General features: G+C 64.8%; 47 protein-coding genes and 1 tRNA gene (2 of these 48 running past the window's edge). 17 read left to right on the forward strand and 31 right to left on the reverse strand.

Going from position 1 to position 57671, the window contains the following annotated elements; translation table 11 throughout:
* Positions 1-217, reverse strand: partial view of an acetyl-CoA acetyltransferase gene (locus EN846_RS12290; protein WP_127393554.1) — the start only. 950 nt of this gene lie to the left of the window's left edge; only the first 217 of its 1167 coding nucleotides appear in the window; the start codon lies at positions 215-217; the stop codon falls past the left edge of the window.
* A gap of 240 nt (positions 218-457) precedes the next feature.
* On the opposite strand from EN846_RS12290, the gene betI reads away from it, so the two are divergent.
* Genes betI through betB form a run of 5 tightly spaced genes read left to right on the forward strand, consistent with a single transcriptional unit; the run spans position 458 to position 6750 of the window.
* Entirely contained in the window at positions 458-1048 is a 591-nt protein-coding gene (gene betI, locus EN846_RS12295) for a transcriptional regulator BetI (RefSeq protein ID WP_127311123.1), read from the forward strand.
* Positions 1045-2574 carry a choline-sulfatase gene (gene betC / locus EN846_RS12300; RefSeq protein ID WP_127311122.1) on the forward strand — a complete coding sequence of 510 codons (1530 nt, stop codon included), beginning with the start codon at positions 1045-1047 and terminating at the stop codon, positions 2572-2574. The genes betI and betC overlap by 4 nt, the downstream gene beginning before the upstream one ends.
* A complete protein-coding gene (locus EN846_RS12305) occupies positions 2571-3578 on the forward strand; it encodes a threonine/serine dehydratase (RefSeq protein ID WP_127287131.1) in 1008 nt (335 codons plus the stop codon). Before betC ends, EN846_RS12305 begins: the two co-directional genes overlap by 4 nt.
* Positions 3579-3581: 3 nt before the next feature.
* Positions 3582-5234, forward strand: coding sequence for a choline dehydrogenase (gene betA, locus EN846_RS12310; protein ID WP_127287132.1), 1653 nt, complete (start codon positions 3582-3584; stop codon positions 5232-5234).
* Between the two features lie 52 nt (positions 5235-5286).
* Positions 5287-6750 (forward strand): betaine-aldehyde dehydrogenase, encoded by a 1464-nt coding sequence (gene betB / locus EN846_RS12315; protein ID WP_128275880.1) that lies wholly within the window; start codon positions 5287-5289, stop codon positions 6748-6750.
* A gap of 184 nt (positions 6751-6934) precedes the next feature.
* Here betB and EN846_RS12320 read toward each other — a convergent pair whose 3' ends face one another.
* On the reverse strand, positions 6935-9175 hold the full coding sequence (locus tag EN846_RS12320; RefSeq protein ID WP_128346578.1) for an AGE family epimerase/isomerase: 2241 nt from the start codon (positions 9173-9175) through the stop codon (positions 6935-6937).
* A gap of 44 nt (positions 9176-9219) precedes the next feature.
* Complete coding sequence (locus EN846_RS12325) at positions 9220-10119, reverse strand: LysR family transcriptional regulator (RefSeq protein ID WP_127393022.1); 900 nt, start codon at positions 10117-10119, stop codon at positions 9220-9222.
* A 96-nt stretch (positions 10120-10215) separates the two neighbouring features.
* Here EN846_RS12325 and EN846_RS12330 point away from each other — a divergent pair, with 96 nt between their 5' ends.
* The 3 genes from EN846_RS12330 to EN846_RS12340 all read left to right on the forward strand — a co-directional run bounded on the left by EN846_RS12330 (position 10216) and on the right by EN846_RS12340 (position 11887).
* Positions 10216-11097: an NmrA/HSCARG family protein gene (locus EN846_RS12330; protein ID WP_127286547.1), complete on the forward strand. Its 882-nt coding sequence runs from the start codon at positions 10216-10218 to the stop codon at positions 11095-11097.
* A 191-nt stretch (positions 11098-11288) separates the two neighbouring features.
* Positions 11289-11365 (forward strand) — tRNA-Pro (locus EN846_RS12335).
* Between the two features lie 186 nt (positions 11366-11551).
* Positions 11552-11887 (forward strand): hypothetical protein, encoded by a 336-nt coding sequence (locus EN846_RS12340; protein WP_127286548.1) that lies wholly within the window; start codon positions 11552-11554, stop codon positions 11885-11887.
* A 30-nt stretch (positions 11888-11917) separates the two neighbouring features.
* On the opposite strand, the gene EN846_RS12345 is transcribed toward EN846_RS12340, so the two are convergent.
* The 4 genes from EN846_RS12345 to EN846_RS12360 all read right to left on the reverse strand — a co-directional run bounded on the left by EN846_RS12345 (position 11918) and on the right by EN846_RS12360 (position 17344).
* The gene (locus EN846_RS12345; protein WP_127393021.1) at positions 11918-13537 is read right to left on the reverse strand and encodes an ABC transporter ATP-binding protein; all 1620 of its coding nucleotides are present in this window, start codon (positions 13535-13537) and stop codon (positions 11918-11920) included.
* Between the two features lies 1 nt (position 13538).
* Complete coding sequence (locus EN846_RS12350) at positions 13539-14660, reverse strand: ABC transporter permease subunit (RefSeq protein WP_127393020.1); 1122 nt, start codon at positions 14658-14660, stop codon at positions 13539-13541.
* Positions 14653-15576: an ABC transporter permease subunit gene (locus EN846_RS12355; protein ID WP_127393019.1), complete on the reverse strand. Its 924-nt coding sequence runs from the start codon at positions 15574-15576 to the stop codon at positions 14653-14655. Before EN846_RS12355 ends, EN846_RS12350 begins: the two co-directional genes overlap by 8 nt.
* Before the next feature lie 175 nt (positions 15577-15751).
* The gene (locus tag EN846_RS12360; RefSeq protein ID WP_127311216.1) at positions 15752-17344 is read right to left on the reverse strand and encodes a peptide ABC transporter substrate-binding protein; all 1593 of its coding nucleotides are present in this window, start codon (positions 17342-17344) and stop codon (positions 15752-15754) included.
* Between the two features lie 381 nt (positions 17345-17725).
* On the opposite strand from EN846_RS12360, the gene EN846_RS12365 reads away from it, so the two are divergent.
* Positions 17726-18091, forward strand: coding sequence for a TadE/TadG family type IV pilus assembly protein (locus EN846_RS12365; protein ID WP_245478389.1), 366 nt, complete (start codon positions 17726-17728; stop codon positions 18089-18091).
* Entirely contained in the window at positions 18088-19887 is a 1800-nt protein-coding gene (locus tag EN846_RS12370; RefSeq protein ID WP_127394040.1) for a TadG family pilus assembly protein, read from the forward strand. The genes EN846_RS12365 and EN846_RS12370 overlap by 4 nt, the downstream gene beginning before the upstream one ends.
* Here EN846_RS12370 and EN846_RS12375 read toward each other — a convergent pair whose 3' ends face one another.
* The 11 genes from EN846_RS12375 to EN846_RS12425 form a co-directional block, all read right to left on the reverse strand.
* Entirely contained in the window at positions 19888-20259 is a 372-nt protein-coding gene (locus EN846_RS12375) for a hypothetical protein (RefSeq protein ID WP_127394041.1), read from the reverse strand. It abuts the gene before it with no gap.
* Positions 20256-21929 carry an alpha-glucosidase family protein gene (locus EN846_RS12380; protein ID WP_128346492.1) on the reverse strand — a complete coding sequence of 558 codons (1674 nt, stop codon included), beginning with the start codon at positions 21927-21929 and terminating at the stop codon, positions 20256-20258. Before EN846_RS12380 ends, EN846_RS12375 begins: the two co-directional genes overlap by 4 nt.
* Positions 21926-23959, reverse strand: a complete 2034-nt coding sequence (gene glgX / locus EN846_RS12385; protein WP_128346495.1) for a glycogen debranching protein GlgX — start codon at positions 23957-23959, stop codon at positions 21926-21928. Before glgX ends, EN846_RS12380 begins: the two co-directional genes overlap by 4 nt.
* Positions 23960-24371: 412 nt before the next feature.
* Positions 24372-26000 carry an alpha-D-glucose phosphate-specific phosphoglucomutase gene (locus tag EN846_RS12390; RefSeq protein WP_127393442.1) on the reverse strand — a complete coding sequence of 543 codons (1629 nt, stop codon included), beginning with the start codon at positions 25998-26000 and terminating at the stop codon, positions 24372-24374.
* Between the two features lie 3 nt (positions 26001-26003).
* A complete protein-coding gene (gene glgA / locus EN846_RS12395; protein ID WP_127393441.1) occupies positions 26004-27449 on the reverse strand; it encodes a glycogen synthase GlgA in 1446 nt (481 codons plus the stop codon).
* A 22-nt stretch (positions 27450-27471) separates the two neighbouring features.
* The gene (glgC, locus tag EN846_RS12400) at positions 27472-28737 is read right to left on the reverse strand and encodes a glucose-1-phosphate adenylyltransferase (RefSeq protein ID WP_127285589.1); all 1266 of its coding nucleotides are present in this window, start codon (positions 28735-28737) and stop codon (positions 27472-27474) included.
* 35 nt (positions 28738-28772) lie between these two features.
* Positions 28773-30986: a 1,4-alpha-glucan branching protein GlgB gene (gene glgB / locus EN846_RS12405; RefSeq protein ID WP_127393676.1), complete on the reverse strand. Its 2214-nt coding sequence runs from the start codon at positions 30984-30986 to the stop codon at positions 28773-28775.
* Positions 30987-31134: 148 nt separating this feature from the next.
* Entirely contained in the window at positions 31135-33597 is a 2463-nt protein-coding gene (locus EN846_RS12410) for a glycogen/starch/alpha-glucan phosphorylase (RefSeq protein ID WP_135858089.1), read from the reverse strand.
* Positions 33598-33737: 140 nt separating this feature from the next.
* Positions 33738-34520, reverse strand: coding sequence for an ATP-binding cassette domain-containing protein (locus EN846_RS12415; protein WP_187331199.1), 783 nt, complete (start codon positions 34518-34520; stop codon positions 33738-33740).
* A gap of 2 nt (positions 34521-34522) precedes the next feature.
* The gene (locus EN846_RS12420; protein ID WP_127283842.1) at positions 34523-35587 is read right to left on the reverse strand and encodes an ABC transporter permease; all 1065 of its coding nucleotides are present in this window, start codon (positions 35585-35587) and stop codon (positions 34523-34525) included.
* A 161-nt stretch (positions 35588-35748) separates the two neighbouring features.
* Positions 35749-36765, reverse strand: coding sequence for a sugar ABC transporter substrate-binding protein (locus EN846_RS12425; protein WP_187331253.1), 1017 nt, complete (start codon positions 36763-36765; stop codon positions 35749-35751).
* A gap of 229 nt (positions 36766-36994) precedes the next feature.
* On the opposite strand from EN846_RS12425, the gene EN846_RS12430 reads away from it, so the two are divergent.
* The 4 genes from EN846_RS12430 (at position 36995) to EN846_RS12445 (ending at position 41039) form a co-directional block, all read left to right on the forward strand.
* Complete coding sequence (locus EN846_RS12430; RefSeq protein ID WP_127283840.1) at positions 36995-38221, forward strand: ROK family transcriptional regulator; 1227 nt, start codon at positions 36995-36997, stop codon at positions 38219-38221.
* Between the two features lie 2 nt (positions 38222-38223).
* The gene (locus tag EN846_RS12435) at positions 38224-38670 is read left to right on the forward strand and encodes an RbsD/FucU domain-containing protein (protein ID WP_127283839.1); all 447 of its coding nucleotides are present in this window, start codon (positions 38224-38226) and stop codon (positions 38668-38670) included.
* On the forward strand, positions 38667-39590 hold the full coding sequence (locus EN846_RS12440) for a carbohydrate kinase (protein ID WP_127283838.1): 924 nt from the start codon (positions 38667-38669) through the stop codon (positions 39588-39590). The genes EN846_RS12435 and EN846_RS12440 overlap by 4 nt, the downstream gene beginning before the upstream one ends.
* Positions 39591-39896: 306 nt before the next feature.
* Positions 39897-41039: a DegT/DnrJ/EryC1/StrS aminotransferase family protein gene (locus EN846_RS12445; RefSeq protein WP_127391548.1), complete on the forward strand. Its 1143-nt coding sequence runs from the start codon at positions 39897-39899 to the stop codon at positions 41037-41039.
* Positions 41040-41065: 26 nt separating this feature from the next.
* On the opposite strand, the gene ccoS is transcribed toward EN846_RS12445, so the two are convergent.
* From ccoS to ccoN, 7 genes are all read right to left on the reverse strand, one after another.
* Positions 41066-41206: a cbb3-type cytochrome oxidase assembly protein CcoS gene (gene ccoS, locus EN846_RS12450; protein ID WP_127283836.1), complete on the reverse strand. Its 141-nt coding sequence runs from the start codon at positions 41204-41206 to the stop codon at positions 41066-41068.
* A complete protein-coding gene (locus EN846_RS12455; RefSeq protein ID WP_127391549.1) occupies positions 41203-43452 on the reverse strand; it encodes a heavy metal translocating P-type ATPase in 2250 nt (749 codons plus the stop codon). Before EN846_RS12455 ends, ccoS begins: the two co-directional genes overlap by 4 nt.
* Positions 43449-44225 carry a DUF2189 domain-containing protein gene (locus tag EN846_RS12460; RefSeq protein WP_127391550.1) on the reverse strand — a complete coding sequence of 259 codons (777 nt, stop codon included), beginning with the start codon at positions 44223-44225 and terminating at the stop codon, positions 43449-43451. The genes EN846_RS12455 and EN846_RS12460 overlap by 4 nt, the downstream gene beginning before the upstream one ends.
* Positions 44226-44445: 220 nt before the next feature.
* Complete coding sequence (gene ccoP, locus EN846_RS12470; RefSeq protein ID WP_127310519.1) at positions 44446-45315, reverse strand: cytochrome-c oxidase, cbb3-type subunit III; 870 nt, start codon at positions 45313-45315, stop codon at positions 44446-44448.
* Positions 45306-45473, reverse strand: a complete 168-nt coding sequence (locus tag EN846_RS12475; RefSeq protein ID WP_127310520.1) for a cbb3-type cytochrome c oxidase subunit 3 — start codon at positions 45471-45473, stop codon at positions 45306-45308. The genes ccoP and EN846_RS12475 overlap by 10 nt, the downstream gene beginning before the upstream one ends.
* Positions 45470-46204, reverse strand: coding sequence for a cytochrome-c oxidase, cbb3-type subunit II (gene ccoO / locus EN846_RS12480; RefSeq protein ID WP_127391551.1), 735 nt, complete (start codon positions 46202-46204; stop codon positions 45470-45472). The genes EN846_RS12475 and ccoO overlap by 4 nt, the downstream gene beginning before the upstream one ends.
* A gap of 3 nt (positions 46205-46207) precedes the next feature.
* On the reverse strand, positions 46208-47860 hold the full coding sequence (gene ccoN / locus EN846_RS12485; RefSeq protein ID WP_189379723.1) for a cytochrome-c oxidase, cbb3-type subunit I: 1653 nt from the start codon (positions 47858-47860) through the stop codon (positions 46208-46210).
* Between the two features lie 170 nt (positions 47861-48030).
* Between ccoN and EN846_RS12490 the strand changes: the two genes are divergently transcribed.
* Positions 48031-48759 carry a Crp/Fnr family transcriptional regulator gene (locus tag EN846_RS12490; protein ID WP_127391553.1) on the forward strand — a complete coding sequence of 243 codons (729 nt, stop codon included), beginning with the start codon at positions 48031-48033 and terminating at the stop codon, positions 48757-48759.
* Between the two features lie 15 nt (positions 48760-48774).
* Here EN846_RS12490 and cysQ read toward each other — a convergent pair whose 3' ends face one another.
* From cysQ to cysD, 3 genes are read right to left on the reverse strand one after another with little or no spacing between them, the layout of a single operon-like run.
* A complete protein-coding gene (cysQ, locus tag EN846_RS12495; protein WP_187331254.1) occupies positions 48775-49563 on the reverse strand; it encodes a 3'(2'),5'-bisphosphate nucleotidase CysQ in 789 nt (262 codons plus the stop codon).
* Between the two features lie 10 nt (positions 49564-49573).
* A complete protein-coding gene (gene cysN / locus EN846_RS12500; RefSeq protein ID WP_187331201.1) occupies positions 49574-51511 on the reverse strand; it encodes a sulfate adenylyltransferase subunit CysN in 1938 nt (645 codons plus the stop codon).
* 2 nt (positions 51512-51513) lie between these two features.
* On the reverse strand, positions 51514-52419 hold the full coding sequence (cysD, locus tag EN846_RS12505) for a sulfate adenylyltransferase subunit CysD (RefSeq protein WP_127283826.1): 906 nt from the start codon (positions 52417-52419) through the stop codon (positions 51514-51516).
* A gap of 494 nt (positions 52420-52913) precedes the next feature.
* Here cysD and EN846_RS12510 point away from each other — a divergent pair, with 494 nt between their 5' ends.
* Positions 52914-54188 carry an O-antigen ligase gene (locus tag EN846_RS12510; protein WP_127283825.1) on the forward strand — a complete coding sequence of 425 codons (1275 nt, stop codon included), beginning with the start codon at positions 52914-52916 and terminating at the stop codon, positions 54186-54188.
* A 31-nt stretch (positions 54189-54219) separates the two neighbouring features.
* Positions 54220-55170, forward strand: coding sequence for an NAD-dependent epimerase/dehydratase family protein (locus tag EN846_RS12515; RefSeq protein WP_135858096.1), 951 nt, complete (start codon positions 54220-54222; stop codon positions 55168-55170).
* On the opposite strand, the gene EN846_RS12520 is transcribed toward EN846_RS12515, so the two are convergent.
* The 3 genes from EN846_RS12520 to EN846_RS12530 all read right to left on the reverse strand — a co-directional run.
* A complete protein-coding gene (locus EN846_RS12520; protein WP_127310934.1) occupies positions 55158-55697 on the reverse strand; it encodes a sugar transferase in 540 nt (179 codons plus the stop codon). The two genes, EN846_RS12515 and EN846_RS12520, sit on opposite strands and share 13 nt — an antisense overlap.
* A 101-nt stretch (positions 55698-55798) precedes the next feature.
* Positions 55799-56710: a glycosyltransferase family 2 protein gene (locus EN846_RS12525; protein ID WP_245478364.1), complete on the reverse strand. Its 912-nt coding sequence runs from the start codon at positions 56708-56710 to the stop codon at positions 55799-55801.
* Positions 56711-56808: 98 nt separating this feature from the next.
* Positions 56809-57671, reverse strand: the end of a protein-coding gene (locus EN846_RS12530; RefSeq protein WP_187331202.1) for a nucleoside-diphosphate sugar epimerase/dehydratase. 1126 nt of this gene lie beyond the right edge of the window; only the last 863 of its 1989 coding nucleotides appear in the window; its start codon lies off the right edge, out of view; it ends in the stop codon at positions 56809-56811.

Genomic DNA, 57671 nt, shown 5'->3' on the forward strand with positions numbered 1-57671 from the left:
GCAGCCGGTCGTCGGCCTGCAAAACCAGACTGGCGGTAAAATCCTGCGCGGAGAAGCCAGCGTTGAAATGGCCGAGCACGATCTCGTCGACATCGTCGGGACCAATCCCGGCATGGTCGAGCGCCTCGACGGCGACCTTGGTGATCAGGCCCTCGAGCGTCTCGCCCTCGAGCTTGCCGAAGCGCGAATGCGCCCAGCCGACGATGCATGCGGTCATTACAGCCTCCATTTGCCGCGCAGCCTGGCGTGTGGATCCTCAGGTGATGCCGGCCTGACCTGAACCTCCACACACGCTAGCACGTCCTGTCGCGGCATGAGATTCAATATTGTTCAACAGTGAACTTTTTTCCAGCCCAGGGGATGGGCCAGACCAACAGGATCGTTTGATGCCAGCATCGATTTTTTGTTGATTGATCCGTCAATAAAAAATAATCTTATATCGAGCCCGGATCCCAAAATGCCGAAAATCGGAATGGAACCCTTGCGCCGCAAGGCGCTCATCGATGCGACGATCTCGGCGATCGGCGAGCGCGGCTCGCTGGACGTGACGATGTCGGAGATCGCCGGCCGCGCCGGCGTGTCGTCGGCGCTGGCGCACCATTATTTCGGCGCCAAGGACGAGCTTCTGTTCGCGACGATGCGGCACATACTGTCGGAGCTCAACACCGACACCAGGCGTGCGCTGCGGGCCACCGGCACGGCGCGCCAGCGCGTCTCGGCCGTGGTCGCCGTCAGTTTCTCCGACGACCAGTTCCAGCCCGAGACCATCGCCGCATGGCTTGCCTTCTATGTCGAGGCGCAGAAGTCGTCGGCCTTGCGGCGCCTGCTCAAGATCTATGCGAGGCGACTGCATTCGAACCTGATGAGCGGGCTGACCGGCATCCTGTCCCGACGCGAAGCGGATCGCGTCGCCGAAGCGACGGCGGCGCTGATCGACGGGCTCTACATCCGTCGCGCGCTGAAAGACGGCGTGCCGGACGCGGCGACGGCCATCGCGCTCGTCGAAGACTATCTCGAAACCAAGCTCAGCGGACGGAGCCTGCCTTGACGAGCGGACGGCCCAATTTCCTGATCGTCATGGTCGATCAGCTCAACGGCACGCTGTTCCCCGACGGACCGGCGGAATTCCTGCATGTGCCGCATCTGAAGGCACTTGCCGCCCGCTCGGCGCGCTTTGCCAACAACTACACCGCCTCGCCGCTCTGCGCGCCCGGCCGCGCTTCGTTCATGAGCGGGCAGTTGCCGTCGCGCACCGGGGTCTACGACAACGCGGCGGAGTTCACGTCCTCGATCCCGACTTTTGCCCATCACCTGCGATCTGCCGGCTACTACACCTGCCTGTCTGGCAAGATGCATTTCGTCGGGCCGGACCAACTGCATGGCTTCGAGGAGCGGCTGACCACCGACATCTATCCGGCCGATTTCGGCTGGACGCCAGACTATCGCAAACCCGGCGAGCGCATCGACTGGTGGTATCACAATCTGGGCTCGGTGACCGGCGCGGGCGTCGCCGAGACCACCAACCAGATGGAGTATGACGACGAAGTCGTGTTCCTGGCCACGCAGAAGCTCTACCAGCTTTCGCGGGAGCAGGACGATGCGGACCGGCGGCCCTGGTGCCTGACCGTTTCGCTGTCGCACCCGCACGACCCGTACGTCGCGCGCAAGCAGTATTGGGACTTCTACGAGAATTGCCAGGCGCTGGACCCCGAAACCGGGTTCATCGCGCATGACGAGCAGGACGCGCATTCGCAGCGGCTCTACCACGCCAGCGACTATTCCGCTTTCGCGATCACAAGCGACCAGGTGCGCCGTTCGCGGCGCGGGTATTTCGCCAACATCTCCTATGTCGACGACAAGCTCGGCGAGCTGCTGGACGTCCTCGGCCGCACGCGCATGCTCGACGACACCGTCATCCTGTTCTGCTCGGACCATGGCGACATGCTCGGCGAGCGCGGGCTGTGGTTCAAGATGAGCTTCTTCGAGGGTTCGGCGCGCGTACCGCTGATGATCGCCGGCAAAGGCGTGCCGGCCGGGCTGATCGAGGCGCCGGTCTCCAATCTCGACGTGACGCCGACGCTGTGCGACCTCGCCGGCATCGACATGGGCGCCATCGCTCCGTGGACCGACGGCCAGTCGTTGCTGCCGCTCGCCAATGGCGGGCAGCGCACCGCGCCCGTGTTGATCGAGTATGCCGCCGAAGGCTCCTACGCGCCGCTGGTGGCGATCCGCGACGGCAAATACAAATTCGTCCATTGCGAACTCGACCCGCCGCAATTGTTCGACCTCGAAACCGATCCGCTCGAGCGTGACAACCTCGCCGACGACCTGGCCAACGCGGCGCTGGTCGCGGCGTTCATGGACAAGGTCCGGGCGCGCTGGGACATGGCCGCTTTCGACGCCGCCGTGCGCGAGAGCCAGGCGCGCCGCTGGGTGGTGTATCCGGCGCTGCGCAACGGCGCCTATTACCCCTGGGATTTCCAGCCGCTGCAGAAGGCGTCCGAGCGCTACATGCGCAACCACATGAACCTCGACAATCTCGAGGAGAGCAAACGGTATCCGCGAGGCGAATGATGACAACGCTCGTCCCCTCACTCGACCATCTCAAAATGGCCTATGCCCTCACCTCGGCCGCAACGCAGGTGACGCCATTGCTGGAGTCGACGGCGCTCGCCAGGGAGACGGGCGCGGCGCGTGTCTTCGTCAAGCCGGAATCGCTGCAATGGGCCGGCTCCTTCAAGGTGCGCGGTGCCTATTGGCGGCTGAAGCAGCTGTCGCCGGATGAGGCCAAGAAAGGCGTCGTCGCCTACTCGTCCGGCAATTTCGCGCAAGGGCTGGCCGCCGCCGGCCAGGCGCTCGGCATTCCCGTCACCATCGTGATGCCGATCGATGCGCCGGCCGCCAAGCGTGAGGCCACCGCCGGCTATGGCGCGCGCGTCGTGCTCACCGACCATGGCGATCGCGCACGCGAGGAAGTGGCGGCCGCCAGGGCGCGCGCGATCGCCGAGACCGAAGGACTCACGCTGCTGCATCCCTTCGACGATCCGGAGATCGTTGCCGGCCAGGCCGGCGCCGGGCTGGAGGCGCTCGACCAGTTGGCGGCGAAGAACGCGCATGCCGACCTGGTGTTCTGCTCCGTCGGCGGCGGCGGGCTGATCGGCGGCGTGTCGCTCGCTTTCCACTATCTGTCGCCCCAGACCGAAATCATCGCGGTCGAGCCGGAAGGCTTCAACGGCATGGGTTCCTCACTGGCGCACGGCGCCATCGAGACGATGCCGATCGGGCCGAAATCGATCTGCGACGGGCTTATGGCGAGGCAGCCCGGCGAAGCGCCATTCGCGGCGGTGCGCGCGGCCGGCGTGCGCGGCGTCACCGTCGACGATATCTCGGTGCGGCGCGCCATGAAGATCGCCTTCGAGCGGATGAAGCTGGTGCTGGAGCCGTCGGGCGCGGCGTCGCTGGCGGCGCTGCTTGGGGGAAAGGTGAACGTGGCGGGAAAAACCGTCCTTGTTGTGGCTACCGGCGGCAATGTCTCGCTCGCCGATTTCATCTCGCATATGAACGATGGGCGCATATGAACAATGCTTGAAGCGGACTTCGTGATCATCGGCTCCGGCTCCGCCGGCTCGGCCATGGCCTACAGGCTGTCGGAGGACGGCAAGCACTCGGTGATCGTCATCGAGTTCGGCGGCACCGATATCGGGCCGCTGATCCAGATGCCGTCGGCGCTGTCGATCCCGCTCAACATGAGCCTCTACGACTGGGGCTTTGCCAGCGAGCCGGAGCCGCATCTCGGCGGCCGCGTGCTCGCCACCCCGCGCGGCAAGGTGATCGGCGGCTCGTCCTCGATCAACGGCATGGTCTATGTGCGCGGCCATGCGCGCGACTTCGACCACTGGGCCGAACAGGGCGCAACCGGCTGGGGCTTCGCCGACGTGCTTCCCTACTTCAAGCGCATGGAGGATTCCGACGGCGGCGAGGATGGCTGGCGGGGCAAACGCGGCCCGCTGCATGTCCAACGCGGCACGCGCAGGAACCCGCTCTACGGCGCCTTCGTCGAGGCCGGCCGCCAGGCCGGTTTCGAGCTGACCGACGACTACAACGGTTCGAAGCAGGAAGGGTTCGGCCCGATGGAGCAGACCATTCTCGGCGGCCGCCGCTGGTCGGCGGCGAACGCCTATCTGAAGCCGGCTCTGAAACGCAAAAACGTCACCTTGGTCAAGGGCTTCGCTCGCCGCGTGGTGATCGAGAATCAACGCGCCATCGGGGTCGAGATCGAAGCTAACAAACAGATTCAAATCGTTAAGGCGCGACGTGAAGTGATCGTCGCGGCATCGTCAATCAATTCGCCGAAGATCCTGATGCTGTCGGGCATCGGCCCGGGCGCGCATCTGCAGGAAAACGGCATCCAGGTCGTTGCCGACCGGCCAGGCGTCGGCCGCAATCTGCAGGACCATATGGAACTCTACATCCAGCAGGAATCGACCAAGCCGATCACGCTGAATTCGGTGCTCAACCCCTTCTCCAAAGCGTTGATCGGCGCACAGTGGCTGTTCTTCAGGACCGGCCTCGGCGCCACCAACCATTTCGAGGCCGCGGCTTTCGTGCGCTCGCGGGCCGGCGTCGACTATCCGGACATCCAGTACCACTTCATTCCGGCGGCGGTGCGCTATGACGGCAAGGCGGCAGCGAAGTCGCACGGCTTCCAGGCGCATGTCGGGCCGATGCGCTCGAAGTCGCGCGGCTCGGTGACGCTGCGCTCGCCCGATGCGAAAGCGAAGCCGGTGATCCGCTTCAACTACATGTCGCATCCGGACGACTGGACGGAGTTCCGCCACTGCATCCGGCTGACGCGCGAGATCTTTGGGCAGAAGGCTTTCGACAGTTTCCGCGGCAAGGAGATCTCGCCCGGCAGTCATGTGCAGTCGGACGAGGATCTGGACGCCTTCATCAGGGATCACGCCGAGAGCGCCTATCATCCTTGCGGCACGTGCAAGATGGGCCGCGCCGACGATCTGACGAGCGTGGTCGATCCGGAATGCCGGGTGATCGGCGTCGAGGGCCTGCGCGTCGCCGACTCCTCGATCTTCCCGCGGGTGACCAACGGCAATCTCAACGCGCCCTCGATCATGACCGGCGAGAAGGCTTCAGATCACATCCTTGGGCGGATGCCGCTGGCGCCGTCCAACCAGGAACCATGGATCAATCCGCGCTGGCAGGCGGCGGATCGATAGGGCATTGTGAGGCTGGCGCCCTCCCGCCCAGCGACCATCAATGGAGAAGACCATGCGCGCCCAGCCCACGGCATCGCACTATGTCAACGGCCGCTACATCGAGGACGAGGGCGGCGCGCCGCTGCCTGTGATCTATCCGGCCACGGGCGAGACAATCGCCACGCTGCATTCCGCGACGCCGAACGTGCTGGAACTGGCGATCGAGGCCGCGCGCGCCGCACAACCGGCCTGGGCTCGGCTGAAGCCGGTCGAGCGCGGCCGCATCCTGCGCCGCGCCGCCGACATTCTTCGCGCCCGCAATGCCGATCTCGCGCGCATCGAGACGCTGGACACCGGCAAGGCTATCCAGGAGACGCTGGTGGCGGACGCGCCCTCGGCGGCGGATTGCCTGGAATATTTCGGCGGCGCGGTCGCCGCCTTCAACGGCGAGGCGGTCGATCTCGGCGGGCCTTTCGCCTACACGCGGCGCGAGGCGCTTGGCGTCTGCGTCGGCATCGGCGCCTGGAACTATCCGATCCAGATCGCCGGGTGGAAATCCGCCCCGGCGCTCGCCATGGGCAACGCCATGGTGTTCAAGCCCTCGGAGAACACGCCGCTGTCGGCGCTGGCGCTGGCCGAGATCTACTCGGAGGCCGGCCTGCCCGACGGTCTGTTCAACGTCGTGCAGGGCTATGGCGATGTCGGCGCCGGCCTCGTCGGCCACGATGTCGTCGCCAAGGTTTCTGTGACCGGCTCGGTGCCAACCGGACGCAAGGTGCTGTCGCTCGCCGGCTCGAAGATGAAGCACGCGACGATGGAGCTCGGCGGCAAGTCGCCGCTGATCGTCTTCGACGACGCCGATCTCGAAAACGCCATCGGCGGCGCCATGCTCGGCAACTTTTACTCGACCGGTCAAATCTGCTCCAACGGTACGCGTGTCTTCGTGCAGAAGGGCATCCACGACCGTTTCGTCGACCGTCTGGTAGAGCGTACCAAGAAGATCCGCATCGGTGACCCGCTCGATCCAGAAACGCAGATGGGGCCGCTGGTCAACAAGGCGCAGCAGGAGAAGGTCGTCTCCTACATCGCGACCGGCAGGCAAGACGGCGCTGCCCTCGCCTGCGGTGGTAGCGTGCCCTCGCTGCAGGGTTTTCAGGGCGGCTTCTTCGTCGAGCCGACGGTATTCACCGGCGTCACCGATACGATGCGCATCGCCCGCGAAGAGATCTTCGGGCCGGTGATGAGCGTGCTGAAGTTCGACAGCGAGGACGAGGTGATCGAGCGCGCCAACGACACCGAATTCGGGCTCGCCGCCGGGGTCTTCACCCGCGACCTGCCGCGCGCCCACCGCGTCATCGCCGAACTGCAGGCCGGCACCTGCTGGATCAACGCCTACAATCTGACGCCGGTGGAAATCCCCTTCGGTGGGGTGAAGCAGTCGGGCATCGGGCGGGAGAACTCGCTTGCGGCGCTGGCACTCTACTCGCAGCTGAAGGCGGTCTATGTCGAGACGGGGGACGTGGCGAGCCCGTATTGAGGGGCTGGCGCGAGGCACGCCTAATCTCCCCCCTTGAGGGGGAGATGTCGCCGAAGGCGACAGAGGGGGGTCGCCGCGCGTGGGGCGCTAGCCTTATCCTGTCGCAAAAGAAGGTCGCGTCCAGTCGAACCGACCCCCTCTGGCCTGCCGGCCATCTCCCCCTCGTGGGGGGAGATCGGCGGCTTCAGCCTCCCTCCCCGGCCGTTCCATCCAGATACTGCGTCAGCGCGCAGACGAGGTGGTAGAAAATGCTGGCCGGCACGTCGGTCGCCAGCGAGCGGCCGCGTTCGTCGATGCGGTCGATCCAGAGGCCGAGCGGCGCCGGGTCGATGTGCCAGCGGAACAGGCGGCCGACGCGCGCCTCGATCTCCGGCTTGAGGTCCGGCCCGCCCGTGCCGTCCAGCGCAATCGCCGCCTTGACCGCTTCGGCCTGCGGCCAGCTGCGCGACACCCGGTCGAGCGGCAGGCCTTGCCTGGAGACGGCGCCGTAGGACAGGCCGGTGGCGCGGTTGAGGCCGTTGGCGACGGCGGAGGCATAGAGCTTGCGGGCAAAGGCGGTGAGCTCGGTCTGGCCGCTGCGGCCGGCGAAATCGACGAGCAGCGAGGCCCATTCGAAATGATGGCCGGGCTCGGTCCAGCTGCCCTTCTCGCCGGCCACCGGCTTCCAGCCGTCGTCGAAATGTTCGCCGAGCGTCCAGCTTTCCGGATCGAAAAAGTGGCTGCGGAAGAGGTCGATGATCTGCGCCGCGCGGCGCAGATAGGCGCGCTCGCCGGTCGCCTGATGCCAGGCGAGGAAGGCTTCGAGCAGATGCATATGCGGGTTGGAGCGCCGCTCGCCTTCGCCGTCGGACGTTTCGAGGAAGCCGGTCATGCGGCTGTCCTCGAGATGGGCGTCGAGAAAAGCAAAGGTCTCCTCGCCGAGCCGGAGCGCGTCGGGATGACCCGATATATGGGCGTGCGCCAGCGCCAGAAGCACGCAGGAATGGTCGTAGGCGTCCTCGGCCGGGTCGGCGACCGAGCCGTCGATGTTGAGCGTGCGCACCCAGCCGCCCCTTGCGGTGCGGCCCTTGCCGGTCATGAAATCGATGCCATGGGCGATCAGCCGGTCGGCCGGGCCGGTCCAGCCGCGTTCCTTGGCCACCGCGAAAGCATAGACCTGGCGCGCCTGCGTGCGCATGCGCTTGGGCTTCATCAGCGGCGAGCCGTCGAAGCCGAGCGCCTCATGGAAGCCGCCATGACGCTCGTCGACGCCCGACGTCGACCACAGCGGCAGCGTCTCGTCGAACAGCCAGTGATGTACGCGCTGCCGCCAGGCGCCGCTTTCGATGACGCGGTCATGCGCCGGCGTGAAGCGGGTTTCCAGGCGACCCGACTTCTCCAGCTGCTCGACGATCTTCTTGACGTGCTGGCTGTGGCTGACCGGCGCCACGAAAGTGGCGTCGGCGGTCGAGACGATGGCGACGTCCTTCATGCCGATGGCCGAGAGCAGCCGGCCCTCGCCGCGAATGTAGGAATTCTCGCAATCGATGGCGACGACATCGCCGACGATGACGTTGCCTTGATTGTCGGAGGGCCCGACATCGAGCAGCGACTGCCAGGAGCCGAGATCGTTCCAGCGGAAGCCGGCCGGCACCATGGCGATGCCCTTGGCACGCTCCATGATGGCGTAGTCGATCGAGGTCGATGGGATGGCGGAATAGAGTTCCAGCGGCATATAGAGACCGGAAAGATCCGATGTCGCCGCCTTATAGGCGGCTTCGGTGGCCTGCCAGATATCAGGCGCGAAAGCCGCGAAGGCGTCGCGCATGGCGCCGGCGCGAAACAGGAAGATGCCGGTGTTCCAGTAGAAGGTTCCGGCTTCGAGATAGGTTTGCGCGGTGGCGAGGTCGGGCTTCTCGACGAAACGCGAGACATCGAACACACCGTCCCTGTCGGCGGCGACCTCTATATAGCCGTAGCCGGTCTCGGGCTGGGTCGGCTTGATGCCGAACACCACCAGGCGGCCGGCATGAGCCGCCACGGCCCCGGCTTCAACACTGCGCCAGAACTGCTCCGCGGTCGAAATCTCGTGATCGGACGGCACCACCAGCACCAGGCTGTCGCCGAATTCGGACAGCGTGCGCAATGTGGCGAGCGCGACGGCGGCCGCGGTGTTGCGTCCGGTCGGCTCGAACAGCGGGCCGCCGCCGGCAAGATCGAGGCCTGCGAGGTCGGCATGGACGCGCTCGGCGTGGCGCTCGGCGGCGATCAGGAAGATCGGCGTTTCGCCGGCCGGCCTTGCCGCCAGCCGGCGCAGGGTCTTGGCCAGCATCGAACCGTCGCCGGAAAAATCGTGGAACTGCTTGGGATTGTCCTCGCGCGACAGCGGCCAGAGCCGCGAGCCGACGCCGCCACTCATGACGAAACTGACAATGCGCTCGCTCATCCGGGTCTCGCAATCAGAAGTTGGTCGCATGGGTACGCACAGCTTTATGCACTGTTTACCCGATTCGAAATCCGCTCGGTCGCCAGATCGATGAACGCCTTGACCAGGGGCGACAGGTGGCGGCTGCTCGGATAGAGGACGTAAAGACCGCCGGCCGGCGTGGTGTGATCCCCAAGGACGCGGCGCAGCCGCCCCTCGCCGATCAGCGCGTCCGCCATTCCGTAGGGCAATTGAGCGATGCCGTAGCCGGCAATGGCGGCGGCGACGACAGCCTGCATCTCGTTGGCGGCGAAGCGCCCGGATACCGTGACCGTCTCCTGGCCTTGCGGCCCGTCCAGGACCCAGTGAGCGCCGGCTGCCGAGGGGCCGGCAATGACGCAGTGGTGATGAGCGAGATCCGCCGGCGCTTCCGGTGCTCCATGGCGCGCCAGATAGTCCGGGCTGGCGCAGAGATGCCTGTGCGTCGAGCCGAGCTTGCGGGCGATCAGCGTCGAATCCTGCAAGACGCCAGTGCGGAAGGCGAGATCGATCCCGTCCTCAACCAGGTTGAGCTTGTCGTCGGTCAGGCGAAGCTCGACCTTGGTCTTCGGATAGATCTCGAGAAACTCGACCACGGCGCGGTTGAGGAAATAGGCGCCGAAACCGACGGGCGCCGAGATACGGATCGTGCCCGATGGTTCCGCGCTCGCCTCGGCAAGGCGCAGATTGGCCTCTTCGATCGCCCGCAGTGCCTGGCTGCTCTGCTCGTAATAAAGGCGCCCAGCATCCGTCATGTTGAGGCTGCGGGTCGTGCGCTGCAGCAGGCGGACGCCGAACTCGCGCTCGAGCGCGGCAATGCGGCGGCTGACCGTCGTCTTTGGCATGGCAAGCAGGCGCGCGGCGGCGGTGAAGCTGCCGGTTTCCACAACGCGGGCAAAAACCGCGATGTCGTTGAGGTCGATCATTGTATCCAAGAGTGGGACAAAGTTTTCCAATTATAGGTGATTATGCATCAATGCCGCAAACCCTAACTTTGCTCCACGCAAACACGGAGCAAACAGATGACCATCAAAAGAGACATTCTGGTGACCGGCGCCACCGGCCAGCAAGGCGGCGCGGTCGCGCGCGCTCTTCTTGCCAAGGGCCACGGCGTCAAGGCGTTGACGCGCTCGCCGGACGGCAAGGCGGCGCGGCAACTGGCGACCGCCGGCGCCGAAATCGTGGCCGGCGATCTATCCGACGCCGCCTCCATCATCAAGGCTGCGAGCGGCGTCGACACCATGTTCCTGATGGGCACCATGACCGAGGCCGGCATGGAGGAAGAGACCCGCCAGGGTATCCTTGCCGCCGACGCGGCGAAGGCTGCCGGCGTCGGGCATCTCGTCTATTCGTCCGTCGCCGACGCCAACAAGAAAACCGGCATCCCGCATTTCGAAAGCAAATATCTGGTCGAGCGGCATATCGAGCGGCTCGGCATCCCCTATACGATCAGCGCCCCGGTCGCCTTCATGGAGAATTTCGTCGCCCCCTGGTCGATCGGCGCGCTGGCCCAGGGCACGCATGCTTTCGCGGTGCCCGCCAAGCGCAGGCTGCAGCTGGTCGCGCTGGCGGACATCGGCGCCTTCGTCGCGGCGCTGATCGAGCGTCGCGAACGGGTATTCGGCAAGCGCTTCGATTTCGCCGGAGATGAATTGTCCGGCGAAGAGCAGGCGAAAATCCTGTCGCAGGCCATCGGCCGCCCGATCGGCTACCAGGAGGTCCCGATCGCCATGGCCCGCCAGCAGAACGAGGATGCGGCGTTGATGTTCGAATGGTTCGACAGCGTCGGCTACGACGTCGACATCCCCGGCTTGCACAAGGAATTCCAGGAGGTGCGCTGGCACAGCTTTGCCGACTGGGCGCGCGCGTTCGACTGGAGCATGCTCGATCGGTCAGCCGCCTGATTGCGCTGGGTTTCGGCAAGCGGATCAGCCAGCCCATCGTGCTGGTCCGCTTGCCCTTTTCGCGCAGCGGATCGCTGAGCCAGCCCGAAGATTTCAACAGTCCGCGGCGAATGTGACGAAATGCGACAGACGTACTGCCATTGGCGCTTGCAGGATCGAAAAGCGGCGGCTATAAGCCCGCGGTCTGGTCACGGAGTGTAGCGCAGTCTGGTAGCGCACATCGTTCGGGACGATGGGGTCGCAGGTTCAAATCCTGCCACTCCGACCAGAAAAACAAGCACTTGGCTGCTTGTTGCCTCCCGCTCCCGAAATCACCCGTCTGCGCCGCAAATCGAGCGGAACGGCCTCTGGCCTTCCATTGTGCTCGACAACAGGCTCTCGCTTTGACCTAATGGCGCCCTACCCTGGTTCGACGGGCGTGCGGGACTGAGGAACGGCGAGAGCAGGTGAAAGTATGAAGTCCGCGCCGACGGCAGCACTCCTGTTTACTTTGATCACCGTGCTGCTCGTTGCGGTTGGCTGCTCCTCGAGGCTTGCCTCGATCGATTCGGACAAATACGACCGCATGAGCTGCCCGGAACTCAACGTCGCGCTCGGCGACACCGCCACCGGGATCTCGCAAACCGCCATCGCACGCGGCAAGGTCGCCAATACCAGCGTGCCGAACTGGCTGCTCGGCGGCGAGCGCGTGAAGACGGTCGTGGCCAACCGCGAAACGGCCAGGATCGAACGGATGCAGCAACAGCAGCAGGCGATCGTCGCGGCAAGAAAGCGGCAGTGCACGTCGTAGCGTTGTGCGGCTGGGCACAGGGCCGCTGCCTTACGCGCTCATCCGAAATCGCGCCGTATCGATCGCGGCGTTCATCAGCGTCTGGGTGTAGCCGGCCTGCGGATTGCTGAAGATGTCTTCCGTCGGCCCTTCCTCGACGATCTTGCCCTGCTTCATGACGATGATGTAGTCGGCCATGGCGCGGACCACGGCGAGGTCGTGGCTGATGAACAGGTAGGACAGTTCGTGGTCGGCCTGCAGCTTGCGCAGCAGCTCCACGATCTGCTTCTGCACCGAGCGGTCGAGCGCCGAGGTCGGCTCGTCAAGCACCACCAGCCTCGGCTTCAGGATCATGGCGCGGGCGATGGCGATGCGCTGGCGCTGGCCGCCCGAGAATTCGTGCGGATAGCGGTTGCGCGAATTGGGATCCAGCCCGACTTCGCGCAGCGCCTCGACCGCGCGCTGGTCGCGCTGCTTGCCGGTGAGCGACGGCTCGTGCACCAACAGCCCTTCGGTGATCACCTGGCCGACGGTCATGCGCGGCGACAGCGAGCCGAACGGATCCTGGAAGACGAGCTGCAATTGCCGCCTGAGTGGCCGCATCGCCTGGCGGTCGGCGTCGGAGATGTCGCGGTCGCCGAAGCGGATCAGGCCCTCGCTGGGCAACAGCCTGAGCAGCGCGCGGCCGAGCGTCGACTTGCCGGAACCGGATTCGCCGACGATACCGATCGTCTGGTTGCGTTTCAGGCGGATCGAGATGTTGTCGACGGCGCGCAGCATCAGCGGCTCGCCGGCGAGGAAGCCGCCGCCGATCCTGAACACCACCTCGACATTGCGGCCCTCGAGCAGCACCGGGGCACCGGCCGGCGGCGGCGCCTTGGAGCCGGTCGGCTCGGCCGCCAGCAGCATCTTGGTGTAGGCGTGCTGCGGGTTGGCGAAGAGCGCTTCGGCCTCGCCCTCCTCCACCACCTCGCCCTGGCGCATGACATAGACGCGGTCGGCGAAGCGCCTGACGATGCCGAGATCGTGGGTGATGAAGACGATGGCCATGCCGAGCTTGCGCTGCAATTCGGCGAGCAGCATCAGGATCTGCGCCTGGATGGTGACGTCGAGCGCCGTCGTCGGCTCGTCGGCGATCAGGATGTCGGGATCGTTGGCCAGCGCCATCGCGATCATGACGCGCTGGCGCTGGCCGCCCGACATTTCGTGCGGATAGGATTTCATCCTCCGTTCGGGATCGGGAATGTGCACGAGCCGCAAGAGCTTCAGCGCCTCCTCGCGCGCTTCCGCCGCGCCCAGCCCGCGATGCCTGCGGATCGGTTCGATCAGCTGGTTGCCGATCGAATAGAGCGGATCGAGCGAGGTCATCGGCTCCTGGAAGATCATGCTGATCTTGCGGCCGCGCACCTTGTTGAGCTCGCTCTTGCTCATCGTCAAAAGGTTGCGGCCGCGATAGTCGACGGCGCCTGTTGCCTCGCCGTTGGAGGCCAGCAGGCTCATCGCGGCCATCATGGTCTGGCTCTTGCCGGAGCCGGATTCGCCGACCACGGCGACGGTCTCGCCGGCCCTGACGTTGATGTTGATGCCCTTGACCGCCTCGACCGCACCGTCGAGGGTGCGGAAGCGGACGCGAAGGTCCCTGACGTCGAGGATCGTTTCGGCAGCGGCCATGTCAGCGGTCCTTCGGGTCGAGCGCGTCGCGCAGGCCGTCGCCGACGAAGTTCAGCGCGAACAGCGTCGAAACGAGGAAGAAGGCGGGGAACAGAAGCAGCCAGTTGGCGCTGCCGATGTTCTTGGCGCCGACCGAGATCAGCACGCCCCAGCTGGTCATCGGCTCCTGCACGCCGAGGCCGAGGAAGGACAGGAAGCTTTCCAGGATGATGACCTGCGGCACCAGCAGGGTCATGTAGATCACCACCGGGCCTAGCAAATTGGGGATGACGTGACGCATCAGGATGCCGCGCTGGCCGACACCCATGGCTTCGGCGGCCTGGACATATTCCTGCCTTCGGATCGACAGCGCCTGGCCGCGCACGATGCGTGCCATGTCGAGCCACAGCACGGCGCCCACCGCCAGGAACATCAGGACGAAGTTGCGGCCGAAGAACACCACCAGCATGATGACGAAGAAGATGAAGGGCAGCGAATAGAGCACGTCGACGATGCGCATCATCACCTCGTCGACCCGGCCGCCGGCAAAGCCGGCCGCGGCGCCGTAGAGCACGCCGATCACCACCGCCACGACGCCCGCCAGAAGGCCGATGGCCAGCGATATGCGCCCGGCCATCAGCGTGCGCGACAGCAGATCGCGGCCGGTGTTGTCGGTGCCGAAGTAGAAATATTGCTGCTTGATGGCGGCACTCATCGTCACTTCGAGCCCGTCGGGCGATTTGCTATCGATCTTTGTGTCGTCGAAGGCGTCGGACCGATCGAGATAGCGGATGTAGCGGTCGTCTATCGGCTTCTTCGACGTGACGGTCACGATGACGCGGCTACCGTCCTGGTGCCATTCATTGATGTCGACGCGCATGCGCTTGATGGCGTCGGTCAATGCGGTCTGGATCATGTCGGGCTTGGGGTATGCCGAGAAGCTCGGCGGCGTGCGCACATAGTCGCCGTAGATCGTGGTGTATTCGTGCGGCACCAGGGATGGACCAAACACGCTGATCAGCGCGATGAAGGCAAGATAATAGAGGCTGAACATGGCGGCGCGGTTGGCCTTGAGGCGCGCCCAGGCGTCGCCCCAGAGCGAGCGGCCAACGACTGCGGGGGCTGCGGCTGCGATATCAGTCATAGCGCACCCTCGGGTCGACGACAGCGTACATGACATCGACGATCAGGTTGAAGACGATGGTGAAGATGGCGATGACCACCACAGTTCCCATGACCAGCGTGTAGTCGCGGTTCAGGGCGGCATCGACGAAATAGCGGCCGACGCCCGGAATGGAAAAGATGGTCTCGACGATGACCGAGCCGGTGAGCAGCGCCGCCGCCGCCGGGCCGGTGAAGGAGACGATCGGCAGGATGGCGCCGCGCAGCGCGTGCTTGACCACCACCGACCAGTCGGACAGTCCGAGCGCGCGGGCGGTGCGGATGTGATGGGAGCGCAAGCTCTCGATCATCGAGCCGCGCATCAGCCGGGCGACGATCGCGATCTGCGGCAGCGCAAGCGTCAGCACCGGGCCGACCTTGTTGATCAGGGCGCCGTCGCCCCAGCCGCCGATCGGCAGGAGCTTCCAGGTCAGGCCGAACAGGAGCTGGATCACCGGCGCGATGACGAAAGTGGGAATTGTGCTGCCGGCCGTCGCCAGCGCGATCACGGCATAGTCGCCAAGCTTGTTCTGGTTGAGCGCGGCGACGGTGCCGAGCACGCCGCCGAGCAGCAAGGCCAGCAGCAGCGCCGAGGACCCGAGCTGGACCGAGATGGGCAGCCCCTTGGCGAACAGCTCGGTGACGGTGAAATCCGGCATGTTGTAGCTCGGGCCGAAATTGCCGCGCAAAAGGTTACCGAGATAGTGGGCATATTGCAGCCAGAGCGGATCGCCCAGGCCGAACTGAGCTTCGAGATTGGCCCTGATCTCAGGGCTCAGTCCCCGCTCCTGGTTGAACGGGCCGCCCGGCGCGACACGGATCAGGAAGAACGCCAGCGTCACGATGACGAATAGCGTCGGGATGGCGGTCAACAACCGCCGGAAGACATAACGCAGCATCGGCGCCCCGCTTCAGCCAGGGTGACGGCTCTCCAAACGAAGACCCGCAACGCCGGCATCTCTGATCTTCGCACCGGCATTGCCGAAAATCCAACCCGACTTTCGGCCCGGTACGACGACAGACCGCGGCCGCCGCTGCCCAAAATGGCAGCGGCGGCACGGCCAAGGTTTCTTGTCAGTCCTTGGAGATGAAGCGGGACGGATGGATGTCCATCACATTGTCGTCGAAGCCATGCAGCTTCGAGGAAACGATGTCGTGGAAGCTGTAATAGAGAAGCGGGATCTGGCCGACGTCGTCAACGAGGACGCGCTCCGCCGCGGCCAGCTCCTTCATGCGCTCCTCGGGCTTGCCGCCGGCGGCGGCTGCCTTGTCCATTGCGGCCTCATAGGCCGGGCTGTTGTAGTCGGAGTAGTTGTTGCCGCTCGCTTTGCGCGAGATGCCGAGGAAGGTTTCCGGATCCTTGTAGTCGGCGATCCAGGCGGCGCGGGCGACGTCATAGTTACCCTTCTGCTCGAGGAAGCCATAGTGGGTCTTGGTGTCGGTGTTGAGCAGCGTCACCTCCACGCCGAGCGGCTTCAGCTGCTCCTGGATGGCGACCGCCGTGTTCTTGTGGTTCTCCGAGGTGTTGTAGCGGATCTCCATCTTCAACGGATGCTCGGGCGTATAGCCGAGTTTCTCGAGGATCTTCTTGGCAGCGTCCTCGCGGTCGATCTGCGGCATGTCGGCGTATTTGGCCACTGCCGGCGTATAGCCCTCGATGCCCGGAGGCACCATCGAATAGCCGGGCAGCATCGAGTTCTGCCAGACTTTCTCGGCGAGGAAGTCGCGATCGATCGCCATCGAGATGGCGTTGCGCAGCTCGACATTGTCCCACGGCGCCTTGTCGGTCTTGATCGCGTAATAGTAGGTGCCGAGATATGGACCGACGCGGACCTGGTCGCCGAACTTGGTCTTGAGATCGGCAAGCTGTTCGGTCGGCAAGTCACCATAACTGTCGAGTTCGCCGGCCTCGAAGCGTTTCATCGCAGACGAGCGATCCTCGGTCGGGATGTAGTTGACGACGTCCATTTTGACGGTCCCGGCGTCCCAGAATTTCGGATTCTTGACCAGCTTGAGATGGTCGTTGGGCACCCATTCGGCCAGCGTATAGGCGCCGTTGGAAACCAGCTTGCCCGGCTTGATCCAGTCGGCGCCGAGCTTGTCTATGGACGCCTTGTTGACCGGATAGGTCGCCTGGTGGGTCAGCATCTCCAGGAAATAGGGCGTCGGCGCCTTCAGCGTCACTTCCAGCGTGTTGGCGTCCACCGCCTTCACGCCCATGTCCTCTGCCTTGCCCTTCTTGGTGTTGAAGTCCTCAGCGCCCTTCACCGGATAGAGCATCGAGGCGTATTCGGCAGCGGTGGCCGGGTCTTCCAGCCGACGGAACGAATAGACGAAGTCTTCCGCCGTCACCGGGCTGCCATCCGACCAGAGGCCGTCCTTGCGCAGCTTGAAGGTGTAGACAGTGCCGTCGTCGGACACGGTCCAGCTTTCCGCGGCGCCCGGGATGAGGTTCGTCTTCTGGTCATGCATGACCAGGCCCTGGAACATGTCGCGTATGATATCGGCTTCGTAGACCGTCGAGGTCTTGTGCGGATCGACGGTCTCCGCCTCGGCGGCGGATCCGCGGTTGTAAACGGTCTCGGCGAAAGCCGGCGTGTAGAAGGTGCCCGCGGCCAAGGCCATGGTCGTGGCGAACACCGTCGCCTTCAGCACATTTTTCAGCATGAAGTTCTCCCTGTCGGCGCGGCCCCTCAGCCACACCTATTACGTGTTGACGCCCCTGAACCAATTTTGGTCGTTTTTGGGCGTGCCACCGATCGCTTCCGGCGGCTGGTGGCAGGACACTAGACAGACAGATATCCGATTTCAACCGAGTCGTGCTGTGTGCACGCTTGACGCTAAGTTAGCGCGCAATCGCTAAAACAGCGGCGACTTAAGCAAAAACAGGACGTTCAACTTGCTGCACCTAGCGGTTGCTCCATCCGTTTTCTGTTTTTGCAGTGCGGATTTGGCATGCTCCGCACTATGCTGCAGGACCCAAAAAGCCGTGTTTCGTGGTCTCGTTTCCGGGCTGACGCCGTCGGGACAACGGCGGTCGAATTCGCCATGCTGGCGCCGCTTTTTATCCTGCTTCTGCTCGGCATGGTTGCATATGGCATCTATTTCGGAGCCAGCCATTCGGTCCAGCAGATCGCCGCCGACGCGGCGCGAACGGCGATAGCCGGGCTGAACCAGACCGAGCGGCAGGCCCTGGTCACCAATTTCATCAATCACGACGTCGCCGGCTATCCGTTCGTCGACCCGCACAAGCTGACGGTCGATGCCAAGGACAGCGCCATCGACGGCAGCCAGTTCGTCGTTTCGGTCAGCTACGACGCGCGCGAGCTGCCGATCTGGAACCTGCTGGACAGCCTGCCGATGCCATCGATGACGATCAAGCGCCAATCGACGATCCGCGTCGGGGGCATATGATGCGCGCCGCTGCCGCCGCGATGCTGCGATCGGGCAGCCGGCTGATCGCCGACAGGCGCGCCAACTTCGCCGTCATGGCGGCGCTGAGCGCGCCGGTCGCGCTGGCGCTGACAGCCTTCGCGGTTGACGAAGGCGCGCTGTTCAACGAGCGCCGCGCGGCACAGTCGATCGTCGATCTCGCGGCGATCACCGCCGCGGCCAACATCAACAATGCCGAGAAGGCGGTGCTGACCACGCTGAAGGACAACGGCTTCAACTCGGTCGCCGTCCAGAAGCAGGGGACGATCATCGAGCCGACGGCCAGCAAGGCGGTCGTCCAGGTGGTGCCCGGCCGCTATTCCGGCGTCAGCGCGATCGCCGCCGGAAGCCGTTTCGAGGCCGGCAAGCTGCCCTATAACGCCGTGCAGGTGTCGCTGAAGAAGAAGGGCACGCTCTATTTCGGCGCGATGATGATGAAGCCGCCGGTGATCGGAACGACGGCCACCGCCAGCGCCCAGGCGGAAGCCGCGTTCTCGGTCGGGTCGCGGCTCGCCAGCCTCAATGGCGGCGTGCTCAACGCGCTGCTCGGCGGCCTGCTCGGCACCAACATCTCGCTCAGCGTGATGGACTACAACGCGCTGATATCGGCCGATGTCGACGTGCTCTCCTTCACCGACGCGCTGGCAATGCAACTGCATCTGACGGGCGTGAGCTATTCGGACGTGCTGGCTTCGAAGGCCACCGTCGGCCAGATCGCCACAGCCATGGCCAATGTTCCGGGGCTTGACCGCACCTCCAAGCTGGCACTGCAGACGATGGCCGCCGGCGCCACCAACACGGTCAAGATCCCGCTCAGCCACCTCATCGATCTCGGCTCCGTCGGCAGCCTCGGCGTCGGCCAGAAGCCGGCGGGGCTTACCGTCGCGACGAGCGCCATGAGCATGGTGACGGCGGCGGCGGCACTTGCCAACGGCACCAACCAGGTACAGGTCAATCTCGGCGCCACCATACCGGGGCTGACCTCCACCACGCTCAGCATCGCCATCGGCGAGCCGCCGCAATCCTCGCCTTGGCTGAGAGTCGGCGAGGCCGGCACCGTGGTGCGCACCGCGCAGACCCGCATCAAGCTGAATGCCAGCGTCGGCATCGGCAGCGGCAACAATGGGAACGGCAACTCCGGCGTGAATTTGGGCGGCGGCATCAAGCTGCTCGCCGTCAACCTGCCGCTCAATGTCGAAGTGGCCTACGCCGAAGCGAAGCTCACCGAAGTTAGCTGCCCGACCGGGCGTCCCGACAGCCTGAAGGTCGCGATCGCGGCACAGCCCGGCGTCGTCGCCGCGCATCTCGCCGACACCAACGCCAGCGGCTTTGCCGATTTCACCAAGCCGCAATCGTTCAGCGACGCCGAAATCGCCGACGTCAGCGTCAAGCTTTTGCTGGTCAACCTCAGCCTGCTGCAGATCAACGGATCTTCGGCGTTCTCGGTTACCAACATGGCGCCGACGAACCTGACCTTCAACGCCACCGAAATCGCCGCCAAGACGATGAAGACCGTGTCGACGAAGAACCTGACGCAGTCGCTCTCCACCTCGCTGGACAACAACCTGTCGCTGTCGGTCAAGGCGCTCGGTGCCGGCCTCGACGTCACCGCCCTGCTCGGCACCGTGAAGCCGGCGGTGGTGACGGCGCTCAACGGCGTGACCGCGCCGGTCGACAGCCTGGTCTACAACGTGCTTGGTGCGCTCGGCGTTCATGTCGGCGAAGCCGATGTCCGGGTCACCGGCGGGACCTGCGGACGCTCGGTGCTGGTGCAGTAGTTAGGTCGTAGAGATAATCAAATTTGCCTCTTCAAAGAGATTCAGGCCATCGAAGTCGACGTATATGGTCTGGCCTTGCACATCTATTTGATCAAGCATCGCTGAAATCGCGCCAGCGTGTTCCTTAGACAAGGATATCAATACCTTTCCGTCTTGAATCCTCACTAAGTGCTCATTCTCAGTGACAATCTTGACCTGAAAGCCAGATATCCCACCCGAAAAATTTGCGTTGAATCCAGACGACATGTCGACAACATCGCGGAGCAACAATTTCGAAGACAGCTCTCGTACCTCACGAAGCGTGCACAACACAATTACGGATGGCGGTGGCTCCCCGAACGCGACTTCGTTCGTATATTCGATGAGCATCACCGAGCCTCGCTGGACATTGACGGGCTGGCCGTCAAGTTGGTTCGCCCCAGAAAGCAACCCAGCGGCGGCAGTGACAATGCGTCTTCGGCAATGACCGCGCCGGGGCCGAGATCGACCGCTTCAACAGGCCCCAGAGCCGGCGGCAAGGGCCAGACCGCCTGCTCGTCGGCGAAGTTGAAGACGCAGACCAGCCTCTCGCCCTCACCCTCGCGGACGAAGGCAAGAACATCGCCTTCGGCATCCAGGAAGCGGATGGAGCCGCTGACCAGCGCTGGGTGCCGCTTGCGCAAGGCAAGCATCGCCCGGTAGGCGGCAAGCACCGATCCCTCCTCGCCGTTCTGGACATTCACGGCGCGGGCGCGGTGGCTGGCCGGCAGCGGCAGCCAGGGCTTGCCCGTCGTGAAGCCGCCATTGTCGGCGCCGGCAGCCCAGGCCATCGGTGTGCGGCAGCCGTCCCTGCCCTTCACGCCCGGCCAGAAGCGGATGCCGAGAGGGTCGCGCAGATCCTCGAAGGTGAGTTCCGCTTCCTCCAGGCCGAGTTCCTCGCCCTGGTAGAGGCAGATCGAGCCGCGCAGGCAGGCGAGCAGCGCGATCGAGAATTTCGCCACCCTGTCCGGATCGCCGCCCGGCCGCGTCCAGCGGCTGACATGGCGCACGACATCGTGGTTGGAGAAGGCCCAGCAGACCCAGCCGTCGGCGACGGTGCCTTCGAAAGCCTCGACGCAGCCGCGTATGTGCGCCGCCGAGAATTGCGGCCCGAGCAGGTCGAATGTGTAGCACATCTGCAGCCTGTCGCCGCCGGAGGTGTAGGCGGCGAGCGTCTGCAGCGAGCGGTCCTCGTCACCGACCTCGCCGACCGCGGCGCGGTCCTGATACTCGTCGAGCAGCGCGCGGAAGCGGCGGAGGAAGTCGAGGTTCTCCGGCCGCGTCTTGTCGAACAGATGCTCCTGGAAGGCATAGGTGGTCGTGGCGCCGTTGGTGCCGGCGACACTTTCCGCCAGGGGCGGGTTGTCGCGCAGCCAGCGGTCATGGAAATAGTAGTTGACCGTATCGAGGCGAAAGCCGTCGACGCCGCGCTCCAGCCAGAAGCGCACCGTGTCCAGCACCGCGTCCTGAACCTCCGGATTGTGGAAGTTGAGGTCGGGCTGGGCGGCGAGGAAATTGTGCATGTAGTACTGCCGGCGGGTGGCATCCCACTCCCAGGCCGGCCCGCCGAACAGCGACAGCCAGTTGTTGGGCGCATTGCCGTCGGACCTGGCATCGGCCCAGACGTACCAGTCGGCCTTCGGGTTGTCGCGGCTGGCGCGGCTCTCGACGAACCATTCATGCTTGTCGGACGAGTGCGAGATCACCTGGTCGATGACGACCTTCAGGCCGAGCCGGTGCGCCTCGGCGACCAGCGCGTCGAAATCCTCGAGCGTGCCGAACATCGGATCGACATCGCGATAGTCCGATACGTCGTAGCCCATGTCGGCCATCGGCGACTTGAAAAATGGCGACAGCCAGATGGCGTCGACGCCGAGCGAGGCGACATGGGCGAGCCTGGCGGTGATGCCCTTGAGATCGCCGCTGCCGTCGCCCGTCGTGTCCTGGAAGGAGCGCGGGTAGATCTGGTAGATGACGCAGCCGCGCCACCAGTCGGCCCCCCGCTCCCCATTGCCCTCAGTCATCCCTTGTCCTTCCCGCTGCGTGCCCGGCCGCCGGCCTTGCGCTCGATCATGAATACCACCGTCCGTCCCGGCACCGGCCGCGACAGGTCGCCGCCGCCATCCGCCGCCTCGATGGCGGCATGCCAGCGGAACCCGGTCCGTTCCGGCAGCGTGAAGACGCATTGGCGGCGGTCGCCGTTGACGACGACGGCAAGGCGGCCATCGCCGGCGCCGCCGAGCACCATGGCGAGGCGGTGCCGCCGCGCGTCGTTCCAGTCGGCCTCGCCGAGCGGCGCGCCGGATTCGGTCAGCCATGCAACATCGGGCACGTCGGAGCCGGCCGGCGGCCGACCGCTCAGGAAGCGCGTATCCGAAAGCGCCGGCACGGCGCGGCGCAGCGCGCTGAGCGCTGCCGCGTACCGCTCCAGCGCCTGATCGCGGCCTGCCCAGTCGAGCCAGGTGATGGCATTATCCTGCGCATAGGCGTTGTTGTTGCCGTCTTGCGTGCGGCCGAACTCGTCGCCCGCCGTCAGCATGATCGTGCCGCGCGAGGCAAACAGCGTAGCAAGCAGCGCGCGCCGATCGCCGAGCCGCGCCTCGACGATCGAGGCATCGTCGGTCCCGCCCTCGACGCTATTGTTCCAGGACAGGTTGTCGCCGTGGCCGTCGCGATTCTGCTCGCCATTGGCCTCGTTGTGCTTTTCCTCATAGGCGACGAGGTCGGCCAGCGTCATGCCGTCATGCGCGGCGATGAAATTGACCGTGCGGCTCTTGTCCTGCGCTGCCCTGGCAAAGACGTCGGACGAGCCGGCGAGCCGCGTGGCCAGCGTGCCGAGCGTGCCGGCATCGCCGCGCCAGAAGCGCCTGACGTCGTCGCGGTAGCGGTCGTTCCATTCGAGGAAGGGTCGAGAAAAATTGCCGAGCTGATAGCCGCCCGGGCCGATGTCCCAGGGTTCGGCGATCAGCACCCGGTCGGCCAGCAGCGGATCGCCGGCGATGGCTTGAAGCAGCGGCGCTTGCGGGTCGAACGTGCCGTCGACGCGGCCGAGCACTGGCGCCAGGTCGAAGCGGAAACCGTCGACGCCGGCATGGCGGACGAAATGGCGCAGCGTGTCGAGCACCATTTCGCAGACGACCGGATGGTCGCAGGCGATGGTGTTGCCGGTGCCGGTGTCGTTGACCAGCCTGCCGTCCGGCTCGTGCCGGTAGTAGGCCTGCGCATCGAGGCCGCGCAGCGACAGCGTCGGACCGAAGCGGTCGCTCTCGCCTGTGTGGTTGAAAACGAGGTCGAGGATGGTGCCGATGCCGGCCTTTCGCAAGGCGGCAACCGTGTCGCGCAATTCGGCTAGGCCGCCCGGCGCCAGGCGCGGATCGAGCGCCATGAAGGTGACGGGATTGTAGCCCCAGGCGTTGTGGAGCCCGAGCGGCGGCAGATGCCGCTCGTCGATCGAGGCGGTGATCGGCATCAGTTCGACAGCGGAGACGCCGAGACGCCTCAGGTGCTCGATGATTGCCGGATGAGCGAGCGCCGCGACTGTGCCGCGCTGCGCTTCCGGCACGTCCGGGTGCAGTTTGGTGAAGGAACGGACGTTGAGCTCGTAGATGAGGCCGCCGGGCTGGAACAATGGCGGCTGGGGCGACAGCGGTTCCGGCATCGCGACCACGATCGCTTTGGGCATCAAGGCGGCGGTATCGGCACCTTCGTTGCGTTTGGCCGCGAGCCGCCAGTGGTATTGATAGGGACGATCGATCTCGATGGCGTAAGGATCGGTGAGCAGCTTGTCCGGGTCGAACCACAGGCCCTTGTCGGGGGCATATGGGCCATCCGCGCGAAAGCCATAGCGGGCGCCGGCTTTGATGTCTTGTACGAAGCCCTGAAACAGCACCCTGTCCTCTGTGAACTGGAGCGGCGTTCGCTCCAGTTCTACTCGCTGGATCTCGGTTGCTCCGGCCGGATCAAACACGGAAACCCAGCCGCGCGTTGCACTCTGCGAGGCAAAAACGAAGTGAACGCCCTTACGTAGAACGTTAAACGATAGCTTGGCGCCCAGATTGCTCACGCTTGCCAGCCTCGCGGCACGTTGCAAACGTCGGAGACTAGCCGAAGCCTCGGCGACGTCGTCATCCCAGGGCGAAGCAGGAGCGAAGCTCCGTCGCGGAGACCCTGGGATCCATGCCGTGGCCTCGACCGAAGGGCGCAGCGGAGCAGAATTCTAGACCGTGGCGTCGCCGCGACGTCACGGCATGGATCCTCGGGTCTGCGCCGCGTCGCTGCGCTCCTTGCTCCGCCCGTGGATGACGATGGAACGAGCGTATCTGCCAATCGCCAAGGTGGTCGATCCGGCCAGCACCCCTCGTCCGTCTCGGCGCTGCGCGCCGATCCACCGCCTGGGGGCGAGCCACGGGTCTCGCCCCGTCCTTCGGACCCCACAAGGGGAGAAGGAAAGGCGCGCCGCGCCAGCCTCAAGTAATCACGCTCGGTTTGTCGCGGCCGGTGTGGCTCTTGATGCCAGCGATGTCGTCCGCCGCGGCGATGAGGTCGGCGAGCGCTTCCTGGGTGTCGAGATCGTGCCTTGCCTGATCCGGCTCGTAGCGCTCGATATAGACGCGCAGCGTGGCGCCGGAGGTGCCGGTGCCGGAGAGGCGGAAGACGACGCGCGAGCCGCCCTCGAACAGGATCCTGATGCCCTGGTTCTTGCTCACCGAGCCGTCGACCGGATCGTGATAGGCGAAGTCGTCGGCGGTGGCGATCTTCAGGCCGCGCACGCTCGTGCCAGGCAGCGAGGCGAGCTTGGCGCGCAGTTCATCGACCAGCCTGTTGGCGCGGTCGGTGTCGACCTCCTCATAGTCGTGGCGCGAATAGTAGTTGCGGCCGTAAGTCGCCCAATGCTCGGTGACGATCTGCTTGGCGCTCTCGCCGCGCACGGCGAGGATGTTGAGCCAAAGAAGCACCGCCCACAGTCCGTCTTTCTCGCGCACGTGGTTGGAGCCGGTGCCGGCGCTTTCCTCGCCGCAGATCGTCGCCATGCCGGCGTCGAGCAGATTGCCGAAGAACTTCCAGCCGGTCGGCGTCTCGTAGATGCCGATGCCGAGCTTCTCGGCGACGCGGTCGGCGGCACCGCTGGTCGGCATCGAGCGGGCGATGCCCTTGAGGCCGTCCTTGTAGCCCGGCGCCAGATGCGCATTGGCGGCGAGCATCGCCACCGAATCCGACGGCGTGACGAAGATGCCCTTGCCGATGATCAGGTTGCGGTCGCCGTCGCCATCGGAGGCGGCGCCGAAATCCGGCGCGTCCGGGCCCATCATCTCGTCATAGAGATGCTTGGCGTGCACCAGGTTCGGATCCGGATGATGGCCGCCGAAGTCCGGCAGCGGCTTGAAGTTGCGGCAGGTGCCGCTCGGCGCGCCGAGCCGGCGCTCGAGGATCTCCTTGGCATAGGGGCCGGTCACCGCATGCATGGCATCGAAGCGCATGCGGAAGCCGTATTTGAAATTGGCGCGGATGGCATCGAAGTCGAAAAGGTTTTCCATCAGCTCGGCATAGTCGCTGACCGGATCGATCACCTCCACCGTCATGCCGCCAGCCTTGACCGTGCCGATTTTGTCGATGTCGATCGCGCCGATGTCGGCGATCTTGAAGCTCGAGATCGTCTTGGTCTTCTCGAAGATGGCGTCGGTGATCTTCTCCGGCGCCGGGCCGCCATTGCCGGCATTGTACTTGATGCCGAAATCCTCGTGCGGGCCGCCCGGATTGTGGCTGGCCGACAGGATGATGCCGCCGAAGGTCTTGTATTTGCGAATGATGTTGGAGGCGGCCGGCGTCGAGAGGATGCCGCCCTGCCCGACCATCACCTTGCCGAAGCCGTTGGCGGCAGCCATGGCGATGGCCTTCTGGATCACCTCGCGGTTGTAGAAGCGGCCGTCGCCGCCGATCACCAGCGTCTCGCCCTCGAACCCTTCCAGAGCGTCGAAGATCGACTGGATGAAGTTCTCCGCATAGTGCTCCTGCTGGAACACAGGCACCTTCTTGCGCAGGCCGGAGGTGCCGGGCTTCTGGTCAAGATAGGGTTTGGTGGCGACGGTCCGTATCATGATTCAGGCAACCCTTTTCGAAAGCAGCAGGCGATAGAGTTCGACATATTTCTCGGCGCTCCTGTCCCAGGAGACATCGGCCTTCATGCCCTGGCGCTGGATCGAGCTCCAAACGGCGGGATTGGCATGCGCGCTGACCAGCCGGTGGATGGCATGGACGAGCGCGCCGCCATTGTTCGGCGCGAACTGGAAGCCGGTCGCGACACCCGCCGATATCGCCGCTTCGTTGGCGTCGATGATGGTGTCGGCGAGCCCGCCGGTGCGGGCGACGACCGGCACGCACCCATAGCGCAGGCCGTAGAGCTGGGTCAGCCCGCAAGGCTCGAAACGCGACGGGATGACGATGGCGTCGCAGCCGCCCTGCATGATGTGCGAGAGCGCCTCGTCATAGCCGACGACGACGCCGATGCGGCCGCGATGGCGGGCGGCGGCGGCAAGCAGCGCGCCTTCGAGGCCGGCGTCGCCGGAGCCGAGGATGGCGAGGCGCGCCCCGGCCGCGACGATGCCGTCGACGACCGCAGCCAAAATGTCCATGCCCTTCTGCCAGGTCAGCCGGCTGACGACGCAGACGATCGGACTGTCGTCACTCTCGAGATTGAAACGGTCCTCCACCGCCTTGCGGTTCTTGGCCCGCGCAGCAAGCGTCTCGGCCGAATAATTGGCCACAAGATGCTTGTCGGTCTCGGGATTCCAGATGTCGACATCGATGCCGTTGACGATGCCGTGGAGATCGATGGCGCGCATGTTGATCAGCCCGTCGAGGCCCATCCCGAATTCCGGCGAGCGGATCTCCTGCGCGTAAGTAGGGCTCACCGTGGTGATCGCCCAGGCGGCCTGCAGGCCGGCCTTGAGATAGCCGACGCCGCCATAGTATTCGACGCCGTCGAGCGCCATCGCCACGCCCGGCAGGCCGAGTTCGCCGAAGATGCCGGCGCCGAACTGGCCCTGGAAGGCGAGGTTGTGCACGGTGATCAGCGACGGCACGCCGACCGCCTTGCCGTAGCGCATATAGGCAAGCGCCATCGCCGACTGCCAGTCATGGGCGTGCACGATGTCGGGCTGGTAGCCGGAGATGGCGCCGCCGGCGATGTCGCCGCCAACCTGGCTGAGTGCGGCGAAGCGTCGCCAATTGTCTGGCCAGTCGGCGCCGGTGGCATTGCCATAGGGGCCGCCCGGCCGGTCGAACAGATGCGGCGCGTCGAGCACGAAGAGGTCGAGTCCGGCGATCTGAACGGCATGGATGGAGGCTTTGCCACCCTGCAGCAGCGGATACTGGTAGACGGCCTTCTTTTTCTTGAAGGCGGCCATCACCTGAGGGTAGCCGGGGATGAGGGTGCGCATGGCGACGCCCTTGCCGGCCAGCGCGATCGGCAAAGCGCCGGTCACGTCGGCAAGCCCGCCGGTCTTGATCAGCGGGAAGATTTCGGGCGTGACCGACAGAACCTGCATGCGCTTAATGATCCCATCCTGTCTACAGTTTAAGCTTGTCGAGCATGTCCTGGGTGACGAGGCAAATGCCCTTCTCCGAGACGCGGAAGCGCTTGGCGTCGAGGGCGGCATCCTCGCCCACCACCAGCCCTTCCGGGATGCGCACGCCATGGTCGATGACGACGCGCTTCAGCCTGGCGTTACGGCCGACATGCACGTCCGGCAGCATGACGACTTCTTCGAGCGTCGAATAGGAATTGATGCGCGCGCCGGTGAAGATCAGGCTTTTCTTCAGCGAAGCACCGGAGACGATGCAGTCGCCCGAGACCAGCGAGGAAACCGCGGAGCCGCGCCTGCCATCCTCGTCATGCACGAATTTTGCCGGCGGCTTCAATTCGGCATAGGTCCAGATCGGCCAGTCGCGGTCGTAGAGGTCGAGTTCGGGCGTGACGTCGGTCAGGTCGATATTGGCCTCCCAATAGGCGTCGACCGTGCCGACGTCGCGCCAGTAGGCCTCGTTCTCGGCCGTCGAGCGCACGCAGGATTTGGCGAAGCGGTGCGCGATCGCCTTACCGTGCTGGACGACATAGGGGATGATGTCCTTGCCGAAGTCGCGGCTGGAGCCGGGCTCGGCGGCGTCGCGGCGCAGCTGCTCCATCAGGAATTTGGTCTTGAACACATAGATGCCCATCGAGGCCAGGGCGAAGTCCGGCTTGTCGGGGATGCCGGGCGGGTCGGCCGGCTTCTCGATGAAGGAGATGATGGTGTCCTTGGCATCGACATGCATGACGCCGAAGCCGGTCGCTTCCATGCGCGGCACTTCGAGGCAGCCGACGGTGACGTCGGCATTGGCGTCGACATGCTGGCGCAGCATCAGCTCGTAGTCCATCTTGTAGATGTGGTCGCCGGCCAGGATCACCATGTATTCGGGGCCGTAGGCCTCGATGATGTCGATGTTCTGGTAGACCGCATCGGCCGTGCCTTCATACCACTGCGTCTCGGAGACGCGCTGGCTGGCCGGCAGGATGTCGAAGCTCTCGTTTCGCTCGGGGCGCAGGAAGTTCCAGCCGCGCTGCAGGTGGCGGATCAGCGAATGCGCTTTGTACTGGGTGGCAACGCCGAGGCGGCGAATGCCGGAGTTCAGCGCATTGGACAGCGCGAAATCGATGATGCGCGTCTTGCCGCCGAAATAGACCGCGGGCTTGGCGCGGCGGTCGGTCAGTTCCTTGAGACGGCTGCCGCGCCCGCCGGCCAGCACGTAGGCCATGGCATCACGTGCCAGCGGCTGGGTTCTTTTCAAGTCTGCCATTTTTACCCTCCCAAATTACCAGTGTGCGGCATCGTTCAGTCCGGGACAAATTCAAGCATGATCGTCGACAGTGGCGGCAAAAGCATCGTCGCCGATACGCCTCCACCTTCCGCCCTGGCCTCGACCACGCCGCCATTGCCCTTGCCCGAACCGCCATAGGCCGAAGCGTCTGTGTTGATGATCTCGCGCCATTTGCCGGCCTTCGGCAGCGGCACGCGGTAATTTTCCCGCGGCACCGGCGTGAAGTTGGAGATGACGGCGATCGGATTGCCGTCTGGCGCGCTGCGCAGCCAGGCGAACACCGAATTCTCGCTGTCGTCGACGATCAGCCAGGAAAAGCCCTCCGGTTCACAGTCGCGCGCATGCAGCGCCGGACGCGAGCGGTAGAGATAATTGAGGTCGCGCACTGTCTGCCAGATACCGCGATGCGGAGCGTGGTCAAGCAAGTCCCAGTCTAGGGCCCGCGCCTCGCTCCATTCGCGGCGCTGGGCGAATTCCTGGCCCATGAACAGGAGCTTCTTGCCGGGGTAACCCCACATGAAGGCGTAATAGGCGCGCAAGGTCGCGAATTTCTGCCAGTCGTCGCCGGCCATCTTGCCCAGCAGCGTGCCCTTGCCGTGCACGACCTCGTCATGGGAGAGCGGCAGGACGAAGTTCTCGGAGAAGGCGTAGACAAGGCCGAAGGTGATGTCGTTGTGGTGATGCTTGCGGTAGATCGGCTCCTTGGAGAAATACTCCAGCGTGTCGTGCATGAAGCCCATGTTCCACTTGAAGCCGAAGCCCAGCCCGCCCTCATGCACCGGCCGCGACACTTTCGGCCATGAGGTCGATTCCTCGGCGATCGTCACCACGCCGGGATGGTGGCCGTAGACCTCCTTGTTCATCTTCTGCAGGAAGGCGACTGCCTCGAGGTTTTCGCGTCCGCCCTTCTCGTTGGGGATCCATTCGCCGGCCTTGCGCGAGTAGTCGAGGTAGAGCATCGAGGCCACCGCGTCGACGCGCAAACCGTCGACATGGTATTTCTCGGCCCAGAACAGCGCGTTGTTAACCAGGAACGACACCACCTCGCGGCGGCCGAAATTGTAGATCGCGGTGTTCCAGTCGGGGTGGAAGCCCTGGCGCGGATCCTCGTGCTCGTAGAGCGCGGTGCCGTCGAAGCGGGCGAGACCATGCGCGTCGACGGGAAAATGCGCCGGCACCCAGTCGAGGATGACGCCGATGCCGGCGCGATGCGCGCCGTCGACGAAACGGGCAAAGCCGTCGGGGTCGCCGAAACGGGCGGTCGGCGCGTAGAGGCCGGTGGTCTGGTAGCCCCAGGAGGGGTCGTAGGGGTGCTCGGAGATCGGCAGGAATTCGATATGGGTGAAGCCGCTGTCGGCGACGTAGGGGATCAGCCGCGCGGCGAGTTCGTCCCAGCTCAGGAACGTGCCGTCGTCGCGAAGCTGCCAGGAGCCGGCGTGGACCTCGTAGATCGAGATCGCCTCGCGCCTGGGGTCGGCACTGCGCCAGAACGTGCGGTGCGCCTCGTCGCCCCACTCATGCGCCATCGGCGGCGCCGTCACCGAGGCGGTGGCCGGGCGCAGTTCCGACTCGAAGGCGAACGGATCGGCCTTCAGCGGCAGCCGCACGCCGTCGGGGGCGATGATCTCGAACTTGTAGGGCTGGCCCGCGCCGATATCGGGGATGAACAGTTCCCAGATGCCGGTGTCGCGGCGGTCGCGCATCGTGTGTCGGCGCCCGTCCCATTCGTTGAATGCGCCGACCACCGAGACGCGCCGCGCATTGGGCGCCCAGACGGCGAAATGCACGCCGGTGGCGCCCTCATGGTCGATGACATGGGCGCCGAGCTTGTCGAAGAGCCTCAGATGCGAGCCCTCGGCGATATAGTAGTCGTCCAACGGGCCGAGCACCGGGCCGAAGGAATAGGGATCGGTCAGCCACCAGTCGCCGCCGGCATTCCTGGCATGATAGCGCAGCGGCTGACGCTTCCTGAGCGTGAGCTTGCCCTCGAAGAAACCCGCATCGTCGCGTCGCGACAGCTCGCCTGCCGCCTTGCCGCTCAGCGTGTAGGCGGTGACGAACTCGGCGTTCGGGACGAAGCAGCGGGCAACAAAACCCTTGCCGGCCTCATGCACGCCGAGAACCGCGAAGGGATCGCCATGCGTGCCGGCGACAATCGCCGCGACATCGCCGGCTGGCGCCAGTCCGTCCGGCCCGCTCGTCGCAGCGGTCGCGCGCGGCTTCCTCATCAGGCGGTCGCCCTCCCTGGGCACTCGTATTCAAATACTAGCGGAGGTTTGACTTCGACATCTGCATCGCCGACTGGTCCTGGATCGGTCGCAAGTGTCAAACTCACTCCACTAGGGGCCACGTTGTTCGTGACCTCATGCAATCATATCAGACGGGCACGTTCCAGATTTCTTTCGCATATTGGCGGATCGTGCGATCGGAAGAGAACCAGCCGACGCGAGCGACGTTGCGGATGGCGCGCGCGTACCAGTCGGGGCTGTTGCGCCAGACGGTATCGACGTCGCGCTGGGTGGCCGCGTAAGTGTCGAAGTCGGCCGCCACCATGAACCAGTCGCTGTTGTAGAGGCCGTCGATCAATGCGCGGTAGCGCTGCGGATCGTCAGGAGAGAAGACGCCCGAGGAGATGGCAGCGAGCGCCTGCGAAAGTTCCGGCGAGCCTTCGATCACCGCGCGCGGATTGTAGCCGTTGTTGCGCCGCTCGGCGACCTCGGCGGTGGTCAGGCCGAAGATGAAGATGTTGTCGTCGCCGACGCATTCCTTGATCTCGACATTGGCGCCGTCCAGCGTGCCGATGGTCAGCGCGCCGTTCAGCGCGAACTTCATGTTGCCGGTGCCGGAGGCTTCCATGCCGGCGGTCGAGATCTGCTCGGAAAGGTCCGCGGCCGGCATCAGCACTTCGGCCAGGCTGACATTGTAGTTCGGCACGAACACGACCTTGAGCAGGCCGCGCACCGCCGGATCGCGGTTGATGACCCTGGCGACGTCGTTGGCGAGTTTGATGATCAGCTTGGCGTTGTGGTAGCTCGGCGCCGCCTTGCCGCCGAAGAATTTTACGCGCGGCATCCAGTCGCGCTCGGGGTGCGAGCGGATCTGGTCGTAGAGCGCGACGGCTTCCAGGATGTTGAGCAGCTGGCGCTTGTATTCGTGGATGCGCTTGACCTGGATGTCGAACAGCGCCGAGGGGTCGAGCTTGATGCCGAGCCGGTCGGCGACCAGGTTGGCGAGTCTCGACTTGTTCGCCCGCTTCACCGCCGCGAACTTCTCGCGGAAGGTGGCGTCGCCGGCAAAGGCGTCGAGCCCCTTGATGGCGTCGATATCGTCCAGGAAGCGGTCGCCGATCGCCTCGCGGGCAAGCGCGGTGAGGCCGGGATTGCACTGGATCAGCCAGCGCCGCGGCGTGATGCCGTTGGTCTTGTTGTTGATGCGGTCGGGATAGAGCTTGTGGAGGTCGGCGAACACCGTCTCCTTCATCAGCTCGGTGTGCAGCGCCGAGACGCCGTTGATCGAATGCGAGCCGACGAAGGCCAGATTGCCCATGCGCACGCGGCGGTCGCCATTCTCCTGGATCAGCGAGATGCGGCTGATCTGCTCGCCCGAGAACTTGTTGGTGGCGCGCGCCTCCAGAAGCACCTCGGCATTGATGGCGTAGACGATCTGCATGTGGCGCGGCAGCAGCCGCTCGAACAGCGGCACCGGCCAGCTTTCCAGCGCCTCCGGCAGCAGCGTGTGGTTGGTGTAGCCGAAGGTGCGCTTGGTGATGTCCCAGGCCTGGTCGAAATCCATGCCGTGGACGTCCATCAGGAGCCGCATCAGTTCGGGCACGGCGATCGCCGGATGGGTGTCGTTGAGATGGATCGCCGCCTTGTCGGGCAGCGACTGCAGGTCGCCATATTGGCTGAGATGGCGCTGGACGATGTCCTGCAGCGAGGCGGTGGAGAAGAAATACTCCTGGCGCAGCCTGAGCTCCTGCCCGGCCATGTGGGAATCGGCGGGATAGAGCACGCGCGACAGGGCGTCGGCCTTGTTGCTTTCGGCCAGCGCGCCGATGTGGTCGCCAGCGTTGAACTTGTCGAGCAGGATCGGATCGATCGGCATGCCGGACCACAGCCGCAGCGTGTTGACGCGGTTGGCCCGCCAGCCGGCGACCGGCGTGTCGTAGGCGACCGCCAGCACATGCTCGGTCGGCTTCCAGACGTGGCGCTCGAGCCTGCCGTCCTTGGAGGTGATCGATTCCACCGAGCCGCCGAAGCCGACCTCGAAGGAGCGCTCGCGGCGCTCGAACTCCCAGGGATTGCCGTGGTCGAGCCAGGTTTCCGGCAGCTCCACCTGCCAGCCGTCATGGATCTCCTGGCGGAACATGCCGTTGGCGTAGCGGATGCCGTAGCCATGCGCCGGAATGCCGACGGTGGCCATGCTCTCCATGAAGCAGGCGGCGAGCCGGCCAAGACCGCCATTACCGAGCGCGGCATCGGGTTCGAGCCCGGCGATGAGATCGAGGTCGACGCCGAGCGAGCGCAGCGCCTCGCGCATGTTGTCCATCAGGCCGAGATTGGAGAATGCGTCGCGCATCAGGCGGCCGATGAGGAATTCCAGCGACAGGTAGTAGACGCGCTTTTCCTGCTGGGCGTAGGCCTCCTGCGTGGCCTGCATCCACTGATCGACGACGCGGTCGCGCACGACCTTGATCGATGCGGTGAGCCAGTCGTACTGGGTGGCGACGTTGGTGCCCTTGCCGACCCTGTATTTGAGGGCCAGCAAGACCTCGTCGGCGAGCGTCTTGGGGTCGGGGATTTCCAGGATGGGAGCTTCGGTCGTCATCGCGCTTGTCATGTCGCCTCTCGTGCGGTTGCCATGATCATACCGGCTTTCACGGTTCCTCCCACCCTACCCCAGTGCATTGCAGCATATATTCAATCGATTAGGTCGACAGGCAACCGATTCATCTGCGGCAAATTACCCGTCGCGGCGAATCAGGCGGCCAGCGCGTCCTCCGGCGGCTTCTTGGCGCCGGTCATCAGGGCGACGGCATCCGACATGGAAATCTGCTTCGGATCGACGACGCACAGGCGCCGTCCGAGCCGGTGGATGTGGATGCGGTCGGCGACCTCGAACACATGCGGCATGTTGTGCGAGATGAGCACGATCGGCAGGCCGCGCTTCTTGACGTCGAGGATCAGTTCCAGCACGCGGCGGCTTTCCTTGACGCCGAGGGCGGCGGTCGGCTCGTCCATGATCACCACTTTCGAGCCGAAGGCGGCGGCGCGCGCCACCGCGACGCCCTGGCGCTGGCCGCCCGAGAGCGTTTCGACCGCCTGGCTGATGTTCTGGATGGTCATCAGGCCGAGTTCGGTGAGCTTGTCGCGGGCGCGCTTTTCCATCGCCGGACGGTCGAGCATGCGCAGCCAGCTGCCGAGCGGGCCAGGTTTGCGGATCTCGCGGCCGAGGAACATGTTGTCGGCGATCGACAGCGCCGGCGACAAAGCGAGGTTCTGGTAGACAGTCTCGATGCCGGCTTCTCGAGCCTCCATCGGCGACTTGAAGGCAACGGCTTTGCCTTCAAGCTTGATTTCCCCTTCGTCGGGCACCGCCGCGCCGGAAATCGCCTTGATGAGCGATGATTTGCCGGCGCCGTTGTCGCCGATCACCGCCAGGATTTCGCCCGGATAGAGGTCGAAATCGGCATTGTCGAGGGCGGTGACACGACCATAGCGCTTGGTGAGACCGCGCGCGGTGAGGATGGGTTCCTGGGTCATGATTATGCCGAAACCTTTCTGATCCATTGATCGACCGCCACGGCGCCGATGATCAGCACGCCGGTGAGCAGCACTTTCCATTGCGGATCGGCGCCCATCATGTTGAGACCCATCGAGACGACGCCGACGATCATGGCGCCGAACAACGTGCCGAGGATCGAGCCGCGGCCGCCGAAGAGCGAGATGCCGCCGATCACCGTCGCGGTGATGGCTTGCAGATTGTAGTCGGTGACGGCAGCCGACGGTGAGATCGAGCCGTTGCGGCCGATCGAGACCCAGGCCGCGAAAGCGGCGATCAGCCCGGCAAGGGCATAGACCGTGATCAGTACCTTCTTGGTCTGGATGCCCGACAGTTTCGCAGCCTCCTGATCGTCGCCGACGGCATAGACATGGCGGCCCCAGGCGGTGTGGTTGAGCACGTACCAAAGCACTCCCACCAGCACGACCGTGGCAATGACGCCGGCTGTCAGCACGGCGGAGCCGACCCTGAAGCTCATCGCGAACAGGTGCAGCAGCGGCGCCTGCGCATCGACATCGGCATCGCGGATCGTCTCATTGGCCGAATAGATGAAATTCGTGGCCATGACGATGTTCCAGGTGCCGAGCGTGACGATGAACGGCGGCAGCTTCATGTAGGCGACCAAAAGGCCGTTGAGCAGCCCGCAGGCGGCGCCGGCGGCAAGGCCGACGATAACGGCGAGGATGGTCGGCATACCGTAGGTGATGGCGCAGTTGCCCATGATGACGGCCGAAATCACCATGATCACGCCGATCGACAGGTCGATGCCGGCGGTCAGGATGACCAGCGTCTGGGCGGCGCCCAGAATACCGACGATGGCGATCTGCTGCAGGATCAGCGTCAGCGTGTAGGACGAAAAGAACCGTCCGCCGATGGCGATGCCGAAGATGATGATCGACAAGACCAGCACGATCAGCGGCACAGCGGCCGGCGTGGAGTGCAGGAAATGCTGGGCGCGCTTGACGAACGACTTGCCGTGCTCATCGAAGGCGGCGACGCTGGTGTCGCTGCTCGAGAGAACCTTCTCGAATTCCTGAATCTGAGACATATCTCCTCCCGTCTGCGCGGAGCTTCTCACGGCTCCCCGTCCCGTTCACGCATTCCGGTCTGTCGCCTGGATTGTCAGCGCCAACGAAAGCGCATCGTCCACCCGATGCGGCCGGGGATCAAGCCCCCAGCCGCAAGGTTTATGTGCCGGTCAGCCCAGCATCAGCCCCAGCACTTGGCGAGGCCTTCCTTGGTGTCGATCGACTTGACGCCGTTGGCCGGCTTGTCGGTGACGAGGTTGACGCCCGTATCGAAGAAGTTCTTGCCTTCGGTCGGCTTCGGCTTGGTGCCGTCCTTGGCGAAGGCGGCGATCGCCTCGATGCCGAGCGCGGCCATCTGCAGCGGATATTGCTGCGAGGTGGCGCCGATGACGCCTTCGGTTACCGACTTGACGCCGGGGCAGCCGCCGTCGACCGAGACGATCAGCACCTGCTTCTCGAGGCCAACTGCCTTGAGCGCCTGGTAGGCGCCGACGGCGGCCGGCTCGTTGATGGTGTGGATGACGTTGATGGTGTTGTCCTTCTGCAGGAGGTTCTCCATCGCCTTGCGGCCACCCTCTTCGTTGCCGTTGGTCACGTCATGGCCAACGATGCGCGGATCGTCCTCATCGCCGATCTTGTTGGGGTCCTTCACGTCGATGCCGTAGCCCATCATGAAGCCCTGGTCGCGCAGGACGTCCACGGTCGGCTGCGACGGGGTCAGGTCGAGGAAGCCGATCTTGGCGTCCTTGGCCTTGTCGCCAAGCGTCGCAGCGGCCCAGGCGCCGATCAGCTTGCCGGCTTCGAGGTTGTCCGTGGCGAAGGTCGCGTCGGCCGCATCGATCGGATCGAGCGGGGTGTCGAGCGCGATCACCAGCAGGCCGGCGTCACGCGCCTTCTTCACCGTCGGCACGATGCCCTTGGTGTCGGACGCGGTGATCAGAATACCCTTGGCACCGTCGGCGATGCAGCTTTCGATCGCCGCAACCTGGCTCTCGCTGTCGCCGTCGATCTTGCCGGCATAGGTCTTGAGGTCGACGCCAAGTTCCTTGGCCTTGGCGGTCGCGCCTTCCTTCATCTTGACGAAGAAGGGATTGGTGTCAGTCTTGGTGATCAGGCAGGCGCCGACGCCGGCGGCCGATGCCGTCGAGGCGAACGCCATCAGGCCCAACGCGGCGGCCGCGAACACGGTGGACTTCAGCAGTGCTTTCTTGGTCACGATTTTCCTCCCAGTGGAACCATTGCGGACGCCGGGCCACCCGACGTCTCAAGCGCATCCAACCATTTCTCCCAGCGTGGACACCCCCTCAAAAGACACCACTCCGAGACGGCTGTCAATAATTAAATCACTCTTATTTATTATTGACAGCCTTGCGTCGTTCACTCATTCTGCACGAAAAGCATTGAGGGGAAACGACGGAGGAAACAGGGTGGAGACCGGCATTGCGAGGCACGGTTCGCCCGAGGCGGCAGAGAGCCGCCTGCACCGCGGCACCAACCAGAGCGGCATGCGCGACCACAATGAGCGGCTTGTGCTGTCCCTGGTGCGCCAGCATGGCAGCCTCGCCAAATCCGACATAGCGCGCATGACCGGACTCTCGGCGCAGACCGTTTCGGTGATCATGCGCGAGCTGGAGGACGACAGGCTGCTGGTGCGCCAGGCGCCGCTGCGCGGAAGGATCGGCCAGCCCTCCATTCCCATGGCGCTCAACCCCGAAGGCGCTTTCTTCATCGGCCTCAAGATCGGCCGCCGCAGCGCCGAGCTGGTGCTGATCGACTTCCTCGGCAATGTGCGCTCGATGCTGCAGCACTCCTACCGCTATCCGGCGCCGCGCGAGACGGTGGAATTCGCGCTTTCCGGCATGACCAGGATGCGTGGCGAACTTACCCAGGCGCAGGACAAGCGCATTGCCGGGCTCGGCATCGCCATGCCGTTCGAATTGTGGAACTGGGCCGACACCGCCGGCGCGCCGCGCGAGATCATGGACGAGTGGCGCCATCGCGACATCCGCTCCGACATCCAGGCGCAGTGCGACTTCCCTGTCTACCTGCAGAACGACGCCACCTCGGCCTGCGGCGCCGAGCTCGTCTTCGGCCAGGCGGGCGGGGCGCGCGACTTCGTCTATTTCTACATCGGCGCCTTCGCCGGCGGCGGCATCGTGCTCAACGGCCGGCTGTTCGGCGGACCGACCGGCAATGCCGGCGCGCTCGGCTCGATGCCGGTGCCGGGGCCGGACGGCAAGCCGACGCAGCTCATCGACGTGGCGTCGATCGCCATGCTGGAGAAGGCGCTCAACGCGCGCGGCGTCGAGGCCTCGCATCTGTGGACGTCGCCCGAGGACTGGGGCGAGATCGGCCCCGAGCTCGACCTATGGATCGCCGGCGCCGCGCAGGCCCTCGCCTACGCCATCGTCGCGGCCTCCTCGGTCATCGATTTCGAGGCGGCGGTGATCGACGGCTGGATGCCGCTCTCGGTGCGCGGCCGTCTCGTCGACGCGGTGAGAGTGGCCATCGGCACGATCGACGGCGAAGGCCTGAAGTTGCCGGCGGTGCGCGAAGGAACCGTCGGCATCCACGCGCGGGCACTTGGCGGCGCCAGCTTGCCGCTGTCGGAGCGCTTCCTGATCGGCTCGACCACGATTTCCAGGAGCGCCTAAGCATGCTGATCGGCATCCCCTCGCTGCTCGGCCCGGAGCTTCTGGCAACGCTGCGCGCCATGGGCCATGGCGACGAGATCGCGCTTGTCGACGGCAACTACCCGGCCGAGCAGCAGGCGCATCGGCTGATCCGCGCCGACGGCCATCACATGGTTCCCGTGCTCGACGCGATATTGAGCGTGCTGCCGGTGGACGACGCCGTGCCGGAGGCGCTGTTTCGCGCCTCGGTCAAGGGCGATCCGGCGCTCGCCGATCCGGTCCACCATGAGATGGAAGCGGTATGCGCCAGGCGCGCGCCCGGCCACAAGGTGGTTGCGCTGGCCGGCGCCGATTTCTATGCACGGGTCAAGGCCGCGCATGCGATCGTCGCCACCAGCGAACCCCGGCTCTATGCCAACATCATCATCCGCAAGGGCGTGATCTATCCGCCGGAAAGCCAGACATCATGATCCTCTGCTGCGGCGAAGCCCTGATCGACATGCTGCCGCGCACGACGACCGAGGGCGAACCGGCCTTCGCGCCCTATGTCGGCGGCGCGGTTTTCAACACGGCGATCGCGCTCGGGCGGCTCGGCGCGCCGGCCGGCTTCTTTTCCGGCCTGTCGTCGGACCTGTTCGGCGGCCAGTTCCGCGAAGCGCTCGGCGCAAGCAAGGTCAGTTCCACCTATGCCCACACCTCGCCAAGGCCGACGACGCTCGCCTTCGTGCGGCTCACCAACGGCCAGGCGACCTACACTTTCTACGACGAGAACACCGCCGGGCGCATGCTCACCATCGAGGATCTGCCGAGCCTCGGCGCCGAGATCGAGGCGATGCTGTTCGGCGCCATCAGCCTGATCTCCGAGCCTGCCGGATCGGCCTATGAGGAGTTCATGCGGCGCGAGCACAACAGCCGCGTCATGATGCTCGACCCCAACATCCGGCCGAACTTCATCCCCGACAAGGCAAAGCACCTGCGGCGCATCCGCGAGATGATGGCGATGGCCGACATCGTGAAACTGTCGGACGAGGACCTCAACTGGTTTGACGAAGCCGGCTCGCATGAGGACGTCATCCGCAACTGGCTGGATCGCGGACCGAAGCTGATCGTCGTCACCCATGGCAGCGAGGGCGCGGTCGGCTACAGCAAGAGCCACAAGGTCACGGTGATGCCGCAGAAGGTGACGGTGGTCGACACGGTCGGCGCCGGCGACACCTTCAATGCCGGCATCCTCGCCTCGTTGCACGAACAGGGCCTGCTCACCAAGGCAGCGATCGGCGACCTGTCGGAAGACGCGATCCGCCAGGCGCTGGCGCTCGGCGCCAAGGCGGCGGCGGTGACGGTGTCGCGCGCCGGCGCCAATCCGCCCTGGCGCCACGAAATCGCCTGATCGGCCGTCCATCCGGCGGCAAAGCCGTTCAGCCGGCTGATCACTTTATGTTTCCATCGGCTGAAAAAGCGCGAGAAAAGGCACTGATTGCGCCTTGCAAAGGCCGGAATTCCGGCACCTTGCGGAAAAGCAGGAGTGATCGTCGGTAACAGGCTGCGACATCCGGACCGGTCGCCATGCCCGTGGCCCGGCTTTCTCGGATTGTCCAAGTCTGGTACCAGCGGCCCGTTAAGTTGTTGTTTCTGTGCGTGTCATGCCCCCGCCGCTTGCCATGGCGACACGCACCAACCCCTTGTTGAGGCAGACATGCAGTTCATCGATCTCGGCGCGCAGCGCGAACGTATCCGCGACCGGCTCAAAGCCGCGATCGACCGCGTTGTCGACGAAGGCCGCTATATCCTCGGGCCTCAGGTCACCGAATTCGAAAACAAGCTCGCGGCCTATGTCGGCACCAAGCATGTCGTGGCCTGCGCCAACGGCACCGACGCGCTGCTGCTGCCGCTGTTCGCCGCCGGCATCGGTCCGGGCGATGCGGTCTTCGTGCCGAGCTTCACCTTCGCAGCGACGGCCGAAGTGGTGGCGCTGGCCAAGGCCGAACCGGTGTTCGTCGATGTCGATCCCGACACCTACAACATCGACATCGCCAGCCTCGAGGCGGCGATCCAGTTGATCAAGAAGGAAGGCAGGCTGAAGCCGAAGGCGATCATCCCGGTCGACCTGTTCGGGCTCGCCGCCGACTACGAGGCGATCATGGCGATCGCCAAGCGCGAGGACCTGCTGGTGATCGAGGACGCCGCCCAGTCGATCGGCGGCTCGGCCGACGGCAAGTTCTGCGGTTCCTTCGGCCATGTCGGCTCGACCAGCTTCTATCCGGCAAAGCCGCTCGGCTGCTACGGCGACGGTGGCGCGATGTTCACCAATGACGACGCGATGGCCGACAAGCTGCGCTCCTTCGCCTTCCACGGCAAGGGCGAGACCCAGTACGACAACATCCGCGTCGGCATCAATTCGCGTCTCGACACGCTGCAGGCGGCGATCCTGATCGAGAAGCTCGCCATCCTCGAGGACGAGATGGTTGCCCGGCAAGCGGTCGCCGACCGCTACGCCTCGGGTCTCGGCGATATCCTCACGGCCTCGCGCAATCTGGGCCACGGCCGCTCGGCCTGGGCGCAATACGCCATCGAAACGCCGAAGCGCGACGGGCTGAAGGCGCATCTGACGGAGAAGGGCATCCCTTCCGTCATCTACTACGTGAAGCCGCTGCACGTGCAGCTTGCCTATCGCGACTATCCGCGCACGCCGACCGGCCTCGCCGTTTCGGAGGAACTGCCGAAGCGGATCCTCTGCCTGCCGATGCACCCCTATCTCAGCGAAACCGACCAGGATCGCATCATCGAGACGATCCGCAACTATATCGGCTCGAACTCGGCGCACGTCGCGGCGGCGTAGGCCCCTCTACTGCCTGTCCAGCTCGACTATTCGTCGTCGAGCAGGATGCGTTCGGCCGCACCTTGCATGTCGTCGTACTGACCGCTTTTCAGCGACCACAAGAACGCGCCCAACGCCGCCCCGCCAAGCAGGAGGGCCAGCGGAATAAGATAGACGAGACTGCTCATGCGCGCCCCACCACGGGCGGCAGTGGCTTTGGCATCTGGTCGGCAACCCAACCGCTGGCCACGTCGCGGCCGGCGATGCCGCGAAGCCGCAAGGCGTTCGCGACGACCAGGATCGACGACGCCGACATGGCCAGTGCGGCAAGCAGCGGCGTGACCTGCCCGGCGATCGCAAACGGAATGGCGATGGCGTTGTAGCCGATCGCGAGGACGAAATTCTGATGCACCAGCCGCGCCGCCTGCCGGGCGATATCGATCGCATCGGGAATGGCCAGCAGGCTCGGCCGGAGAAAGACAAGGTCGGCGGCATTGCGGCCGATATCGCCTGCGCTGGACGGCGCCATCGACACATGCGCGGCACTCAACGCCGGCGCATCGTTGAGACCATCGCCGACCATCATCACCTTGCGGCCCGTGGCGGCAAGCGCGGCGATGCGGGCAACCTTCTCCGCGGGCAGCAGTCGTGCCGACACCTCGCCTATGCCGAGTTGCCCACCGACGCGCAAGACCGTCCGCTCCTGGTCGCCCGACATGATGGCCACGGCAAATCCATCGCGCTTCAGAGCCTCGATCGAGCGCGCCGCATCCTGCCGCAGGCTGTCCTCAAAAATGAATGAAGCGAGCGGATGGCCGTCGCGTGAGAGCATGGTTGCGGCCGTGGCGCCGGATACCGCCCATTCGGCCCGGCCGAGCCGGTAGAGGTGCCGCCCGATCCGGCACTCGACCCCCAGTCCCGGATGCTCGGCAATTGCGACCGGCATCATTTGCAAACCGTCGTCGAAGGCCGCCAGAGCCCGCGACACGGGATGATTGGAGCGAGCCGCGATCGCACCGGCGATCGCCAGTGCGGATGGCTCGATCTGCGAGGCATTGGCCAAGCTCAGCCGCCCCGTCGTCAGCGTTCCCGTCTTGTCGAAGAGAACCGTGTCGATCTCCGCCAGCCGCTCCAGGGCCGAGCCGTCCTTGACCATGATACCGGCCTCGAACAGCCGCCTGGCCGCCACCGTGTGCACGATCGGCACCGCAAGCCCAAGCGCGCAGGGGCAAGTGATGATCAACACCGCGATGGCGACACTTATGGCGCCATGCCAGTCGCCGGTCGCGAGCATCCAGCCGAGAAAGGTGAAAAGCGCGGTCAGGTGAACTACCGGCGAATAGAGACGCGCGGCGCGATCGGCGATGCGCCTGTAACGCGAGCGGCCGCCATCGGCCGCTTCCATCAGCGCCACCATTTCGGCGAGTGAGGAATTGCCGGCATCGGAGGTGGCCGTCAGCGTCAGCGCGCCGTTGAGGTTGAGCGTCCCGGCGCGCAAGGACGATCCGGGCCCGACCGATTGAGCGGCGCTCTCGCCGCTGACCAGCGAGCAATCGACATCGGACCGGCCGCCGTGGACGATGCCGTCGACCAGGAGGCGCTCGCCGGGCGCTACCGCCAGCAGCATGCCCTCCTTGATCTGTCCGGCAGGCAGATACTCGCGCGTACCGTCCTCGCGTTCCACCGTCGCGCCGCGCGGCGTGAGCCGGATCAGGCTGCGCACGGCGCTGCGCGCCTTCTCGCGCATGACATGGTCGAGGCTGCGGCCGATGAGCAGGAAGAACAAAAGCGACACCGCCGCATCGAAATAGGCATAGGCGCCGCCGGCGGCGGTGTCGTAAAGGCTGAGCGCGAACGCCAGGATGACGCCAACGGAGATCGGCACCTCCATACTGGTCCTTCCCTGCCGCAGGGCCGACCACGCCGCCGCGAAAAACACGCGTCCGGAATAGATCAGCGCCGGAAAGGCCAGCACCGCTGAAATCCAGTGAAAGGCCTGGCGGGTCTGTGGCTCCGCGCCCGACCAGATCGATACCGACAACAGCATGATGTTCATCGAGGCAAAGCCGGCGACGGCGGTTGCCCGCAGCAGCCGCGAAAGCTCGGGGTCGACGGCCGCGTCCTCGTTGTCGAACAGATGCGCCGCGTAGCCTGTCGTCATCACCGTCTCGAAAATGGGGGGCGGCATCTCGCCCCGCCATTTCACCGACAGCCGCCTGGCGGACAGGTTGACGCGCGCCTGCTCTACACCCGGGACGCGGCGGAACGCCCCCTCGATCGCGGCGATGCAGCCAGCGCAGTGGACGCCGGGCACCGACAGATCGGTCTGGCGCAGGCCATCCGCAAGGTCGTGGCTGGCGAGCAGGATTTCATCGCGCGACGGAGGGCCGCCGAGTTCGGCCGCGGCTTCCGCTCCGGGCGCGCAGCAACTCATCTCATTGCCTTGTAGGCGTGCCACGTACCGTGACCGAGCACGGGAAAAACGACAACCAGGCCAAGCAGGCCGGTGGCGACGCTCAACAGGAAAAGCGCAAGCACGATCGAGCCCCAGGCGATCATCACGGGTATGTTGTTCCAGACCAGCGAAATGCTGGTGCCCATGGCCGTGAAGGCATCCGTCTCCTCGTCGAAAAGCATCGGCACGGAGAAGGTGCTGATGGCAAAGGCGAAAGCGGCGAAGACGCCGCCGGCCACGGATCCAACCAGGAGCATCGCCCATCCAGTAGGTGTCGTGAACAACATCGACGTGATGTGATCGAGACCCGGGAACGGCAGCAGGCCGAAGAACAGCGCGTAGATCAAGACCGCAGCCCGCATCCACACCAGCATAAGCAGGCATAGGATCGCCCCGGTGAACCAGACCTGCGCGCCGGATTTCGGCCGCACGAAGGTCATGCGCGAAAGCGAGACTGGCTGCCCTGCCGCGATCGCCCAGCTCTTTTCATAGAGGCCGATGGCGATCAGCGGCCCGACGACCATGAAGCCGGCGAGCGCGGGAAACAGGATATAGTCCAGGCCAAGCGCGAACAGTGTCCAGACGATCGCCAGCGAAACCATGAAAACCGCCGCGCCATAGACGAGGCTCGGGCCGGGGCTGACCATGAAATCCCGCCAGCCGGCTTTGAGCCAACCGACAGCGGTGCCGGCCGGCAGGTTGCGTCGGTTGCGCTCGATGTAGGGCCGCGAGGCGTCTGGGGCTTCGGTCATGGTCTTCTCTCTCAACACGCCGGCCTGGCCGGACGAAGGAGGGACGCCGTGTCTAAGGCGGGATCGAGCACGCATTCCGGCTGCGATTGGACGGCGACGTAGACAAGATGAACATTGGCGCCGATGAAGACGGCCAACAGCACCGCCACGACTGCAAACCACTTGAGCCGGGTGTTTGCCCGCCTTCGCGCCGATAGACCGGCAATCATGGCCGCCGTTCTCATTTGGCCTGCCCAAGCTGGCCGACATAGAGCGCGAGCAGCTTGATCTCCGCCGGCGTCAGCCGCGCGTTCCAGTTCGGCATGTGCCCCTGGCGGCCGGAATAGACCGTCGAATACACATCCTGGAGCGTGCCGCCGTAGATCCAATGGCTGTCGGTGAGGTCGGGCGCACCCTGCTCATGCATGCCCTTGGCGTCCTTGCCATGACACGCCACGCAGTTGCCGGCGAAAACCTCTCGGCCGGCCTCGATGCTTTCGGCCGACCCTGCGTCCGGCATCGACAGGGAGCGGACATAGGCGACGACGTCGGTGATCTTCTGACGATCGAGTATGCCGTCGCGGCCGAATGCCAGCATCTGCGAAACGCGGGTATCGTCATTGGTCGAATTGATGCCGATGCCGATCGTCTCGGCGATCTTCTCGGGTTCCCCGCCCCAAAGCCAAGACTTCGCCGTCAGATCCGGGAAGCCGGGCCCCCCAGTTGCCTTGATGCCGTGGCAAGCCGCGCAATTGTCCGAAAACAGCACGTGGCCGGCCTTCGTCACGTCCTGCATCAGCACCGGATCGGATTTGATCGCGGCGAAATCCAAGGCCTGGATCTTGTCCAGCCAAGCGGCGCGCTGAGCCTTCGCGGTTGCCACCTCCTGATCGACGATGCGACGCTGGTCGTTGCCGAGCAGGCCCTTCGTATAGGTCGAACCAAGCGGCCAGGCAGGCATCAGCAGCCAGTAGCCAAGGCAGAACAGCGCTCCGATGGCGAGAAAGAACAGCACCACCTTGGGAACCGGCGTGTTCAGTTCCTCAATGCCGTTCCATTCATGACCGGTCGTGGTGCGGCCGGTGACAGGGTCGCGTCGTCCTACATCCACGGCTTGTCGTCCTTGTCCAGAATGCTGCTTTTGGCGCGATCGAACCCGGCTCGATTGGACGGCCAGTAGGCATAAATCACCACCCCGGCGGACAGAGCGAGGAGATAGAAAAGGCCCCAGCTTTTGGAGATTGCGACCACCGCGTCATGCATGCTCATTCCCCCAGCGCCGTCTGGTCGGTCTTCCTGGCTGCATCGGTCAATCCGCCGAGGATCTGCAGATACGCGACTAGCGCGTCCATCTCCGTCAACTCGCCGGGATTGCCGTCGAAAGCCCTTACATGGGTCGCCTTGCCGTAACGCTCGGTGACGCCACGCGCCTTGTCACCATCCGGCGCGGACTGGCCATAGGCATCGATCGGCGCGTTGGCGACCATCTCGTCCGTGTAGGGCACGCCGACGGTCCGCAAGGCGGCCAGGTGCCTGCCGAGATCGTCAGTCCTCAAAGGCGTGCGCAGCAACCAGCGATAGGCCGGCATTATCGATTGCGGAACGACATCGCGTGGATTGTTGAGATGCGCCACCTGCCATGCATCCGAGTATTTCTCGCCGATGCGGGCTAGATCGGGCCCGGTGCGCTTCGACCCCCAGAGCATCGGGTGATCATATTTGGATTCGACCGCCAGCGAGTAAGGTCCGTAACGCTCGACCTCGTCGCGCAGCGACCGAATCATCTGGGAATGACAGGCGTAGCAGCCTTCACGCATGTAGATGTTGCGCCCGGCGACCTCGAGTGGCGTGTAGACGCGCATGTCGGGCGCCGCCTCGACCGTGGAGCCGATGGTGAAAAGCGGCGCGATTTCGACCAGGCCGCCGATCGAGGCGACGGCGATGATGGCCAGCATGAAGCGGATGGCGCTGCGTTCGAGTTTGCGATGGAGGTCAGCCACAGGTCATTCTCCAGGCAGTGCGGCAGGCCTGCCGAGCGGCAGGTCGACCTCGCCACCGGCCTCGACGCCACGCTCGAGGCGCGCCTGCCGGATGGTCATCAGCACATTGTAGGTTCCGACGATCGCGCCGAGCAGAAACAGCAGCCCGCCGAAGGTGCGCGCGATATAATAGGGATGCATCGCCTCGACCGTGTCGAGGAAGGAATAGGCGAGCGTTCCGTTCTCATTGTAGGTGCGCCACATCAGGCCCTGGATAATGCCCGAGTTCCACATCGAGAAGACGTAGACAATGGTGCCCGAGAGCGCGAGCCAGAAGTGCACCTCGACGAGTTTCGGCGAATAGATCGCCGGGCGCTTCCACATCCACGGGACCAAAGCGTAGATCGAGCCGAACGTGATCATCGCCACCCAACCCAGCGCGCCGCCGTGGACATGGCCGATTGTCCAGTCGGTGTAGTGGGAGACCGAGTTGACGGCGCGAATCGCCATGAACGACCCTTCGAAGGTCGACAGGCCGTAGAAGACCGCCGCGACCATCATGAAGCGCAGCGTCGCGTCGTCGCGCACCTTGTGCCAGGCGCCGTTGAGCGTCGCCAGGGCGTTGCCGGCCGAGGCCCAGGACGGCACCAGCAAAACCAGCGAAAATGTCATGCCGAGTGTCTGCACCCATTGCGGCAGCGCCGTGTAGTGCAGGTGGTGCGACCCTGCCCACATATACATGAAGGTAATGCCCCAGAAGCTGATCAGCGAAAGCGGATAGGAGAAGATTGGCCGCCCGGCGCGCTTCGGCAGGTAGTAGTACATCATGCCGAGGAAGCCCGAGGTGAGGAAGAAGGCGACGGCGTTGTGGCCGTACCACCATTGCGTCATCGCATCCTGCACGCCGGAGAAGGCCGAGTAGCTCTTGGCGCTGCCGAAGGAGATCGGCACAGCCAGGTTGTTGACGATATGCAGGATCGCCACGACCAGGATGAAGGCCATGTAGTACCAGTTCGCCACATAGATGTGCGGTTCCTTGCGGCGGGCCAGGGTGCGGACAAAGATCAGGAAATAGACAATCCAGACAATCACCAGCCAGAGGTCGGCATACCATTCCGGTTCCGCATATTCCTTGGATTGGGTGATGCCCAGGAGATAGCCGCTGGCTGCAACGATGCAGAAGAGATTGTAGCCGATCAGCACGAACCAGGGGCTCAACTGGTCGGGCAGCCGGGCGCGCGACGTTCTCTGCAGGACGTGGAAGGAGGTGGCGATCAGGGCATTTCCACCGAAGCCGAAGATGACGCCGCTGGTGTGGACCGGCCGCAACCTGCCGAAGCTCGCCCAGGCGGCGTCGAAGGTCAGCTCCGGCCAGGCCAAAAGCGCCGCAACCCAAACGCCAACGAACATGGCGATGACAGCCCAGAACATGGTGAGGACAATGCCCACCTTGGTCGGATCGTCATAGTAGTGCTCGAGCAGGGACCGGTCCGGCGGCGGCGCATCCCATCTGGCGATGATGAAGCCGCTCAACGCCAGCGCGAGAAGGAGCACGGTGAAGCCCTGGACGCCAAAAGGCTCGCCACGACCCGCGGCGGCCATGGCAAGCCCGATCGCCGCCACGACGAGGCAGATGATAAGCCCAATCTGCCGTTCGGTGACAGTAAGCTTGGTCATGCGAGGTCTGCCTTTCGCGTGCATGAACGGCGGTGGTTGGCCCGCCTTATACGCGCTGGCAGAAGCTGTCTTTGCGCTAGCGCAAATTGGCCTGCCCTATTGCCCGGTTTGCACTTTGAAAGTCTGTGCTTTCGCGGCATTGTACAAAGTATGACCACTGCCGAAATGAGATGAGCGCCGGCCGCCAGGACGTCCACAATTCCAACGTTCCCGCACTGTGCCAAAGCTGCGAGGCGCGACACAACGGCATGTGCGGCGTGCTCAACGCGGATGAGCTGCTCGCCTTCGCCAAGCACACGAGAGTCGTCAGGCACGGCGCCGGCGAAGAACTGCTTTCCGAAGGCGCGTCGATCACGGCGTACAGCAATGTCATGCGCGGCGTGGTCAAGCTGATCAAGACGCTTGCCGATGGACGCCGGCAGATCGTCGGGTTGCAGTTCGCGCCGGACTTCGTCGGCAGGCTCTATGCCGACGAAAGCGCGGTCACCGCCGAAGCCGCCTCGGACGTCGAGCTTTGCCGCATATCGAAGCGTGCCCTGGAGCGCATGGTCGCCAGCAATCCGATGCTGGAGGGGCGGCTGCTCAAGCAAGCGCTGCGCGATGTCGACGAGGCGCGGGAATGGATGGTCGCGCTCGGCCGCAAGACTGCCTCGGAGAAGCTGGCAAGCTTCCTCGGCCAGATCGGCAGACATCTCGACCCCATGGTCGCGCAAGACGATCGGACGCTGGCCTTCGAACTGCCGCTTACACGGGCCGAGATCGCCGATTTCCTGGGATTGACCATCGGGACGGTCTCGCGCGAGCTGTCGAGGCTGAAACGCGACGGGATTATCGAGATCAGATCCCGCCGTCAGATCGAAATCATCGACAGGCAGCGCCTCCAGCAGCGGTCAGGCTGACCCGATCGCGGCCGCTCACACTGCCTTGGCTGCCTTCCCGCTCGCAATAAAGTGCGGATTCGCGAAATCGGCGTCGCTGGCCTGGTTGCGCTTGCCATAGGCGAGCGGCTGGCCGTCCAGCGTGCGCGTCATGCCGCCGGCTGCGCGCAATACCGCATCGCCCGCCGCGGTATCCCATTCCATGGTGCGGCCGAAGCGTGGATAGACGTCTGCCTCGGCGGCGGCGACGAGGCAGAATTTCAGCGACGAGCCGACCGAGACGATCTCGGCGGCACCGAGGTCGCGAATGAAGGCATCGGTTTCGGGCGTATTGTGCGAGCGGCTGGCGACGACGGCGAGCGGCGTCCCCCCTGCCCGCACGGCAATCGGCCGGCGGCCGGTGATGCGAAACTCGCCATCGACCTCGATCGCTTCCGCCCTGCCCGGTCGGCCCGAGAAGAAGCGCCCGGTGCAGGGCGCGAAGACGACACCGACTTCCGGCACGCCGTGACGAATGAGCGCGATGTTGACGGTGAAATCGGTGCGGCGGTTGACGAATTCCTTGGTGCCGTCGAGCGGATCGATGAGAAAGAAGACGCCGTCGAGATCGGGTGTCGCAATGCCGGCCGCCACCTCTTCCTCGGCCACGCAAGGGATGGCCGGATAAGCGGCGCGCAGGCCGGCGAGGATGATCTTCTCGCTCTCGCGGTCGGCTTCCGTCACCGGCGAGGAGTCGGACTTGCGGTCGACGGCGCAGCCTTCGTGAAAGACGCGCATGACCTCGCGCCCGGCTTCCAGCGCCAGGCGCTCGAACACGCCGAGTATTACCTCGTCGTCAGATGCCGCCGCCGCTGTCGTATTGGTCTTCGGCAATGTCGCGCTCGTTCAGCCAGAGTTCCAGGGCCTCTACCATCTCCTCGGCCGATCTGCCGAGCGTCTTGAGATGGATTTCGGGATTCTCCGGAGCTTCATAGGGTGAATCGACGCCGGTGAAATTCTTGATCTCGCCACTCAGCGCGCGCGCATAGAGGCCCTTCGGGTCGCGCCTGGCGCATTCCTCGAAGGGCGTGTCGACGAACACCTCGACGAACTCGCCATCGGCCATCAGTTCGCGCGCCACGCGCCGTTCGGCGGCGAAGGGCGAGATGAAGGAGACGATGACGATCAGGCCGGCATCGGCCATCAGGCGGGCGACCTCGGCGACGCGGCGGATGTTCTCGACGCGGTCGGCGTCGGTGAAGCCCAGATCGCGGTTGAGACCGTGGCGGACATTGTCGCCGTCGAGGATGTAGGTGTGGCGCCCGGAGGCGAACAGCTTCTTCTCGAACAGGTTGGCGATGGTCGACTTGCCAGAGCCGGAAAGGCCGGTGAACCAGAACACGGCCGGGCGCTGGTTCTTCAGGTCGGAACGGCCGCGCTTGCCGACATCGAGCGACTGCCAATGGATGTTTTCGGCGCGGCGCAGCGAATGCAGGATCATGCCGGCGCCGACCGTGGCATTGCTGATGCGGTCGATCAGGATGAAGGCGCCGGTGGTGCGGTTCTCGGCGAAATTGTCGAAGGCGATCGGCGAGCGCGTCGAGAGATTGCAGATGCCGACCTCGTTCATCTCCAGCGACTTCGCCGCCTCGTGGGCGAAGTCGTTGACGTTGACGCGGTACTTCAGCTCGGTGACGGTGGCGCTCACCTGGTCGGTTTCGGTGCGCAGGATGTAGGAGCGGCCGGGCAGCAGCGCATGCTCGTCGAACCAGACGATGTTGGCGGCGAACTGGTCGGCGACCTGCGGCCGCGACGCTGGCGCGACCAGAATGTTGCCGCGCGACACCTCGACCTCGTCGTCGAGGACGAGCGTGATCGCCTGGCCGGCGACCGCTTGGGCAAGGTCGCCGCCATGGGCGACGATGCGCTTGACGCGGGACGACTTGCCGGACTTGGCGACGACGACCTCGTCGCCCTGCGCAACCGAGCCGGAAGCGATGGTGCCGGCAAAACCGCGGAAATCGAGATTGGGCCGATTGACGTACTGCACCGGGAAACGGAACGGCTGCTCGACCGCGGCCTCGTCGACCGAAACGGTTTCCAAGTGCTCGATCAGTGTCGGCCCGGAATACCATTGCATGTTGGCGGAGCGGCTGGAGACATTGTCGCCATAGCGGGCCGACATCGGGATCGGCGCGATCGTCTGGAAGCCGAGATTGTGCGAGAACCGGCTGTAGTCCTCGACGATCTTGTCGAACACCGCCTGGTCGAAATCGACGAGGTCGATCTTGTTGACGGCCAGCACAATGTGGCGAATGCCGAGCAGCGAGGCGATGATCGAATGGCGCCTGGTCTGGCGCAGCACCCCCTGGCGCGCGTCGATCAGCACGATGGCGAGATCGGCGGTCGAGGCGCCGGTCGCCATGTTGCGCGTGTACTGCTCGTGGCCGGGCGTGTCGGCGACGATGAACTTGCGCTTCGGGGTGGCGAAGAAGCGGTAGGCGACGTCGATGGTGATGCCCTGCTCGCGCTCGGCTTCGAGCCCGTCGACCAGCAGCGCGAAATCAATGTCGTCGCCTGTCGTGCCGTGCTTGCGCGAATCGCGCTCCAGCGCGGCAAGCTGGTCTTCGAAGATCTGCTTGGTGTCCGACAGCAGACGCCCGATCAGCGTCGACTTGCCGTCGTCAACCGAGCCGCAAGTGAGGAAGCGAAGCAGCGACTTCTTTTCCTGCGCGGCCATGTATTCGCGGATCGAGTCGGTGGGGGCGAGGCTTTTGGCCATGATGTGGCGCATGCTCAAAAATACCCCTCGCGCTTCTTCTTTTCCATCGAGCCCGCTTCGTCGCGGTCGATGAGGCGGCCCTGGCGCTCCGAGGTGCGCGCCGTCAGCATCTCGCCGACGATGGCCTCCAGCGTGTCGGCATCGGACTCGATGGCGCCGGTTAGCGGATAGCAGCCCAGCGTGCGGAAGCGGACCAGCCGGTTTTCGACCGCCTCGCCGGGCCGCAGCTGCATGCGGTCGTCGTCCTTGAGGATCAGCATGCCGTCGCGCTCGACCACCGGCCGCTCCTTGGCGAAATACAGCGGCACGATCGGGATGTTTTCCTGCAGGATGTACTGCCAGATGTCGAGCTCGGTCCAGTTCGACAGCGGAAAGACGCGGATCGACTCGCCGGCGGCAATGCGGGTGTTGAAGATCTTCCACATTTCCGGCCGCTGGTTCTTCGGATCCCAGGAATGCTGGGCGTTGCGGAAGGAGAAGATGCGCTCCTTTGCGCGCGACTTCTCCTCGTCGCGGCGGGCGCCGCCGAAGGCGGCGTCGAAGCCGTATTTGTCGAGCGCCTGGCGCAGAGCCACCGTCTTCATCACATGGGTATGGGTGTTCGAGCCATGGTCGAACGGGTTGATGCCGTCGCGCACGCCGTCCTCGTTGACGTGCACCAGGAGGTCGAAGCCGAGTTTCTGCGCCATCTGGTCGCGAAAGGCGATCATCTCGCGGAACTTCCAGGTGGTGTCGACGTGCAGGAAGGGAAAAGGCGGCTTGGCCGGGAAGAAGGCCTTCATCGCCAGGTGCATCAGCACGGAAGAATCCTTGCCGACCGAATAGAGCATGACGGGCTTGGAGAAGGAGGCCGCCACCTCGCGGAAGATGTGGATGGATTCGGCCTCGAGCCGCTGCAGGTGCGTAAGGGCGATATTCATGGACTGTGAGCGTTCTCTCGTGCCATCCAGACCTTGCATCAACGGATCAGGCACCGTTTCGTAGAAACAGCCCGGTTCAAGCTTTGCTTCTGGACATTCGTGCCGGCGTTCTAGCAGATCGCGATTGCGGGGAACAATGCCAGACGCGCCCGCCAGACGGCCAATCCGGAATGAATTTTCCACGATCGGTGCGTATGTGGGAAAATCCTGCCCTACCGCCTGATGCATGACAAAGAACGGAGAAACTATTGCCTTTCGGGTGACCGCAGCCAGCCCGGCAGCGCGAGGTTCCCGCTCACGCGGATGCGGGCCGGGCTGCCGATTTGTGATGAGCCCTCCAGCGGCCGCACTATCGGGAATCGGACCCAGCCGCTATACCGGCCACAAATGCTACCCGCGCGCCGTGGCACCAGATAGGCTTCGAAGGTGATCGCGTCCGCCGTCGCGGACCAACACGGCGTCCCAACGACCCCCAGACATTGCGAAACAGAGCATTGAACCCGCTTTTATCCATCAGACGGCACCTCACGCCCGCGCAGATCAACGTCTACTTCTCGATCCTTTGCTTCTTTTGTCCGCCGGTGCTGGGTTCGGCCGTGAGTTTCGTGTTCAACGGCGGCGGCCTTTGGTCGGTGCTTCTGCTCGCCCTGAGGCGGCGGCGCTTCAATTTCGACCCGCCGATGCTCGCCATGACGGTCGCGATCTATGCCTATTGCGCGGCATATCTGCTGGCGTCGGTCGTCAACAACGCGCTCCGGGCCGATGCGCCGCATCTCCTGGCGCTGGTCACCTTCCTGCTCTTCCCGATCTCCTACTCGACCTGGAGCATCACCGCCAAGGCGACGCTTGCCCGCATCGTCGTGGTGGCCAGCATGGCGGCATGTTTCGGCGCCCTCGTGCTGGCCGTGGCGCAGTATTACTGGCTAGGCATGCGGGCCGAGGGCGGAGCCGGAAACGCCATCCCATTCGCCACGGTCACCTGCCTCGGCGTCATGATGTGTCTGGCCGGCGCGCTTTCGGGCATTGAGCGACCCAAGGGCCTGCTGCTCCTGGCGGCCGTGACCGGCATCATCGCGATCCTCTATTCGGGCACACGCATCATCTGGGTGGCCGTGCCGGTATCGGTCCTCGCCGTGCTTCTGATCAACCGGCGCAAGCTGGAGGAGGCAAGTCTCGTGCGTCTCTTGCTGATCGCCGCCGCGATGTCGCTGGTGATCGGCATTCTCGGTTTCCACATCGTGTCGGAACGTGCGGATTTCCTATTCAGCGACTGGGACGCGCTTGCCAAGGGCGACCATTCGACGGCGACGGGACTGCGCGTGGCCCTGTGGCAAATCGGGCTCGATGCGTTCCGGGACGCTCCGATTTTCGGCCATGGCATCGCCGCCAGCCAGGCGCTGATGAAACAAGGTTTTCACGACCAGTTCGGCATGGCCGCGGGCTTCAGCCATTTCCACAACGGTTTCCTGACCGCGCTGGTGCAGGCCGGCTTGGCCGGGGCCATCACGCTGGCGGCGATCTTCGTGGTCGCGGCGTGGAACGCGGCAAGGGTCCTGCGCGCCAGCGCCGATCCGCTGGAGCGCTTCGGCGCAACGATGGTCGCCGTCACGGTGATCGTCTACCTGATCGGCGGAATGACCGGCATCCTGCTCGGCCACGATATCCTTGATTCGACATTCATGGTCTTCGTGGTCGCCGGGACCTACCTCGCATCGGGACGCCAGCAGGAGCTGCCGCGGGAGCTGGCGGCGGCGGCTCCGGCCGCCTGACCACGGGGATGCGCAAACCCGGGGTAACGCCATGAAAGTGCTGGTCACAGGCGCGACGGGACTCGTCGGACGCCAGGTCGTGAATCGACTGCGCGATGCTGGGCTCGAGGTGCGGATCGCCTCGCGTCACCCGGAACGGCTGGGGCGGACAAGCGACGCGGTTCTGCTGCCCGGCTTCGATGCCCCGGCCGATGCGTTCCTGGCGGTGATGCAGGATGTGACGCATGTCGTTCACTGCGCGGCGCTGAACAATGACCGCGACGCCAGCGAGCACGACTATCTGGCGGTGAACGGAGCGCTGACTGGGCAGCTTGCGGGTGCCGCGGCGACGCTGGCAAGCGGACGCTTCCTCTACCTGTCGTCGATCCGGGCGGTGGTCGGTCCCGGCTTCAGCGGCACCATCGATGAGGAGACGCCCCCTGCCCCGCAAGACGCCTATGGCAGCTCGAAGCGCGAAGGCGAGATCAGGACGCTCGATGCCTATCGATCGGCCGGCCGTTCCGACGCCGCGGTGCTGCGCCTGCCGCCGGTTCATGGCGAGGGCATGAAGGGGAACCTGGCAACGCTGATGCGGCTCGCCGATACCGCCCTGCCGCTGCCGACAGGAGCCCTGACCGGGATCCGCTCGCTGATTTCGTCCGACGCGGTGGCCGGCGCGGTGCTGCAGCTTTTGACCAAGCCGGCGGCGCTTCAGCCCATTTATGTCGCCGGCGACCGCCCGCCCGCCACTATTTCCGAGATCGTCGCCGCCTTTCGGCGCGGCTTCGGCAGGCCGCCGCGCCTGCTTGCCGTGCCGGGAGCCCCCCTGCGCGCGGCGGCGAAGGTGCTTGGCAAAGGCAAGGCGTGGGACGCCCTGACGGCAAGTCAGATCTGCGATCCGTCGCTGCTTGTCTCGGAGGGATGGATTCCGCAAGCCGACACGCTGGACCAACTCACCGAACTGGCGCGGCGGCGCAAATCGGCCGCCGCTCACGCGCGATAGATCGTCCCTAGCAGTATTTTGAGATCGAGGCCGATCGAGGCCGTCCTGAGATATTCGGCATCGGTTTCCGCGCAGAGCCTCGGGTCCGACATGTCGATGCCGCGGATCTGGGCGAGGCCGGTGATGCCGGGAAGCGCCGACAGCACGCCGAGCGCCCGGCGACGCTCCACAAGTTCGGTCTGCGTGGGCAGGCACGGCCGCGGCCCGACCAGGCTCATTTCGCCCCTGAGCACGTTCCAGAGTTGCGGCAGCTCGTCGATCTTGGCCCGGCGCAATGCCTTGCCAACGGCGGTAATGGCCTGTGACGGCGCCTCATGCGTGGGCAAGGACGGCGTTCCCCGGTACATGGTCCGCAGCTTGTGGCAGCGAAAAAGCACGCCCCCTTGCCCGACCCTGATCTGCGAAAACAGAGCCGGGCCGGGTGACGACGCCTTGACCGCCAGCAAAGCGACAAGCAGCACGGGCGACGTCGCCACCAACATCGAGGCTGCGATCACCAGATCGAACGCTCGCTTGTGCCCTTTCATGGGTTAGAGCCTGTTTCATCTCGGTAGAATCGGGATGGGGCTCTATCTTTTTGTTTGAGCATAGCCCTTTCCAAAAACCGGAATCCGCTTGGGGCCATGCTCTAGATCCGGCGCCAGACAAATGCCAGATAGAGGCCAAGCGTCCCCGGTAGTGTCTGTCGGTAAACGCCGCTTCTGCGCAGAAGCCGCAAGCGGCGGGAGATACCGCCGTTCCGAGCCCTTATGAACAGGCCGAGGCAGGCCGCAGCGTCCTTGGTCAGTATGTCGCGGTTGACTGCGAGACCACCGAGATTGCTGTCGGTCCAGCTGGCGAATTCACCTCTGAACAGGCGCCCGAGCCTGGAGAGCCTTGCTTTCCAGGAAACATTGGCGCCGACCAGGTTTGCCGCGTGCTGGCGGTAGCGCACCAAGGGCCGCGGGTCGTAGCGGACCATGCCCCCGGCGGCGGTGACGATCAAGTAGGCCCACCAGTCGTGACTGACGAACTCCGTCTTTGCCGATGCCTTGGCCAACAGGTGACGGGCGGCGCGGTTGATCAGCATCGTGTTGCCGCCGGCAATGCTCTGCACCAGGGCGTTGCGAAATGATGGCGGGCGCCGGAACAGCGGCGAATAGCCTGCGGCACTCCCGGTTTCTGAGATCGTCGCGGTTCTCGAGCAGAACAGAAGAGGGGTTTCCGCGTCGAGCGATCGCATCCAGCGCAGCGCGCTCTCCAGCCGGTCAGGCTCCCAGATGTCATCCTGATCGCAAAAGGCGTAGTAGTCGGCGTCGATGCGTGGATCGACGATCATTGAGCGGAAATTGGCGGCGAAGCCCTTTTGGGGCCCCTTCACCAGGGTCAGGGAGCCCTTAGTCCAGCGAGGCCGCCAAGCCTCGACGAGGGCTTGCGTGCCATCGGTGGATCCATCGTCGGAAACCCACAGGTCGACGAGCGGATGCGACTGGGCGAGCAGGGACTGCAACTGCTCCTCAATGAAGGCCGCACCGTCCTTCGCGCCCAGCAGCACGGCCACACGCTGATCTTGTCTGGTCACGGGTCTAGAATCACCTAGGCTGCACAAATGGCTATCGGATCGGTTTCAATAGCCAATCATTGCCGCGCAGGACAGGTCTAACGAGTTTGTCCAACTATTTTCGGCAGTGCTTCCAGTCGCGCGCCAGCAACGGGCTTTTCCGCCTGATACAGTTCCGCCAGCACGGCAAGGGCGGCCGCCTTGTCCTGGTCCCGAATCGCCGCCTGCAGCGACGTCAACGCGGCCTGGATTCTCGGCCATTCCACGACGTCGGTCCTCAGGCCGAAAATCTTGGCGATGTCGAGCGTGACGATCTCTTCGTTCTCGCCCTGAAGGGTCTCGTGCAGCTTCTCGCCGGGCCTGATTCCGGTAAAGCGGATCGGAATGTCAGTGTAGGGGCTCTTGCCGGCCATACGGATCATGGTTTCGGCCACCTCGAGTATCGGCACCGGCTTGCCCATGTCCAGCATATAGATGGCATAGTCGTCCTTGCCCGGACGCTGTTCGGCATCGGCGGCAGACATGATGACGAGGTCGACGGCCTCGGCAACCGTCATGAAATAGCGGGTCATGCGCCGATCCGTGATGGTGACCGGGCCGCCTGCCTCGATCTGCGCCTGGAAGATGGTGGCGACCGAGCCAGTGGAGCCAAACACATTGCCGAAGCGCACGGCAATGAACTTGGTGCCGGGCCGGCGCCCGCCCTGCCCGGCCGCCTGCATTTCGTGGAGCGAGCTGACGATCTGCTCGGCCGCCCTTTTGGTGATGCCGAGCACCGAGCTCGGATCGACCGCCTTGTCGCTCGAGATCAGCAGGAACTGCGGAACCCCGCATTTGGCCGCGACTTCGGCGCAGGCAAGCGTGCCGAAAATATTGGTCTGAATCGCCGCTTCCCAGTTCTCCTCGAGCAGCGGCACATGCTTGAGCGCCGCCGCGTGGAAGATGATGGAAGGCTTGAACT

The organism is Mesorhizobium sp. M4B.F.Ca.ET.203.01.1.1 (assembly GCF_004791025.1).
In the GTDB taxonomy this organism is placed as follows: Bacteria; Pseudomonadota; Alphaproteobacteria; order Rhizobiales; family Rhizobiaceae; genus Mesorhizobium; species Mesorhizobium abyssinicae.

Bases quoted from the DNA above. Each gene is read 5' to 3' on its own strand.
- EN846_RS12370 (WP_127394040.1), top strand. From the start codon at position 18,088: ATGATGCGCGCCGCTGCCGCCGCGATGCTGCGATCGGGCAGCCGGCTG.
- EN846_RS12445 (WP_127391548.1), top strand. From the start codon at position 39,897: ATGCAGTTCATCGATCTCGGCGCGCAGCGCGAACGTATCCGCGACCGG.
- EN846_RS12360 (WP_127311216.1), bottom strand. From the start codon at position 17,344: ATGCTGAAAAATGTGCTGAAGGCGACGGTGTTCGCCACGACCATGGCC.
- EN846_RS12415 (WP_187331199.1), bottom strand. From the start codon at position 34,520: ATGACCCAGGAACCCATCCTCACCGCGCGCGGTCTCACCAAGCGCTAT.
- betI (WP_127311123.1), top strand. From the start codon at position 458: ATGCCGAAAATCGGAATGGAACCCTTGCGCCGCAAGGCGCTCATCGAT.
- EN846_RS12410 (WP_135858089.1), bottom strand. From the start codon at position 33,597: ATGACAAGCGCGATGACGACCGAAGCTCCCATCCTGGAAATCCCCGAC.
- EN846_RS12440 (WP_127283838.1), top strand. From the start codon at position 38,667: ATGATCCTCTGCTGCGGCGAAGCCCTGATCGACATGCTGCCGCGCACG.
- EN846_RS12355 (WP_127393019.1), bottom strand. From the start codon at position 15,576: ATGCTGCGTTATGTCTTCCGGCGGTTGTTGACCGCCATCCCGACGCTA.
- EN846_RS12390 (WP_127393442.1), bottom strand. From the start codon at position 26,000: ATGATACGGACCGTCGCCACCAAACCCTATCTTGACCAGAAGCCCGGC.
- EN846_RS12325 (WP_127393022.1), bottom strand. From the start codon at position 10,119: ATGATCGACCTCAACGACATCGCGGTTTTTGCCCGCGTTGTGGAAACC.
- betA (WP_127287132.1), top strand. From the start codon at position 3,582: ATGCTTGAAGCGGACTTCGTGATCATCGGCTCCGGCTCCGCCGGCTCG.
- cysD (WP_127283826.1), bottom strand. From the start codon at position 52,419: ATGAATATCGCCCTTACGCACCTGCAGCGGCTCGAGGCCGAATCCATC.
- EN846_RS12420 (WP_127283842.1), bottom strand. From the start codon at position 35,587: ATGTCTCAGATTCAGGAATTCGAGAAGGTTCTCTCGAGCAGCGACACC.
- betB (WP_128275880.1), top strand. From the start codon at position 5,287: ATGCGCGCCCAGCCCACGGCATCGCACTATGTCAACGGCCGCTACATC.
- EN846_RS12350 (WP_127393020.1), bottom strand. From the start codon at position 14,660: ATGACTGATATCGCAGCCGCAGCCCCCGCAGTCGTTGGCCGCTCGCTC.
- EN846_RS12435 (WP_127283839.1), top strand. From the start codon at position 38,224: ATGCTGATCGGCATCCCCTCGCTGCTCGGCCCGGAGCTTCTGGCAACG.
- glgB (WP_127393676.1), bottom strand. From the start codon at position 30,986: ATGAGGAAGCCGCGCGCGACCGCTGCGACGAGCGGGCCGGACGGACTG.
- EN846_RS12455 (WP_127391549.1), bottom strand. From the start codon at position 43,452: ATGAGTTGCTGCGCGCCCGGAGCGGAAGCCGCGGCCGAACTCGGCGGC.
- glgC (WP_127285589.1), bottom strand. From the start codon at position 28,737: ATGGCAGACTTGAAAAGAACCCAGCCGCTGGCACGTGATGCCATGGCC.
- EN846_RS12490 (WP_127391553.1), top strand. From the start codon at position 48,031: ATGAGCGCCGGCCGCCAGGACGTCCACAATTCCAACGTTCCCGCACTG.
- EN846_RS12305 (WP_127287131.1), top strand. From the start codon at position 2,571: ATGATGACAACGCTCGTCCCCTCACTCGACCATCTCAAAATGGCCTAT.
- EN846_RS12320 (WP_128346578.1), bottom strand. From the start codon at position 9,175: ATGAGCGAGCGCATTGTCAGTTTCGTCATGAGTGGCGGCGTCGGCTCG.
- EN846_RS12520 (WP_127310934.1), bottom strand. From the start codon at position 55,697: ATGAAAGGGCACAAGCGAGCGTTCGATCTGGTGATCGCAGCCTCGATG.
- EN846_RS12475 (WP_127310520.1), bottom strand. From the start codon at position 45,473: ATGAGCATGCATGACGCGGTGGTCGCAATCTCCAAAAGCTGGGGCCTT.
- EN846_RS12460 (WP_127391550.1), bottom strand. From the start codon at position 44,225: ATGACCGAAGCCCCAGACGCCTCGCGGCCCTACATCGAGCGCAACCGA.
- EN846_RS12330 (WP_127286547.1), top strand. From the start codon at position 10,216: ATGACCATCAAAAGAGACATTCTGGTGACCGGCGCCACCGGCCAGCAA.
- cysN (WP_187331201.1), bottom strand. From the start codon at position 51,511: ATGCGCCACATCATGGCCAAAAGCCTCGCCCCCACCGACTCGATCCGC.
- EN846_RS12345 (WP_127393021.1), bottom strand. From the start codon at position 13,537: ATGGCCGCTGCCGAAACGATCCTCGACGTCAGGGACCTTCGCGTCCGC.
- EN846_RS12340 (WP_127286548.1), top strand. From the start codon at position 11,552: ATGAAGTCCGCGCCGACGGCAGCACTCCTGTTTACTTTGATCACCGTG.
- EN846_RS12515 (WP_135858096.1), top strand. From the start codon at position 54,220: ATGAAAGTGCTGGTCACAGGCGCGACGGGACTCGTCGGACGCCAGGTC.
- ccoS (WP_127283836.1), bottom strand. From the start codon at position 41,206: ATGAGCAGTCTCGTCTATCTTATTCCGCTGGCCCTCCTGCTTGGCGGG.
- ccoN (WP_189379723.1), bottom strand. From the start codon at position 47,860: ATGACCAAGCTTACTGTCACCGAACGGCAGATTGGGCTTATCATCTGC.
- EN846_RS12365 (WP_245478389.1), top strand. From the start codon at position 17,726: ATGCTGGCGCCGCTTTTTATCCTGCTTCTGCTCGGCATGGTTGCATAT.
- EN846_RS12380 (WP_128346492.1), bottom strand. From the start codon at position 21,929: ATGACTGAGGGCAATGGGGAGCGGGGGGCCGACTGGTGGCGCGGCTGC.
- glgA (WP_127393441.1), bottom strand. From the start codon at position 27,449: ATGCAGGTTCTGTCGGTCACGCCCGAAATCTTCCCGCTGATCAAGACC.